61 protein-coding genes and 1 pseudogene (2 of these 62 running past the window's edge) are annotated in these 55,008 nt (G+C 64.8%); 28 read left to right on the forward strand and 34 right to left on the reverse strand.

Annotated features, from left to right (window positions below):
- Nucleotides 1-557, forward strand: the 3' portion of a protein-coding gene (locus LQD11_RS07995; protein ID WP_238617082.1) for a GGDEF domain-containing protein. Its footprint begins 448 nt before the window's first position; the window shows 557 of its 1,005 coding nt (coding positions 449-1,005); its start codon lies beyond the left edge, outside the window; it ends in the stop codon at nt 555-557.
- Nucleotides 558-786: 229 nt separating this feature from the next.
- On the opposite strand, the gene pufB is transcribed toward LQD11_RS07995, so the two are convergent.
- Together pufB and pufA are read right to left on the reverse strand one after the other, a co-directional pair.
- A complete protein-coding gene (pufB, locus tag LQD11_RS08000) occupies nt 787-927 on the reverse strand; it encodes a light-harvesting antenna LH1, beta subunit (protein WP_200171375.1) in 141 nt (46 codons plus the stop codon).
- Between the two features lie 14 nt (nt 928-941).
- Complete coding sequence (pufA, locus tag LQD11_RS08005) at nt 942-1,142, reverse strand: light-harvesting antenna LH1, alpha subunit (protein ID WP_238617083.1); 201 nt, start codon at nt 1,140-1,142, stop codon at nt 942-944.
- 347 nt (nt 1,143-1,489) lie between these two features.
- Here pufA and radC point away from each other — a divergent pair, with 347 nt between their 5' ends.
- Entirely contained in the window at nt 1,490-2,161 is a 672-nt protein-coding gene (gene radC, locus LQD11_RS08010) for a RadC family protein (RefSeq protein WP_238617084.1), read from the forward strand.
- Between the two features lie 89 nt (nt 2,162-2,250).
- Nucleotides 2,251-4,077, forward strand: a complete 1,827-nt coding sequence (locus LQD11_RS08015; RefSeq protein WP_238617085.1) for an ABC transporter transmembrane domain-containing protein — start codon at nt 2,251-2,253, stop codon at nt 4,075-4,077.
- Nucleotides 4,078-4,102: 25 nt separating this feature from the next.
- Here the strand turns inward: LQD11_RS08015 and LQD11_RS08020 are convergent, their stop codons facing one another.
- Nucleotides 4,103-4,993, reverse strand: coding sequence for a universal stress protein (locus tag LQD11_RS08020; protein WP_238617086.1), 891 nt, complete (start codon nt 4,991-4,993; stop codon nt 4,103-4,105).
- Between the two features lie 182 nt (nt 4,994-5,175).
- Between LQD11_RS08020 and LQD11_RS08025 the strand changes: the two genes are divergently transcribed.
- Both LQD11_RS08025 and LQD11_RS08030 read left to right on the forward strand, forming a co-directional pair.
- Nucleotides 5,176-6,318: an MFS transporter gene (locus tag LQD11_RS08025; RefSeq protein ID WP_238617087.1), complete on the forward strand. Its 1,143-nt coding sequence runs from the start codon at nt 5,176-5,178 to the stop codon at nt 6,316-6,318.
- Between the two features lie 46 nt (nt 6,319-6,364).
- Entirely contained in the window at nt 6,365-6,802 is a 438-nt protein-coding gene (locus LQD11_RS08030; RefSeq protein WP_238617088.1) for a hypothetical protein, read from the forward strand.
- A 51-nt stretch (nt 6,803-6,853) separates the two neighbouring features.
- Here LQD11_RS08030 and infA read toward each other — a convergent pair whose 3' ends face one another.
- Nucleotides 6,854-7,078, reverse strand: a complete 225-nt coding sequence (gene infA, locus LQD11_RS08035; RefSeq protein WP_008930796.1) for a translation initiation factor IF-1 — start codon at nt 7,076-7,078, stop codon at nt 6,854-6,856.
- A 390-nt stretch (nt 7,079-7,468) separates the two neighbouring features.
- Here infA and LQD11_RS08040 point away from each other — a divergent pair, with 390 nt between their 5' ends.
- Nucleotides 7,469-8,425: an SLAC1 anion channel family protein gene (locus tag LQD11_RS08040; protein WP_238617089.1), complete on the forward strand. Its 957-nt coding sequence runs from the start codon at nt 7,469-7,471 to the stop codon at nt 8,423-8,425.
- A gap of 9 nt (nt 8,426-8,434) precedes the next feature.
- Here the strand turns inward: LQD11_RS08040 and LQD11_RS08045 are convergent, their stop codons facing one another.
- Nucleotides 8,435-8,740, reverse strand: a complete 306-nt coding sequence (locus LQD11_RS08045) for a DUF134 domain-containing protein (protein ID WP_008930794.1) — start codon at nt 8,738-8,740, stop codon at nt 8,435-8,437.
- Nucleotides 8,741-8,820: 80 nt separating this feature from the next.
- Here LQD11_RS08045 and LQD11_RS08050 point away from each other — a divergent pair, with 80 nt between their 5' ends.
- Nucleotides 8,821-9,174: a NifB/NifX family molybdenum-iron cluster-binding protein gene (locus LQD11_RS08050; RefSeq protein WP_238617091.1), complete on the forward strand. Its 354-nt coding sequence runs from the start codon at nt 8,821-8,823 to the stop codon at nt 9,172-9,174.
- 42 nt (nt 9,175-9,216) lie between these two features.
- Here the strand turns inward: LQD11_RS08050 and LQD11_RS08055 are convergent, their stop codons facing one another.
- Nucleotides 9,217-10,902, reverse strand: coding sequence for a sensor domain-containing diguanylate cyclase (locus LQD11_RS08055; RefSeq protein WP_238617092.1), 1,686 nt, complete (start codon nt 10,900-10,902; stop codon nt 9,217-9,219).
- 134 nt (nt 10,903-11,036) lie between these two features.
- Here LQD11_RS08055 and LQD11_RS08060 point away from each other — a divergent pair, with 134 nt between their 5' ends.
- From LQD11_RS08060 to LQD11_RS08070, 3 genes are all read left to right on the forward strand, one after another.
- Complete coding sequence (locus LQD11_RS08060) at nt 11,037-11,738, forward strand: pirin family protein (protein ID WP_238617093.1); 702 nt, start codon at nt 11,037-11,039, stop codon at nt 11,736-11,738.
- Between the two features lie 76 nt (nt 11,739-11,814).
- On the forward strand, nt 11,815-12,279 hold the full coding sequence (locus tag LQD11_RS08065) for an SRPBCC family protein (protein ID WP_238617094.1): 465 nt from the start codon (nt 11,815-11,817) through the stop codon (nt 12,277-12,279).
- A 36-nt stretch (nt 12,280-12,315) separates the two neighbouring features.
- The gene (locus LQD11_RS08070; protein ID WP_238617095.1) at nt 12,316-12,768 is read left to right on the forward strand and encodes a PAS domain-containing protein; all 453 of its coding nucleotides are present in this window, start codon (nt 12,316-12,318) and stop codon (nt 12,766-12,768) included.
- 477 nt (nt 12,769-13,245) lie between these two features.
- Here the strand turns inward: LQD11_RS08070 and LQD11_RS08075 are convergent, their stop codons facing one another.
- The 10 genes from LQD11_RS08075 to dapF form a co-directional block, all read right to left on the reverse strand.
- Nucleotides 13,246-14,574, reverse strand: coding sequence for a sensor domain-containing diguanylate cyclase (locus LQD11_RS08075; RefSeq protein ID WP_238617096.1), 1,329 nt, complete (start codon nt 14,572-14,574; stop codon nt 13,246-13,248).
- A gap of 129 nt (nt 14,575-14,703) precedes the next feature.
- Nucleotides 14,704-16,374 (reverse strand): ubiquinone biosynthesis regulatory protein kinase UbiB, encoded by a 1,671-nt coding sequence (gene ubiB, locus LQD11_RS08080; RefSeq protein WP_238617098.1) that lies wholly within the window; start codon nt 16,372-16,374, stop codon nt 14,704-14,706.
- Between the two features lie 18 nt (nt 16,375-16,392).
- Nucleotides 16,393-17,013 carry a ubiquinone biosynthesis accessory factor UbiJ gene (locus tag LQD11_RS08085; protein WP_008930786.1) on the reverse strand — a complete coding sequence of 207 codons (621 nt, stop codon included), beginning with the start codon at nt 17,011-17,013 and terminating at the stop codon, nt 16,393-16,395.
- A gap of 32 nt (nt 17,014-17,045) precedes the next feature.
- Complete coding sequence (gene ubiE, locus LQD11_RS08090; RefSeq protein ID WP_008930785.1) at nt 17,046-17,795, reverse strand: bifunctional demethylmenaquinone methyltransferase/2-methoxy-6-polyprenyl-1,4-benzoquinol methylase UbiE; 750 nt, start codon at nt 17,793-17,795, stop codon at nt 17,046-17,048.
- Nucleotides 17,796-17,809: 14 nt separating this feature from the next.
- Entirely contained in the window at nt 17,810-18,166 is a 357-nt protein-coding gene (locus LQD11_RS08095; protein WP_008930784.1) for a gamma-butyrobetaine hydroxylase family protein, read from the reverse strand.
- Nucleotides 18,167-18,187: 21 nt separating this feature from the next.
- Nucleotides 18,188-19,528, reverse strand: coding sequence for an ATP-dependent protease ATPase subunit HslU (gene hslU, locus LQD11_RS08100; RefSeq protein WP_008930783.1), 1,341 nt, complete (start codon nt 19,526-19,528; stop codon nt 18,188-18,190).
- 45 nt (nt 19,529-19,573) lie between these two features.
- Nucleotides 19,574-20,107 (reverse strand): ATP-dependent protease subunit HslV, encoded by a 534-nt coding sequence (hslV, locus tag LQD11_RS08105; RefSeq protein WP_238617100.1) that lies wholly within the window; start codon nt 20,105-20,107, stop codon nt 19,574-19,576.
- A 78-nt stretch (nt 20,108-20,185) separates the two neighbouring features.
- Nucleotides 20,186-21,112, reverse strand: coding sequence for a tyrosine recombinase XerC (gene xerC, locus LQD11_RS08110; RefSeq protein WP_050814178.1), 927 nt, complete (start codon nt 21,110-21,112; stop codon nt 20,186-20,188).
- Complete coding sequence (locus LQD11_RS08115) at nt 21,109-21,807, reverse strand: DUF484 family protein (RefSeq protein WP_238617101.1); 699 nt, start codon at nt 21,805-21,807, stop codon at nt 21,109-21,111. The genes xerC and LQD11_RS08115 overlap by 4 nt, the downstream gene beginning before the upstream one ends.
- Nucleotides 21,804-22,640: a diaminopimelate epimerase gene (gene dapF / locus LQD11_RS08120; protein WP_238617102.1), complete on the reverse strand. Its 837-nt coding sequence runs from the start codon at nt 22,638-22,640 to the stop codon at nt 21,804-21,806. Before dapF ends, LQD11_RS08115 begins: the two co-directional genes overlap by 4 nt.
- A 116-nt stretch (nt 22,641-22,756) precedes the next feature.
- Between dapF and LQD11_RS08125 the strand changes: the two genes are divergently transcribed.
- The 6 genes from LQD11_RS08125 (at nt 22,757) to LQD11_RS08150 (ending at nt 28,149) form a co-directional block, all read left to right on the forward strand.
- Nucleotides 22,757-23,761 (forward strand): amidoligase family protein, encoded by a 1,005-nt coding sequence (locus LQD11_RS08125; protein ID WP_008930778.1) that lies wholly within the window; start codon nt 22,757-22,759, stop codon nt 23,759-23,761.
- Nucleotides 23,758-24,540 carry a gamma-glutamyl-gamma-aminobutyrate hydrolase family protein gene (locus LQD11_RS08130; protein ID WP_238617103.1) on the forward strand — a complete coding sequence of 261 codons (783 nt, stop codon included), beginning with the start codon at nt 23,758-23,760 and terminating at the stop codon, nt 24,538-24,540. The genes LQD11_RS08125 and LQD11_RS08130 overlap by 4 nt, the downstream gene beginning before the upstream one ends.
- Before the next feature lie 78 nt (nt 24,541-24,618).
- A complete protein-coding gene (locus LQD11_RS08135) occupies nt 24,619-25,071 on the forward strand; it encodes a hypothetical protein (RefSeq protein ID WP_008930776.1) in 453 nt (150 codons plus the stop codon).
- Nucleotides 25,072-25,080: 9 nt separating this feature from the next.
- The gene (locus tag LQD11_RS08140) at nt 25,081-26,205 is read left to right on the forward strand and encodes a hypothetical protein (protein ID WP_238617104.1); all 1,125 of its coding nucleotides are present in this window, start codon (nt 25,081-25,083) and stop codon (nt 26,203-26,205) included.
- Nucleotides 26,195-27,073, forward strand: coding sequence for a DUF2169 domain-containing protein (locus tag LQD11_RS08145; RefSeq protein ID WP_238617105.1), 879 nt, complete (start codon nt 26,195-26,197; stop codon nt 27,071-27,073). Before LQD11_RS08140 ends, LQD11_RS08145 begins: the two co-directional genes overlap by 11 nt.
- The gene (locus LQD11_RS08150; RefSeq protein ID WP_238617106.1) at nt 27,070-28,149 is read left to right on the forward strand and encodes a hypothetical protein; all 1,080 of its coding nucleotides are present in this window, start codon (nt 27,070-27,072) and stop codon (nt 28,147-28,149) included. Before LQD11_RS08145 ends, LQD11_RS08150 begins: the two co-directional genes overlap by 4 nt.
- Here the strand turns inward: LQD11_RS08150 and msrA are convergent.
- From msrA to LQD11_RS08180, 6 genes are all read right to left on the reverse strand, one after another.
- Nucleotides 28,146-28,811 (reverse strand): peptide-methionine (S)-S-oxide reductase MsrA, encoded by a 666-nt coding sequence (gene msrA, locus LQD11_RS08155; RefSeq protein ID WP_238617245.1) that lies wholly within the window; start codon nt 28,809-28,811, stop codon nt 28,146-28,148. The genes LQD11_RS08150 and msrA overlap by 4 nt on opposite strands.
- 66 nt (nt 28,812-28,877) lie before the next feature.
- Nucleotides 28,878-29,429: a hypothetical protein gene (locus LQD11_RS08160; RefSeq protein ID WP_238617107.1), complete on the reverse strand. Its 552-nt coding sequence runs from the start codon at nt 29,427-29,429 to the stop codon at nt 28,878-28,880.
- A 94-nt stretch (nt 29,430-29,523) separates the two neighbouring features.
- On the reverse strand, nt 29,524-31,683 hold the full coding sequence (locus LQD11_RS08165; protein WP_238617108.1) for a TRAP transporter permease: 2,160 nt from the start codon (nt 31,681-31,683) through the stop codon (nt 29,524-29,526).
- Between the two features lie 117 nt (nt 31,684-31,800).
- Nucleotides 31,801-32,799, reverse strand: coding sequence for a TAXI family TRAP transporter solute-binding subunit (locus tag LQD11_RS08170; protein WP_238617109.1), 999 nt, complete (start codon nt 32,797-32,799; stop codon nt 31,801-31,803).
- Between the two features lie 362 nt (nt 32,800-33,161).
- Complete coding sequence (locus LQD11_RS08175; RefSeq protein WP_238617110.1) at nt 33,162-34,163, reverse strand: CHAD domain-containing protein; 1,002 nt, start codon at nt 34,161-34,163, stop codon at nt 33,162-33,164.
- 159 nt (nt 34,164-34,322) lie between these two features.
- Nucleotides 34,323-34,766: a DoxX family protein gene (locus LQD11_RS08180; RefSeq protein WP_238617111.1), complete on the reverse strand. Its 444-nt coding sequence runs from the start codon at nt 34,764-34,766 to the stop codon at nt 34,323-34,325.
- 237 nt (nt 34,767-35,003) lie between these two features.
- On the opposite strand from LQD11_RS08180, the gene LQD11_RS08185 reads away from it, so the two are divergent.
- Nucleotides 35,004-35,666: a hypothetical protein gene (locus LQD11_RS08185; protein WP_238617112.1), complete on the forward strand. Its 663-nt coding sequence runs from the start codon at nt 35,004-35,006 to the stop codon at nt 35,664-35,666.
- 26 nt (nt 35,667-35,692) lie between these two features.
- Here the strand turns inward: LQD11_RS08185 and nfi are convergent, their stop codons facing one another.
- The 6 genes and pseudogenes from nfi to greB form a co-directional block, all read right to left on the reverse strand.
- The gene (nfi, locus tag LQD11_RS08190; RefSeq protein WP_238617113.1) at nt 35,693-36,382 is read right to left on the reverse strand and encodes a deoxyribonuclease V; all 690 of its coding nucleotides are present in this window, start codon (nt 36,380-36,382) and stop codon (nt 35,693-35,695) included.
- Nucleotides 36,366-38,438: pseudogene (gene recG / locus LQD11_RS08195) on the reverse strand (ATP-dependent DNA helicase RecG); the annotation flags it as partial. The gene nfi and the pseudogene recG, both read right to left, overlap by 17 nt.
- 78 nt (nt 38,439-38,516) lie before the next feature.
- The gene (locus LQD11_RS08200; protein WP_238617115.1) at nt 38,517-38,900 is read right to left on the reverse strand and encodes a RidA family protein; all 384 of its coding nucleotides are present in this window, start codon (nt 38,898-38,900) and stop codon (nt 38,517-38,519) included.
- Nucleotides 38,901-38,932: 32 nt separating this feature from the next.
- Entirely contained in the window at nt 38,933-40,180 is a 1,248-nt protein-coding gene (gene lysA / locus LQD11_RS08205; protein ID WP_238617116.1) for a diaminopimelate decarboxylase, read from the reverse strand.
- Between the two features lie 57 nt (nt 40,181-40,237).
- Complete coding sequence (gene lptM, locus LQD11_RS08210; protein ID WP_008932911.1) at nt 40,238-40,369, reverse strand: LPS translocon maturation chaperone LptM; 132 nt, start codon at nt 40,367-40,369, stop codon at nt 40,238-40,240.
- Between the two features lie 53 nt (nt 40,370-40,422).
- Nucleotides 40,423-40,923, reverse strand: coding sequence for a transcription elongation factor GreB (greB, locus tag LQD11_RS08215; RefSeq protein WP_008932910.1), 501 nt, complete (start codon nt 40,921-40,923; stop codon nt 40,423-40,425).
- A gap of 251 nt (nt 40,924-41,174) precedes the next feature.
- Here greB and LQD11_RS08220 point away from each other — a divergent pair, with 251 nt between their 5' ends.
- Genes LQD11_RS08220 through LQD11_RS08230 form a run of 3 tightly spaced genes read left to right on the forward strand, consistent with a single transcriptional unit; the run spans nt 41,175 to nt 45,007 of the window.
- Nucleotides 41,175-43,460, forward strand: coding sequence for a sensor domain-containing diguanylate cyclase (locus LQD11_RS08220; RefSeq protein ID WP_238617117.1), 2,286 nt, complete (start codon nt 41,175-41,177; stop codon nt 43,458-43,460).
- A gap of 40 nt (nt 43,461-43,500) precedes the next feature.
- Nucleotides 43,501-44,655 (forward strand): alkaline phosphatase family protein, encoded by a 1,155-nt coding sequence (locus LQD11_RS08225; protein ID WP_238617118.1) that lies wholly within the window; start codon nt 43,501-43,503, stop codon nt 44,653-44,655.
- Nucleotides 44,656-44,707: 52 nt separating this feature from the next.
- The gene (locus LQD11_RS08230; protein WP_238617119.1) at nt 44,708-45,007 is read left to right on the forward strand and encodes a hypothetical protein; all 300 of its coding nucleotides are present in this window, start codon (nt 44,708-44,710) and stop codon (nt 45,005-45,007) included.
- 37 nt (nt 45,008-45,044) lie between these two features.
- Here the strand turns inward: LQD11_RS08230 and LQD11_RS08235 are convergent, their stop codons facing one another.
- The 4 genes from LQD11_RS08235 to LQD11_RS08250 all read right to left on the reverse strand — a co-directional run bounded on the left by LQD11_RS08235 (nt 45,045) and on the right by LQD11_RS08250 (nt 47,814).
- Nucleotides 45,045-46,331, reverse strand: coding sequence for an ATP-binding protein (locus LQD11_RS08235; RefSeq protein ID WP_238617120.1), 1,287 nt, complete (start codon nt 46,329-46,331; stop codon nt 45,045-45,047).
- A complete protein-coding gene (locus LQD11_RS08240) occupies nt 46,328-47,011 on the reverse strand; it encodes a response regulator transcription factor (protein ID WP_008932906.1) in 684 nt (227 codons plus the stop codon). The genes LQD11_RS08235 and LQD11_RS08240 overlap by 4 nt, the downstream gene beginning before the upstream one ends.
- A gap of 5 nt (nt 47,012-47,016) precedes the next feature.
- Complete coding sequence (locus LQD11_RS08245) at nt 47,017-47,349, reverse strand: PepSY domain-containing protein (protein ID WP_238617121.1); 333 nt, start codon at nt 47,347-47,349, stop codon at nt 47,017-47,019.
- 84 nt (nt 47,350-47,433) lie between these two features.
- On the reverse strand, nt 47,434-47,814 hold the full coding sequence (locus LQD11_RS08250) for a hypothetical protein (RefSeq protein WP_238617122.1): 381 nt from the start codon (nt 47,812-47,814) through the stop codon (nt 47,434-47,436).
- A gap of 156 nt (nt 47,815-47,970) precedes the next feature.
- Between LQD11_RS08250 and LQD11_RS08255 the strand changes: the two genes are divergently transcribed.
- The 5 genes from LQD11_RS08255 to LQD11_RS08275 all read left to right on the forward strand — a co-directional run bounded on the left by LQD11_RS08255 (nt 47,971) and on the right by LQD11_RS08275 (nt 50,695).
- Nucleotides 47,971-48,360, forward strand: coding sequence for a thioredoxin family protein (locus tag LQD11_RS08255; RefSeq protein ID WP_238617123.1), 390 nt, complete (start codon nt 47,971-47,973; stop codon nt 48,358-48,360).
- A gap of 27 nt (nt 48,361-48,387) precedes the next feature.
- The gene (locus LQD11_RS08260; protein WP_008932903.1) at nt 48,388-48,690 is read left to right on the forward strand and encodes a DUF2288 domain-containing protein; all 303 of its coding nucleotides are present in this window, start codon (nt 48,388-48,390) and stop codon (nt 48,688-48,690) included.
- A gap of 77 nt (nt 48,691-48,767) precedes the next feature.
- Nucleotides 48,768-49,160 (forward strand): DUF3775 domain-containing protein, encoded by a 393-nt coding sequence (locus LQD11_RS08265; RefSeq protein ID WP_008932902.1) that lies wholly within the window; start codon nt 48,768-48,770, stop codon nt 49,158-49,160.
- A 14-nt stretch (nt 49,161-49,174) separates the two neighbouring features.
- Nucleotides 49,175-49,681, forward strand: coding sequence for a DinB family protein (locus LQD11_RS08270; RefSeq protein WP_008932901.1), 507 nt, complete (start codon nt 49,175-49,177; stop codon nt 49,679-49,681).
- 33 nt (nt 49,682-49,714) lie between these two features.
- The gene (locus tag LQD11_RS08275; protein WP_238617124.1) at nt 49,715-50,695 is read left to right on the forward strand and encodes a M14 family metallopeptidase; all 981 of its coding nucleotides are present in this window, start codon (nt 49,715-49,717) and stop codon (nt 50,693-50,695) included.
- On the opposite strand, the gene LQD11_RS08280 is transcribed toward LQD11_RS08275, so the two are convergent.
- The gene (locus LQD11_RS08280; protein WP_338081479.1) at nt 50,692-51,156 is read right to left on the reverse strand and encodes a F0F1 ATP synthase subunit epsilon; all 465 of its coding nucleotides are present in this window, start codon (nt 51,154-51,156) and stop codon (nt 50,692-50,694) included. The two genes, LQD11_RS08275 and LQD11_RS08280, sit on opposite strands and share 4 nt — an antisense overlap.
- Nucleotides 51,153-51,866, reverse strand: coding sequence for a cytidylate kinase-like family protein (locus tag LQD11_RS08285; RefSeq protein ID WP_238617125.1), 714 nt, complete (start codon nt 51,864-51,866; stop codon nt 51,153-51,155). Before LQD11_RS08285 ends, LQD11_RS08280 begins: the two co-directional genes overlap by 4 nt.
- Before the next feature lie 202 nt (nt 51,867-52,068).
- Here LQD11_RS08285 and LQD11_RS08290 point away from each other — a divergent pair, with 202 nt between their 5' ends.
- The 3 genes in view from LQD11_RS08290 to LQD11_RS08300 are tightly spaced (at most 53 nt apart) and all read left to right on the forward strand, a layout consistent with a single transcriptional unit that may run on beyond the window.
- Complete coding sequence (locus LQD11_RS08290; protein ID WP_238617126.1) at nt 52,069-53,511, forward strand: DUF294 nucleotidyltransferase-like domain-containing protein; 1,443 nt, start codon at nt 52,069-52,071, stop codon at nt 53,509-53,511.
- A gap of 16 nt (nt 53,512-53,527) precedes the next feature.
- Nucleotides 53,528-54,472, forward strand: a complete 945-nt coding sequence (locus LQD11_RS08295) for a DUF1028 domain-containing protein (protein ID WP_238617127.1) — start codon at nt 53,528-53,530, stop codon at nt 54,470-54,472.
- Between the two features lie 53 nt (nt 54,473-54,525).
- A protein-coding gene (locus LQD11_RS08300; protein ID WP_008932895.1) for a sulfite exporter TauE/SafE family protein crosses the window boundary here: on the forward strand, nt 54,526-55,008 show its 5' portion. 276 nt of this gene lie beyond the right edge of the window; only the first 483 of its 759 coding nucleotides appear in the window; it begins with the start codon at nt 54,526-54,528; the stop codon falls past the right edge of the window.

A 55,008-nucleotide genomic window follows, 5' to 3' on the forward strand; every position in this document is an offset into this window, starting at 1 on the left:
CCAACGAGCTGAATCAGCAGCTGGCCCGCACCGACGCGTTGACGCACCTGGCCAACCGCCGGTATTTCATGGAGCGCCTCCAACAAGGGGTGGTCCAGGCCCAGAGTCGCCGGCATGCCCTCTCCATCCTGATGATGGACCTGGATCACTTCAAGCAGATCAATGACAGCTTCGGTCATGCCGCCGGTGACACAGCGCTGACCGCCTTTGCGGAACTGCTGCGCGCGCTGGTCAGAATGTCAGACCTGCCGGGGCGACTGGGGGGAGAGGAATTCGGACTTTACATGTTTGACACCCATCGCCACGTGGCCGCGGCGGTGGCGGAACGCATCCGGGCAAGTACCTGGGAGCTTCGCCCCAACGGGCTGGATCATCGACTCAGTGTCAGTATCGGTATCGCCGTGCTTGAGCCCGAAGAGGATGCGGAAGCGCTGATAAGACGTGCCGACACCGCGCTTTATCAAGCCAAGAATCAGGGCCGTAACCGGGTCGTCATCGCAGGGCCGGAGTCGGAACACGCGACCGGACGGGAAGAGAATGCACCTAGGAAGGACTGACATGATCGACCGCACGGACCGCGGGCGATAAAAATTTCAGGAGGGGGGGGGTTGCAATACCCGAGGGTTTTGATCAATATTAGACCCATGCCCTCAAACGGAAGGTGGAGGAGCCTGGCGGTTCTCCGAACGATTGGCCTCTGCAAAAGTCACAATCGTGCGTCGATCGAACCGACAGGTACTCCTCCACCTGCACTGCTAGTGCAGTACCGCTACTGCAAAGACCCTCTTAGTAGAAGGGTCTCCACATGAACACCAGGAAGTGAGCGGCGGCAGCCAGAACCATGAACACCGTGAAGGTGGTCTTGAACTGCTCGTGGAATTCCTTGGCTTGTTCTTCGGTCAGGCCGGAGATGCTGTTGTCATTCATGGTCTAGTCCTCTCTTACTCGGAAGCTTCAACGGCGCTGGCGTCGAAGGTCAGCGGGTTGTAGTTGTCGTTGGCGTACACGAAGGCGTGAACGGCCAGGGCAACGACCAGGACAGCCATCAGAATGGGCATCAGCCAGGTGCCAGGATTGACCACCAGCCACAGCTTCCAGTCGTCTCTGGGGTTGCTGGGCTTGCTCGCTCTGTATTCGCTCATTGATATTACCCTCTTGGTTTAAGTACAGACCCCTTTCGAGATCCGGACGTTCTTGCAAACATCAACTTCTGATGCAGCCCCTTCAGTCCGGCCTGGCCGACCTGTCTGACAGGGACCGTAGTCAGGGTGTAAGTCTAGGCTGACGCCGCGCGATGTCAAGGTTTCGATACAGACGGAAGCCCCGGAAAGACCCAAGACTCACAAAAGCTTGACCCGGGTCAACGAGTGGATGGGTCATGGCGGCAAAAGCCGGGGTTTCAGCCGGATGGACACACCCGCCAGGACACGTCATGATGCCCGCAAGCCCCAGGACACCGGACTGTCCGCTCAGCACAAGGAGGTCAACCATGCCCATCACCGACTGGCCCGCCGCCGAACGCCCCCGGGAAAAACTCATTGCCCGCGGCGCCGCGGCCCTGTCCGATGCCGAACTGCTGGCCATCTTCCTGCGCACCGGGGTGGCAGGCCGCACCGCCGTGGATCTGGCCCGTGACCTGCTCACCCGTTTTGGCGGCCTGCGCCCCCTGCTGCAGGCGGACCTTCAGGACTTCTGCACCGCCCATGGCCTGGGAAAGGCCAAGTACGCCCAGCTCCAGGCCGTGCTGGAGATGGGAAGGCGGCACCTGTCCGAGACACTCAAGCGTGGTGATGCCATCACCAGCCCGGAACATACCCGGCGCTACCTGAGTGCCCGCCTGCGGGACTATCCCTTCGAGGTCTTCGCCTGTCTGTTCCTGGACAATCGCCACCGGGTCATTGCCTTTGAAGAATTGTTCCGGGGCACCATCGACGGCGCCAGCGTCCATCCCCGGGAAGTGGTGCGCCGCGCCCTGATCCACAACGCGGCGGCCGTCATCCTGAGTCACAACCACCCATCGGGAATCGCCGAACCCTCACGGGCGGACGAGGCCATCACCCGACGCCTGAAAGAGGCCCTGGGACTGATCGACGTGCGGGTACTGGATCACATCATCGTTGGCGACGAACTGGTGTCATTGGCGGAACGCGGCGTGATCTGAGACCGCTTTCCCGCATGCTTTTCAGGGTCTTGACGGGGCCGGAAAGGTTTAAGATAGGCCCGCCTTCAGGTCGTCAAGGAAACAGGATCGTGTCGGAACATGAAACCGAACTGAGCAACCGCCCCACCAGCCGCAACCTGCGGGTGCTGGGACGTCTGCTGGGCTTTGCCAGACCTCACACGGGCCGCATCATTGCCGCCGCCGTGGCCCTGGTGGCGGGGTCCGGGGCCGTGCTGGCTTTCGGGGCCGTGCTGCGCCTGGTGATCGATCAGGGACTGACCGCCGGCGATGCCGCCGCTTTGAACCAGGCCCTGATGCTCCTGCTGGGCGTAGTGCTGCTCATGGCCACCGCGGTCTCGGTACGCATGTATCTGGTGACCTGGATCGGTGAGCGGGTGGTGGCGGACCTGCGCCGGGCGGTATTTGAGAAAGTACTGCGCCTGGACCCAGCCTTCTTCGAGATGACCCGCACCGGGGAAGTGATCTCCCGTCTGACCACGGATACCTCCCTGGTACAGGTGGTGGTGGGCTCCACCCTGGCCATCGCGGTACGCAACCTGCTGCTGTTCTGCGGCGGCATGGCCATGCTGTTCATCACCAGCCCCAAGCTGACCCTGGGCGTGTTGCTGGGGGTGCCACTGATCACCGTGCCGGTGTGGATCCTGGGACGCCATGTCCGCCGTCTTTCCCGCCAGTCCCAGGACCGGGTGGCCGACATTGGTGCCTATATTGACGAAACCCTCTATGGTATCCGCACCGTCCAGGCCTTCTGCCATGAAGCGGTGGACATGCTGCGCTATGGCCGCCAAGTGGAACAGGCCTTCGACACCGCCATCCGGCGCACCCGCTTCAGCGCCCTGCTCAGCGGCATGGTGATGCTGCTGGTATTTTCCAGCATCAGCCTGGTGTTGTGGGTCGGCGGGCACGACGTGCTGGCCGGACGCATGAGCAATGGACAGCTGGCGGCATTCGTGTTCTATGCCGTGCTGGTGGCCGGCGCCGTGGGCGCCATCAGCGAAGTCATCGGCGAGCTGTTCCGGGCCACCGGTGCGGCGGAACGCCTGATCGAACTGCTGGATACGGAACCCGCCATCACCCCGCCCACCCGGCCGCGGGCCCTGCCGGCCCCACCCGAGGGCCGGGTGCAGTTGGAGCAGGTGGTGTTCCGCTATCCCTCCCGCCCCGAGCCTCCGGCCCTGGACGGGATCACCCTGACCCTCGAACCCGGCGAGAAGGTCGCCCTGGTGGGGCCCTCGGGGGCCGGCAAGTCCACCGTCCTGCAGTTGCTGCTGCGCTTCTATGACCCCGAGTCCGGACGCATCCGTTTTGACGGGGTGGACATTCGGGAAACGGATCCGGGCCAGCTACGAAGAGGCATGGCTCTGGTGCCCCAGGATGCGGTCATCTTCGGCGCCGATGCCTGGGAAAACATCGCCTTCGGCATGGACGGAGTGAGTTGGGAACAGATCCGACAGGCGGCGGATGCGGCCCATGCCAGCGAATTCCTGGACCGCCTGCCGGAGGGGTTTTCCAGTCATCTGGGAGAACGGGGCGTACGCCTGTCCGGCGGCCAGCGTCAGCGCATCGCCATCGCCCGCGCCATCCTCAGGGACCCGGCCCTGCTGCTGCTGGACGAGGCCACCAGCGCCCTGGACGCGGAAAGTGAACGCCTGGTCCAGGAAGCTCTGGAACACCTGATGGAAGGACGCACCACCCTGATCATCGCCCACCGCCTGGCCACGGTCCGCAAGGCGGACCGGATCGTGGTCATGGACCAGGGCAGGATCGCCGCCGTGGGGACCCACGATGAGCTGGTGGCCCAGGGAGGACTCTATGCCCGACTGGCAGCCCTGCAGTTCAGGGAGGGACAGGAAGGACTGACGGAACCAGGCCGGCGCACCGGCACCGGGGGCTGAACCCGGGGCCGGTGGCGGTTCCCTCTCAGCCCCGGATCAGCAACACGTCCGCGTCCTGCACCTGGTGCACCACCCGGCGGGCCACGCCGCCCAGAAGGGCATCCTGGAGACGGTTGCGGCCGTGGGTGCCCATCACCACCAGCTCGGCCCTGAACTCCTGCACGGCCCGCTCCAGCACATCGGGCGCATAGCCCAGACGCAGCTCGGCGGAGAGCCGCTCCGTCGGCAGACCGCAACCGGCCAGAAAATCATTCAGCTCCTGCTCCTGTTCGGCGCGCACTTCCTGCTTGATCCTCGCCACCTCGCTGGCCACCACCCGGTTGCGCAGCACCTCGTCCAGGGAATCCATGTTGTAGGCATGCACTGCGCGCAGGGTTTCCTCGGGGGAAAGCGCCGCGGCCAGGCGGAGGGCGCTGCGGGTCCGTTCGGAATAATCCACCGGCACCACGATATGGCGGTAAGCCCCCTGCACCGGCTTCTTCACCACCAGGATGGGGCGATCAGCATGGTGGACCAGGTTCTGGGTGGTGGTGCCCAGCAGGATCTCCTTGAAGCTGCGCTGGCCGTGGGAGCCCACCACGATCAAGTCCGCTCCGAACTCGCGGGCCTCCGCCAGGATCTGCTTGTGACCCTGACCCCGCACGCAGCGGATGTCCATGTCCAGGTCGTCGGCGGCGCCCAGCGCCGTCATCCGCTCCGCCATGGCCTGCTCGGTGGCCTCCACCAGATCCGCCATGAGGGTGTCCGCATCACCCCGCCATCGCTTGAGGACGGTCTCGTCCAGGGTCGGGGCAGGAATCACGTTGACCACCCGCAGTCGGGCGCCTTCCGAAGCGGCCAGCTGCAGGGCGCGTCGACCGGCGTTGTCGGCGCCGGCGGAAAGGTCGGTGGCAAACAGGATCTTGCTCAGCTTCATGGTATATCTCTCTCGTGCAGGACATGGCTCTTTGCTGTCTCGGCGCGCCAGTCCACCCTGACATGGCACCGGTCGCACTGATTGTCGCACAGTTACTGCCGCTGTCACGTGACCGGCTGTAAAATGCAACCCACGGTCATCGCCCCGTCCAGCAGCATTGCGCCTGCGTCAGGAGCACTCCCTTGCATATCAGTCATCTTCTTATCGTGCAGTATTGCGCGATTCTGGTCTTTTCATCCCTCTATGCCCCCCAGCCCCTGCTGCCTGTGCTGGCGGAGGCATTTGCCGTCAGCGAGGCCAGGGCCTCGCTGCTGATCACCGTGGCCCTGCTGCCCCTGGCCATCGCGCCGGTGGCCTATGGTTTCCTGCTGCAGAGACTGTCGGCCAGGCGCCTGCTGATCGGCGCCACCTGGCTGCTGGCCGTCACCCAGGTGGCGGTGTATCTGGTCACCAGCTTTGAACTGCTGCTGGCCCTTCGCCTGGCCCAGGGGCTGATCATTCCCGCCATGCTCACTTCCCTGATGACCTACCTGGCCGCCAGCGCCCCGCCGGGACAGATCGCCCGGGTGATGGCCATCTACATTGCCGCCAGCGTGCTGGGAGGCTTTCTGGGGCGCATGATCTCCGGGCTGATCTCCACCCAGTTCGGCTGGCGCTGGTCATTCCTGTTCCTGGCCGTGGCCATCGCCCTGTGCGCTTTGCTGTTGCAGCGCCTGAAGGCCGACCCGCCGGTGAGCTTCCAGCGCCTGGACCCGCGGACCATCCTGCAGGTGCTGCGGCAACCCAGCTTCCTGCGTCTGTACCTGGTGGTGTTCTGCGCCTTCGGTGCCTTTGCCTCGCTACTCAACTTCCTGCCCTTCCGCCTGGTGGAACTGGGCACCGGACTGAGCGAGACCGGCATCGCCTTCATGTATGCGGGTTACCTGATGGGCGTGGTCACTTCCCTGCTCTCCCTGCGCATCGCCGACCATATCGGCGGCGCGGTGAACACCATGCTGCTGGGCAGCGCGGTGTTCCTGGCCGCCCTGCTGTTCTTCACCGGTTCCCAGGTGTGGGTGATGTTCGTGGGCATGTTCGTGCTCTGCGCCGGCATGTTCCTGATCCATTCCCTGGCACCGGGGGTGCTCAATCAGGCCGGCGGCGAGCAGCGGGGGGTGGTCAACGGACTGTATATTGCCTTTTACTATGCGGGCGGTACCACCGGGTCGTTCCTGCCGGGATTTCTGTATCACGGCCTGGGCTGGCACGCGTATCTGGGCGCGCTGGCCGTGACCCTCAGCTTCGGCGGGTGGCTGCTCTGGACCTTGCGACGCAGCGGCCTTTGAGACCCGGCCGGAAAACCGAAACACCCTGGAGGCACGAGGAGGATAGATGAGCCAAGACACTGCCAAGCCGTCCCGCAAGGGACTGCCCCGCTGGGCCAGACTGCTGATGACGCCCCTGATCCTGCTGGCGGCCGCCGCCCTGATCTGGAGCCAACTGCCCAAGGGCGCCTACTCCACGGATTTGAGCCGCATCGGAGACGGGCGCCCTGCCCTGGTACTCACTTACGACGCCTCCTTCCTGGCGGGCATGCGGGTGATGGGCTACATGGACGAGATCCGTGATGACTACATGCCGCAGGTCCACTTCCTGGTGGCCAATGTGGGCACCCCCGACGGACGCAGCCTGGCGAACCGGCACGGGGTTCGGGACGGGGCCGTGCTGCTGTTTTCAGCTCAGGGGACACTGGTGGAACAATTGCCGGCACCGGCCGGCGCGGAGGAACTGCGTCAGGCCCTGGATCGGACCCTGATGGCGACCCGGTAGGCACCGGGCGCAGGGGGCGGGCAGGGGGCAGGGATGCCCCCACGAACCGGATCAATGCTTGTAGCGGTAGCTGATACGGCCCTTGGTCAGGTCGTAGGGAGACATCTCCAGCTTGACCTTGTCGCCGCTGACCACACGGATACGGTAGCGGCGCATCTTGCCGGAGGCGTAGGCCTGCACCTGCACGCCGTTCTCCAGTTCCACGCGAAAACGCTGATCGGGCATCACGTCGGTGACGGTGCCTTCCATCTCGATGAGATCTTCCTTATTGGACATGGGGTACCTCTCTTTCCGTCAGGCGGGACACATGAGGGAACCGCGTTTCTGTCCGGCCTGAGTGAGTGTCGGCCTGGCCCTGTGGGCCTGTGCCATGGGGTCGTGCGTCTGCCGATGCAGCGCAGATAAGGTGGGGCAAGGCGGTCTTGATGCCGCTTGACAGGGTCCCGATGCCGGTCGTCATGCCCAGGACCGCTGCAGTATACACGAATCAGGATTCATTTTCAGGGACTTACGCGCATACCCCTGAAAAGGAGAGCGGAACGGGGTTGCCACGATGAAATTAAGCGATGGCTAATATTGCCCGTTTCCCTTAAAGTGTGCGGCATTCAAAGGGCGCCGGAGTCCGGCTTCGGGCGTCGCCGGATCAACTGCTCACGGGGGCATCCGATGGAATCACAACCGAGACTGCCGCACTTCCCTGTCGCCTGGTTCGCCATGATCATGGGCCTGCTGGGCTTCGCCATCGTCTGGGACCGGGCCGATGCCCTGCTGGCCGCCCCCCCGGTCATCGGTGATGTCCTGAGGGGCTTCGCCGTGGTGGCCCTATTGGGAGTGGCGGCACTCTATCTGACCAAGCTGGTCCGCTACCGGGAAGCCGTGGTCAAGGAACTCAACCACCCCATCAAGCGCAATTTCTTCGCCACCATCTCCATCAGCCTGGTCCTGCTGTCCATTGCCTTCCTGGAGGACGCCCCCGGCCTGTCGCTGGTGCTCTGGTCCGTGGGCGCGGCGCTTCACCTGCTGTTCACCCTGTACGTGATGTCGGTGTGGATCAATCACACCAGCTTCCAGATCCAGCACATGAATCCAGCCTGGTTCATCCCCGTGGTGGGTAACATCCTGGTGCCCATCGCCGGAGTACACCATGCCAGCCCGGAAATCTCCTGGCTGTTCTTCAGCATCGGCCTGGTATTCTGGATCGTACTGCTGACCATCGTGTTCTACCGGATCATTTTCCATGATCCACTGCCGGAAAGGCTGGTGCCCACCCTGTTCATCCTGGTGGCGCCGCCGGCCGTGGGCTTCATTTCCTATCTCAGCCTGACCGACAGCCTGGATCCCTTTGCCCGGGTGCTGTTCTACACCGGCCTGTTCCTGACCCTGCTGCTGTTCTCCCTGGTGGGTCGCTTCGGACGACTGAAGTTCTTCATCTCCTGGTGGGCCTATTCATTCCCCATGGCGGCCATGACCCTGGCGGCCATCAAGATGCACGGCCTGACCGGTGATCCCCTCCATTACGTGATCGGCGTGGTCATGATCGGCGTGCTCACCTTCATCATCGGCGCCCTGCTGATCCGCACGGGCATCGCGATCAGAAGGCGGGAGATCTGCGTCGAGGAATGATCCGGCGCCTCATTCCGGCGGCCCTGTCCGCGGAGTATCGGCCATCTCGATCCTGATGGCCTTGCCCTGCAGCAGGGCCTCAGAGACCTTTTTGCGGGCAGAGTCCAGCATGCGGGAAAACGTGCTGCGCGACACGCCCATGCTGTCCGCCGCATCCGCCTGATAGCGGCCTTCCAGGTCCGCCAGACGCAGGGCTTCCACCTCCTCCAGTGCCAGCACGACCTCCTCCAGATCCCGCAGCGGGATGCCGGCCGGCTTGAAGTAGGTACAGTCGGGACGACAGGTGATCCGGCGTGGACCGCGTGGCCTTGGCATGGGCTGCTCCGTGATGGATGCTTGTATCTATTATGGTCATATGCGCATAATTGGCCACGAATCTTGACGGAGAAACCAACATGCGCATTGCCGTGACAAGTCAGAATTTTCGCACCATCACCGGCCATGCGGGCAAGTGCCGGCGCTTTCTGGTCTTCGGGCCGGGCGCGGCGGATGCCCCGGAAGAACTGCAACGCCTGGATCTTCCCATGGAGATGGCCCTGCACGAACATCGGGGCCAATCCCACCCTCTATTCGAGCTGGGACTCACCGACCTGATCACCCAGGGGGCGGGTCCCGGCTTCATTCGCCGTCTGGCGGCCCAAGGGATCCGGGTCCATGTGACCAGCGCCACGGACCCGATCGCCGCCGTTCGCAGCCTGTTGACCAAAGAACCCCTGCCGCAACCATTGGAGGGGGCCTGCCGACATTGAAACGCCCACCGGGCGGCGCCGGGACACAACCCATCCGGCAGATCACCTCTGATCCCGGGGCCGCTCGCGACGCGTCTGCTTGATGCGATACATGGCCTCGTCGGCTCGGTTGAGAAAGTCCTGGGGCTTGTCCGTGTGCCTGAATAACGCCACGCCGACGCTGCAACCCACATTCACCATGTGGCCCTTGGCCTCGATGGGCAGGGAAATCTGTTCTTCGGCACGCAGTGCCAGTTTGCCGGGATCGGCGTTCCTGCCGCCGTTCTCCGAAAGCAGCAGGGCAAATTCGTCCCCTCCCAGACGGGCCGCGATATCATCACCACGCACCAGGTTGCGCAGGCGCTCCGCCACCACCTGCAGCACGATGTCTCCCGCCTCGTGCCCCAGACGGTCATTGATGGGCTTGAACCCGTCCAGATCCAGATAAAGCAATGTCAGACGCCCCCCATCATGCCGGTGCTTCTCCATCCGTTGTCCGAGTGTTTCCATGAACCGGCGCCGATTCACCAGCCCGGTGAGTGCATCCGTATTGGCAAGATCGGCCAGCTTCTGCTGTGAACGACGCCGTGCCTCCACCTCCCGGCTCAGGTCCCGGGTGCGGCGGGTGATGATGCCGGCGGACTGGTTGAAGGATCGGGTCAATTCGGTGAATTCCCCCCAGAACGGCTCCTTGACGAAGACATCGCTCTGATGCCTGCGCAAGGCTCGGGTGGCCTGGGTCAGCAGGCTCACCGGCCTGGAGATCATGCGGGTCAATACGAGTGCCATGACCAGACAAAGCAGCAGGACGAACAATACCGTCACCAGGAGAAACTGCGTCTGTTCCCTGAGCGCCGCCTTCAGCACCTGGAGCGATACATAAACCACCACGTCGCCCAGGCCATGGTCCAGGGGCATCGCCAGCAGCAAATGGTCACAGACACGGACCGGTCCGGCATCGGGGACGAATGGAACCTCGCCGAAGGCGACACAGATACCGTGATCCAGACCGGCATCGACACCGAGGATACGAAGACCTTGCTGCCCCTCACGCAGTAGCAGCAAGGTTTTCCCGCCCAGATCCTCATAGGGGAAGTCTTCCACCACGGCCAGCAGATCATCCATCAGTACCAACAGGTGCAGACTGCCGATATGACGATCATCAAGCACCAGAGGGCCGCTGACCCAGAGCGTGGGCCGGTCGCCGTTTTCCGGCCAGTGAACCTCGAGACTGATCTCCGGCTGCCGCAACACGGGCGGTCGCATGCCGGTCTCACCCAGGCGCCCGTCATGGTATACACCCGTCACGGAGCGACCCTCCCCGTCGCGAATCCAGATCCCGCCGAGCGCTTCCACGGGTTCCAGTGCATCCCGCAGGATGCGATCAATCAGCCGGTGATGGACGGGATCTCCGGTCCGCAGATAAGCCTCCAGGCTGATGCGCATCTGGGTCCGGCTGGCCACCAGGTCCAGGTGATCGATCATGCGCCGGAACTCCAGATTCAGGCGCCGCTGCTGAACCTGGGCAATCCGCTCCAGGCCGGCCTCCGCAAGGGACAAGGTGAGGACACGGGTGTGATGGTATTGAGCCAGGAACAACACCCCCTGGGGAACCAGTGCCACCAGCAGAAACGCCATCAGCAGCCTGTGGCGCAGCCCCAGGCTGCGCCACAGGCGACGCACTCCGGCATGGGGCTTGGCAGGCCTTTCCCGCTGCCCGGTGTCATCGCCCTGTTCGGCATGCCCCATACCCTCTCCCGCGGGACGAAATCCCATTTCCAAATGCCGTCACGATACCGCCACCGGGCATGATTGCAAACCTCCGTGAACCAAAGAAAGACAGGCCTGCCAAAAACTTGAAAGACCTTCACGGAGTATCCGCGATGATCAGGATCAGACGTTCCCATGAACGCGGCCATGCCGATCACGGCTGGCTGCAGTCCCGTCACTCCTTCTCCTTTGCCGATTACCACGACCCGGCGTGGATGGGCTGGGGCAATCTGCGCGTCATCAACGAGGACCACATCGCGCCGGGGGGCGGCTTCGACACCCATGGGCACCGGGACATGGAGATCATCACCTACGTGATCAGCGGTGAACTGGCCCATCGGGACAGCCTGGGCAACGGCACCGCCATTCCCCCGGGGGACGTGCAGCGCATGAGCGCCGGCAGCGGCATCCGTCACAGCGAGTTCAATCACGCCCCGGACCGCATCACCCACCTGCTCCAGATCTGGATCCTTCCCGATCGGAAGGGCATCCCGCCCAGCTACGAGCAGAAACACTTTGGCGACGAAGAAAAGCGTGGACGACTGCGCCTGCTGGCCTCGCCGGACGGTGCCCAGGGTGCCGTGACCCTCCACGCGGATGCCCGCCTGCTGGCCGGCCTGTTCGATGGCGCCGAACAGGCCGCGCTGGATCTGGATCCGCAACGCAGATACTACGTACATCTGATCAAGGGGACGCTCACCGCCAACGACCATCGCCTGGCGGACGGCGATGCCCTGCTCCTGACCGGAGAGACGCGACTGGCGCTGAGTGACGGAGACGGGGCCGAGGTGCTGGTCTTCGATCTGGCCGCCTGAAAGGATGCCGCCATGAGCAACCGAAATGACAGCAGCTATACTCACACTCGATACGGGTTTCCGGAGACCCCCGGCCATGGTCAAGGCCCAGACACGCACGCTGATAAGACGCCCGCTGGAACAGGTCTTTCGTTTCGTGGTGGAAGACTTCGTCACCAACTACCCGCGCTGGTCCCCCGAGGTGAAGAGCCTGCGGGTGCTCACCCACGGCCCCTTGCAGGTAGGCTGGACCGGGCATCAGGTGCGGGTGGACCAGGGGCGGCGCACGGAATCCGACTTCAGGGTGATCGCACTGGAGCCGGGGCGGCAGGTCACCTTTCGCGGCGTGAGGGACCCCTACCGCATCGACTACCGGTTCGAACCCCGGGAGCAACATACCGAACTGCACTTCAGCTTTGAGATGGGGAAGCTCAGTCTGCCCCTGCGTCCGTTCGAGAAACTCATCCGTCTGGCGGTACAGGAGGGTACCGAGCGCACGGTGCGCAACCTCAAGGGACTGGTCGAGGCGGAGATCGAGCCGCCATCCCCCTCCGCGGCCTGAAACCCGCCCCGTTCAACCTTCAGAGTCATCGCCTCCATGGACTTCATTCCCGAAAAAGATGCCTCCGGCCTGATCCCTTCCGTACTCGCCCAGATCCTGGATACCTGCGTCAACGGCGTGACACTCTCGGACCCCGATCTGCCGGACAACCCGATTGTCTACGCCAACGCGGTATTCGAGCACATGACCGGCTACTCCCGCGCGGAAATCATCGGTCACAATTGTCGTTTCCTGCAGGGAGAGGACCGGGAACAGCCGGCCATCGAGGAGATCCGCAAAGCGCTGGCGGAAAGACGGGAGGTGGAAGTCACCCTGCGCAATTACCGCAAGGACGGCACCCTGTTCCATAACCGCCTGAGCATCCGGCCCCTGTTCGATGCCTCCGGCAAACTGATCTATTTCCTCGGTGTGCAGTACGACGTCACCGACCTGGTGAATGCCCAGACCGAAGTGGCCCGACTGGAGGCACTGCTCCGGCAGGGGGGCTAGCCAGCCTGGCTTGAAATGCCCGCTCGGGCCATTCCATCCCCCCTCCCCTCATCCCCGACCCTTCTCCCCCAGAGGGAGAAGGGAGCATCCGTGGCCGAACCCAGGTTCATGCGTCATTCCCGCGCACACGGGAATCCAGACACTGACCCGCTGAATCCTTGACTCCCGCTTTCGCGGGAGTGACGGCAAAGGACAAGCACTTGACGGCAAAAGACATGGGAGCGACGGCAAAGGACAAGCGCTTGAGCCGCCCCAAAACTGTGGACAAGACTGTGGATGTCATGTCGATACCCTGATCACCTTCAGGCGCCGACACCACGGCAGGAAACAGAGCAAAAAAATATAGCATTGATTTAAAAAGACTAAACCACCCAACACTCAAAGACTTCCGACTGCGGGAAAGGCGATTCCGGGCCAAGGCCAACCATGGCAAGCCTGTGCATAACCGGCCCTGAAAATAACAGGCGCGGACGAATCTCAGATGATGGCGGGAATGCTGATGACCCGGTTTCGGCCCTGGCGCTTGGCCTGATACAGCGCCGAATCCGCACGCCGCAGCAGGTCATCGGGATACTGATCAGAAGCCTGACACTGTGTCAGGCCAAAGCTCGCCGTGACACCGAAGGTGGCATCCCTCGCACCGCTCAGCCGGATGGCCGCCACATCCACCCGGATCTCCTCCCCCAACCAGAAAGCCTGGTCCAGCAAGGTATCCGGCAGGAAGATCACGAACTCCTCGCCCCCCAGACGGGCCGAGACATCCGTGCGGCGCAAACGCGCTTTAAGGATGCCTGCGAAGGCGATCAGGACCTCATCGCCCTTGGCATGACCGTGCTGGTCGTTGATGGCCTTGAACTTATCCAGATCCACCATGATCACGCAGAACGGGGAGGCCGTCCTGCCGAACCGGTCCAACTCCCGGGATACCACGTCGAAAAAATAGCGCCGGTTGAACAGACCGGTCAGGGCATCGCGGATGCTCATTTCCCGCAGTTCCTGTTCCAGCTGCTTCTGGCGGGTGATGTCCATGACCAGACCATGCCAGAGGGTTCCCCCTTCAGGGGTCCGTTCCGGAGTGGACTGCCCGTGCAGCCAACGCACTTCACCATCCACGCAGACCCGATAATCAACGCTCCAGAACGTCTGGGTGCGTTCCGACGCTTCGACACTCTGCATCACCCGTTCGACGTCATCGGGATGAAAGACGTTCAGCAGCCGGTCCAGATCATTCTCCACATCCCCGGGATCGACACCAAAGAGATCCCGCATCTGATGGCTGGCATAGGGTATGCAATAACGCCCGTCGGCACGGCGTTCAAACTGATAGATCATGCCTGGAGCCGCCTCGGCGATCTTGCGCAATGTTTCTTCCACCTTCTGCTGGCGGGTGATATCCAGCGCGGCACCGGCAATGTGCATCAGCCGTCCCTCCTTGAAGACCTTGCGGCAGGTATCCTCGACCCAGATGTAACTGCCTTCGTGGGTCATGATCCTGTAACGACGGTTAAGATCCCGGGTTGAATCCCCCTGCAGCCAGGTCTCGAATTGAGCCAGGGTGGGCGCCACGTCATCGGGATGTACGAGATGGAACCACCCCCCGGGGGCGGTGAGTTTCTCGTCATCAATGCGCAGGAACAGGCGTAGATTGGGTGAAATGTATTCGATGCGGTAAGGAGGGACGGCTTCGGTGTAATAAACCACGGCCGGAGACAGCCGGAGTATCTCGTCCAGCATCGCTGGGAGGCCGGAAGAATCCGTCGGTTTGCTGTCTTCGGCGTCGAACGAGCCGTTCACCGGGGTTGCCAAGAGAGATCCACCTTAAGAGGGAACCACGAATCCACCTTAGCAGATTTGCCGACATGGTAAGGCACATCCTGCGCCCTACCTGCCCCGCCCCTCACCGGTCAGGGGCGGAACAACCGCTTCGCCCGTGTCTCAGGCCCGGCGCAGCCAGGCCAGCAGCAGCATCCCCAGACCGGCGATGCCGGCCAGCCAGGCCGGCCAGGGCGCGCCCATCACCGCCGGCAACTCCGGCGCCAGGGTCAGCATCAGCACTCCGCTGATCAGCAGGCTGCCCCCGGCCACCGCCAGGATGGTGGCCCGGTTGCCCTCCCGGACTTCCGTCCGCAGGGCCTGGAACTGGGCCTTGTCCATGCCCCGCACCCCCACGCCGCGGGCCTGAAGCCGCAGGGCCTCGTGGATCAGACCCGGCATGTCCGGGGCCTTTTCCAGGATCAGGGGCAGATTGCGCCGCAGACCCTTGACCAGGGCCCGCACCCCCACCTGCTCGTCCATCCAGCGCTGGATGAAGGGACGGGCGGTCTGCCACAGGTCCAGTTCCGGGTAGAGATCCCGACCCATGCCTTCGATGTTCAGCAGGGTCTTTTCCAGCAACACCAGCTGGGGCTGGACCTCCATGTTGAATCGCCGGGCGGTCTGGAACAGGCGCACCAGCACGTAACCGAAGGAGATGTCCTTGAGGGGCTTTTCGAAAATGGGTTCGCACACGGTGCGGATGGCCGCCTCCAGCTCCGTGATCCGCACATCCGGCGGCACCCAGCCGGACTCCACGTGCAGCTCCGCCACCCGGGCGTAGTCCCGATTGAAGAAGGCATAGAAATTCTCTGCCAGATAGCGCTGATCCGCCGGCGAGAGGGTGCCGACGATGCCGAAATCCACCGCCAGATAGCTGGGGTCCGCCGGATCGGAGACATCGATGAAGATGTTGCCCGGGTGCATGTCCGCATGGAAGAAATTGTGGCGGAATACCTGGGTGAAGAAGATCTCCACCCCCCGCTCAGCCAGCAGCTTCAGGTCCACCCCAAGGGCCTTGAGGGTGGCCACGTCGGACACCGGCACCCCCTGGATGCGCTCCATCACCATCACGTCCTTGCGGCAGTAGTCCCAGAACACCTCGGGCATGTAGAGGATATTGGAATTCTCGAAGTTGCGGCGGATCTGGGAGGCGTTGGCGGCCTCCCGCAGCAGGTCCAGCTCGTCCAGGATGGTCTGTTCGTACTCGGCCACCACCTCCACCGGTCGCAGCCGCTTGCCCTCGGGCCAGTAGCGCTCGGTCAGCTCGGCGATGACGTACATGAGTTCCACGTCCCGGCGGATGGCCTTCTCGATGTTGGGCCGCACCACCTTGACCACCACCCGGCGACCGTCATGCATGACCGCCCCATGGACCTGGGCGATGGAGGCGGAAGCCATCGGGGTCTCCTCAAAGGAGGCAAACAGGCTCTCGATGGGACGCCCCAGGGACTTCTCGATGATGGCCCGGGCCTGCTCGTTGGGGAACGGCGGCACCCGGTCCTGGAGCTTGGCCAGTTCCACCGCGATATCCTCGGGCAGCAGGTCCCGCCGGGTGGAAATCATCTGGCCGAACTTGATGAAGATGGGGCCGAGATCTTCCAGGGCCCGGCGAATCCGTTCGCCCCGTCCATAGGGTACGGTGCGGAACCAGTTCCACGGACCCAGGTAGCGCAAGAAGCGCACGGAGCGCAGCAAACGGATCGTCAGCACCACGTCATCCAGCCCGTGGCGGATGAGGACACGATTGATGGTGATCAGTCGAAGCAACTGGGAAGGGTGCAGATGACGCATCGAGAGTCCTGAATGTTCTTATCGCTGGGCCCGTTCCCGGGCTTGTTCCAGGCGCTGGATACGGGCCTGGAGGCGGTCTGCGTCGCTGCGCAGACGGTCCACCTCGTCCATGAAGACCTCCACCTCGCCCCGGGTGGGCAGGCTGCGGGTCTCTTCCTGCAGGTATTCCTTCACATCCAGGCGCAGGGATTCACGGCTGCGTTGCAGCCAGGCCGACAGGCCTCGCCAGGCCTCACCGGCACGATGGGCCACCAGATCACCGGTGAGGCCGGCCAGCAGTTCTTCCCAGTCCAGATCCACCTGCCGCAGCAGGTCGCTGAAAAGGCGGGCCAGCTGAGGGTCGCCGATCACGCCGACCCCTTCCGGCAACCGGGCGCCGGGCTCCCCCGCCATCAGGCTCGCCAGGGTGGCGGGGGCACCGCTGATGGTCACTCCCGGCTCGCCGTCATACTGCCCCAGCACCTGCAGGTAGTCCTGCGCCGGCACGAAATACAGACACAGATCCACGCCGGTGACCTGCAGCGCCACCACGCCGCCCCGCAGGGCCGCCAGGCGCTCCCCGCTGTCGGGGTCCAGCGCCAGGTAACGACGGATGGCCTGCTCCAGCAGGGCCGTGACCAGGGTGGGCGGTGTAGGCATGGGCATCTCTCCCGTGGGGCAGGCCCGCGGCGCTAGAGCTTGTAGCCCTTGTGCAGCGCCACGATGCCGCCGGTCAGATTGTGGTAGTCGCAGCGCTCGAAACCGGCCGTCTGCATCATCTGCTTGAGGGTTTCCTGGTCCGGGTGCATGCGGATGCTCTCCGCCAGATAGCGGTAGCTGTCCGCGTCTCCCGCCACCACCTTGCCCATCAGCGGCAGGGCCTTGAAGCTGTAGACATCGTAGACCGACTGCAGGGGCTTGCTGGTGGGCTGGGAGAACTCCAGCACCAGCAGCTTGCCGCCGGGACGCAGCACCCGCAGCATGGAACGCAGGGCGGCGTTCTTGTCGGTGACGTTGCGCAGGCCGAAGGCAATGGTGATGAGATCAAAATAGTCGTCCGGATAGGGCAGGCATTCCGCGTTGCCCTGGACGTAGTTGATGTTGCCCACCAACCCCTCGTCGATCAGCCGGGCGCGGCCGCAGGCGAGCATGGAGGCGTTGATGTCGCACAGCACCACCTGACCGGTGGGACCGACGATGCGGGAAAAACGGGAGGTCAGGTCGCCGGTGCCGCCGGCCAGGTCCAGGATCTTCTGACCGGGACGCGCCGCGGCCACCTCGATGGTGAACCGCTTCCAGATCCGGTGAATCCCCATGGACATGAGGTCGTTCATGACGTCGTACCGGCTGGCCACGGAATGGAACACCTGCCCCACCCGTTTGACCTTGTCCTGCACCGGCACCTGTTCGTAGCCGAAATCAGTGGTTTTGTCGTCGGACATGCATGCTCCAGTTATCAGCCCTGGCGCTGGTGGCCGGCGGCCTCCAGTCGCTCCAGATAGGTTTGCCACAGCCGGGCCTGATCGACGCCCAACCGGTAAAGATATTCCCAATCGTAGATGCCGGTATCGTGCCCATCGGAGAACACCAGCTTGATGCCGTAGTTGCCCACCGGCTCGATGCCGGTGATGGTCACGGCTTCCTTGCCCACCTGCAGCACTTCCTGGCCGGGACCATGGCCGGTCACCTCGGCGGAAGGGGAGTAAACCCGCAGGAATTCGCAGCTGAGCCGGTGGCTCTCACCGTCGGCGTAGACCATTTCCAGCATCCGCGCCTGACGGTGCAGGCGGATGTCGGTGGGGCGATGTTTCACGGCACGTTCCTCCCGCGGGGTTCACAGGATGTAGCGGCTCAGATCCTCGTCCTGCACCAGTTCGCCCAGACGCTCGCTCACATAGGCGGCATCGATGACCAGGGGGCTGCTGCAGTCGGGGGCCTCGTAGGAGATCTTCTCCAGCACCCGCTCCATGACCGTATGCAGGCGCCGGGCACCGATGTTCTCGGTACGCTCGTTCACCTGGAAGGCGATCTCGCCCAGACGGCGCACACCGTCCTCGGTGAATTCCACGGTAACGCCCTCGGTGGCCAGCAGGGCCGCATACTGTTCGGTGAGGGAGGCACGGGGTTCGGTGAGGATGCGCACGAAATCCTCGGCGGTGAGGGCCTCCAGTTCCACCCGGATGGGCAAACGACCCTGCAGTTCCGGGATCAGATCCGAGGGCTTGGCCAGGTGGAAGGCACCGGAAGCGATGAACAGGATGTGGTCGGTATGCACGGAGCCGAACTTGGTGGAGACGGTGCAACCTTCCACCAAGGGCAACAGATCCCGCTGCACCCCTTCCCGGGAGACGTCGGCGCCGCTGTATTCACCGCGACGAACCACCTTGTCGATCTCATCGAGGAAGACGATGCCGTTCTGCTCCACATGGGAGACGGCCCGCAGCTTGATGTCGTCCTCGTTCACCAGGCGGGCGGCCTCCTCGTCGGTGATCAGCTTGAAGGCCTCGGCGATCTTCAACTTGCGGGTGCGGGTACGCTGCCCGCCCAGGTTCTGGAACAGACCCTGCAGCTGACTGGCCATGTCCTCCATCCCCGGCGGGGTCATGATCTCCACGCCCGGCGGCAGGGCCTGAACCTGGATCTCGATCTCCTTGTCATCCAGCTTGCCTTCCCGCAGGCGCTTGCGGAATTTCTGCCGGGTCTCGGAATCGGCGCCCCGGGACGGGGTATCGTCGGCCATGAAGCCGCCGCTGCCGCGCGGCGGCGGCAGCAGGGCATCCAGGATGCGTTCCTCGGCGGCCTCCTCGGCCCGGTGGCGCATCTTGTCCATCTCCTGCTCCCGCAGCATCTTGACGGCGGCATCCACCAGATCCCGGATGATGGATTCCACGTCCCGGCCCACATAGCCCACCTCGGTGAACTTGGTGGCCTCCACCTTGATAAAGGGGGCATTGGCCAGGCGAGCCAGGCGGCGGGCGATCTCGGTCTTGCCCACGCCGGTGGGGCCGATCATGAGGATGTTCTTGGGCGTGACCTCGCGGGCCAGGGCCGCGGGCAACTGCTGGCGGCGCCAGCGGTTGCGCAGGGCAATGGCCACCGCCTTCTTGGCGGCATCCTGACCGACGATGAAACGGTCCAGCTCCTGAACGATTTCGCGGGGAGTCATTTCAGTCATGGCACATCTCTTTACGCTGACACGGGGGGCTGCGATCCACCGGGATCACAGTTCCTCGATGGTCAGGTGATGATTGGTGTAGATGCAGATGTCGGCGGCGATGTTGAGGGATTTTTCGGTGATCTCCCGAGCCGACAACTCGGTGTTCTCGTACAGGGCACGGGCGGCGGACTGGGCGAATGGACCGCCGGAGCCGATGGCGATGATGCCGTCTTCCGGCTCGATCACGTCACCGTTGCCGGAAATGATCAGGGAGTTGTCCTTGTCGGCCACCGCCAGCAGGGCCTCCAGGCGGCGCAGGGAACGTTCGGTGCGCCAGTCCTTGGCCAGTTCCACGGCGGCACGCAGCAGGTTGCCGCTGTATTTTTCCAGCTTGCCCTCGAAGCGCTCGAACAGGGTGAAGGCATCGGCGGTGCCCCCGGCAAAACCGGCCACCACCCGATCATGGTGCAGACGCCGGACCTTGCGGGCATTGCCCTTCATGATGGTATTGCCCAGAGAAACCTGCCCGTCCCCACCGAGGGCGACCTGCCCGTTGCGGCGCACGGAGACGATGGTGGTACCACGGAACTGTTCCAAGGGGAGACTCCTCACGTCTTGATGCCGACGACTGAGGGGGCATTGTAACGGAACTGGGGCACGAGGGGAGAAGGGCGGTCAGGAGTTTTGCTTTTGCCGCCGCGCTCGGGGATGGGCGGCATCATAGACCCGGGCCAGGTGCTGGTAATCCAGATGGGTATAGATCTGCGTGGTACCGATGTCCGCATGCCCCAGCAGTTCCTGCACCGCGCGCAGATCCTGGGACGATTCCAGGATGTGGCTGGCAAAGGAATGGCGCAGCAGGTGGGGGTGCACATGCCGCTCCAGTCCCTGGCTCAGGGCGCGGCGTGCCATCCGCTGCTGGATGGTACGGGGCGTCAGGCGCCGTCCATGACGGGCCACGAACAGGGCCGGTTCGTCCACCGCGGCCCACTGGGAGCGCACCCGCAACCAGGCCGCCAACGCCTCCCGCGCCTTGCGGCCCACCGGAACCTGGCGCACCTTGCGGCCCTTGCCCAGCACCCGCACCATGCCATCCTCCAGGTCCAGTTGGGTACAGTCCAGGGCGGTCAATTCCGACAGGCGCAGCCCCGAGGAATAGAACAGCTCAAGCACCGCCCGGTCACGCACCGCCGGCAGGCTGTCGCCGGGAATCTCCAGCAATCGCCCCACCTCCTCCACATCCAGCACTTCGGGCAACTTGCGGGGGGTCTTGGGCGCCCTCACCCCCTGGGCCGGATTGGCCCCCACCACGCCCTCGCGGATGAGGAAATTGAAAAATCCCCGCACGGCGGACAGCAGACGTTGCAGACTGCGCCCGGAGGCACCGGCCCGGTGACGGGCCGCCACCAGGGCGCGAATGTCATGGACGGTCACGCGGGACCAGTCCGGCTCGGCACCGGGGAGCAGGACATGACCGCGCAGGGCAATCAGGTCCCGCCGGTAATTGCTCACCGTATGGGGAGAGCAGGCCCGCTCACGGGCCAGATGGTTCAGATAGGCCTGGATGCGGCCATCCATGGGAGCGGTATCGGGCGTGTTCATCCCGCGGCCAGACGATGACCCACCGCGTGGGAGAGGATCTCGCCCAGATAATCCAGGAACAGGGTACCCATGCCGGGATGGAAACGGGCGCCATCCCGGCTGCCCAGCCCCAGCACCCCCAGGGGACGGGTCCCTTCCAGCAGGGGTACGGCAACGGCGGAATGCAGCGACTTGCCCTCGTCCTCGGGGAACAGTGCCTTGAACTGGACGGCGGACAGCCGTCCGCACAGGGGACGACGGGTTTCGAAGAGCTTGTCGAAACTGCGCATGGCCGGGTCATCGGGGGCGGTGAAGTGAAGGCCCCTTTGCGGATCTCCGCACAGGCGCACCACCACCGCGTCGGCCCGGAATTCGTTGCGCAACTGTTCCTGAGTGGTGGCCAGCACCGCATCCAGGCTGTCCGCCTCCATCAGCCCCAGGGCCAGCTGATGCAGGCGCTGGCTCAGGCGCTCGTTCTCCCGCGCCACCTGCACCAGATCCATCAGCTTGCGCTCCAGACCCCGGTTGCGTTCCCGCAGGAGCCCGATCTGACGCTCGATCAGGGACACCGCGTCACCGCAGGGATGGGGCACCCGCATCACCTCCAGCAGGGGAAGATGACGTTCGAAGAAATCGGGATGGGCTCGCAGGTAGGATTCCACGGCCGTTTCGGAGAGGGTCTCGTCCGCGAGAGCCCCCTTGTCGGATATGCTCATAGTTCGATGGTCCCCGTAAAGACCGAGGTGGCGGGACCGGTCATGAAGACCGGGTCGTCTTCGCGACCCGCCCACTGTATCACAAGCCGGCCACCCGGCAGATCCACGTTCACCCGGTCTTCCAGCAGCCCCTGAATCCGGCCGGCGACGACGGCGGCGCAGGCCCCCGTGCCACAAGCCAGGGTCTCGCCGGCACCGCGCTCATAGACCCGCAGACGGATATGAGTGGGAGACACCACCTCCATGAAACCGGCGTTCACCCGCCGGGGAAAACGGGGATGCCCCTCGATGGCCGGCCCCAGCCGGGCCACCTCGGCAGTCTGCACGTTATCCACCCGCAGCACCGCATGGGGGTTGCCCATGGAGACGGCACCGATTTCCAGGGCCTGATCATTCACCATCAGGGTGTACCAGGGTGCCGCCTTGTCGGCCTCGAAAGGGATCTCCCAGGGGGTCAGCCGGGGCGGACCCATGTCGACGGTCACCTGCCCGTCCGCCTCCACCTGCAGGGTGATGAGTCCGGCGGCGGTTTCCACGGGGATCCGGGTCTCTCCGGTCAACCCCTGATCCCGGACGAACACGGCAAAGCAGCGGGCGCCGTTGCCGCACTGCTCCACCTCGTTGCCGTCGGCATTGAAGATGCGATAGCGAAAGGCCGCCCGGGACGGATCGGTGGGCGGCTCCACCATGAGCACCTGATCGCAGCCGACCCCCAGGCGCCGATGGGCCAGGAACCGGACGTGGTCCGGGGTGAGACGGACCTGGCGACGCACGCCGTCGATGACGACGAAGTCGTTGCCCAGGCCGTGCATTTTCGTGAATCGGATCATCATGGCAGGGAGATTAAAGGCTTGGCGGGCTGCTGGGAAGCACTTGAGCAGGGCAAAAAGATGACGACCGCGCCCAATTTTGTCACCCTGTGAACAGGCCCCGACCAAGGGAGCATCCCATGACTGCATTCGCCCCCCTGCCCCAACCCCGCACCACCGACGGCAGCCTGCGCCGGGTCGGCGTGGAAATGGAGATGGCCGACATCTCCCTGGACGCCATCGCCGGGATCATCATCGACGGTTTCGGCGGCGAGCAGCAACGTCTATCCCCATTCGAGCAGACAATCACCGGTACCCGTTTCGGTGATTTTCAGCTGGAACTGGACAGCAGCCTGCTCAAGCGCCGTGAGTATCTGGATTATCTGGAAAGCATGGGCGTCACGGTGGACCGGGAGGCGGAACCGGGCACCCTGGAACGCGCCCTGGCGGAAGTGGCGGGGCTGATCGTCCCCCACGAAGTGGTGGCCCCGCCCATTCCCCATGACGCCCTGCCGGAACTGGACCAGCTGCGGGCACGCCTGCGGGCAGCCGGCGCCAGGGGCACTCACGCCTCCCTGGTCTATGCCTTCGGCCTGCAGCTCAATCTGGAGCTGGCCCGGCAGGATGTCGATTCCATCCTGCGGCACCTGCAAGCCTTCCTGCTGCTCCATGACTGGCTGCTGGAAGAGGCACAGACGGACCTGTCACGGCGACTGACACCCTTCGTGGAGCCCTTCCCTCCCAGCTGGGAGCAACGCATCCTGCAACCGGACTATGCCCCGGATCTGGAACGGCTCATCGACGACTACCTGACCGACAACCCCACCCGCAATCGCCCCCTCGACATGCTGCCCCTGTTCGCCCATCTGTCCCCCGGGCAGATCGAGGCGGCACCGGTGGAACATCACCTGATCCGCCCCCGGCCCACCTTCCACTATCGCCTGCCGGACTGCCGGATCGACGAGCCGGACTGGGACCTGAGCGTGCCCTGGAACGGCTGGGTGGCGGTGGAGCGTCTGGCGGAGGATCCTCCACGGCTGGCGGCCATGGCCCATGCCTACCTGAACCGGCCCGAGGAAACCCTGCTGGACAAGGGACGCCGATGGGCTGCCCAGGTGAGTGACTGGCTACGGAGCGGAACATGACACACAGACCTCGTATCGGCGTCACCGGCCCCGACCAGGGGGGCATGGCGGCCTGGCTGATGACCGCTTGGTGCATCCTGCGGGCCGGGGGTATACCACTGCGGATCACCCCCGCCCGTCCCCATGACGGCACCGGCCTGGATGGCCTGGTGATCGGCGGCGGCGCCGATGTGGACCCTGCCCTCTACGGCCAGGACCCGCTGAGCCTGATCCGGGAGATCGAGGCCACCGAGCGCGGCGGCCGGCAACGACTGCTAGGGTTCGTGTTCTACCCCCTGCTATGGCTGCTGCGACGGACCCTTTTCACCCGCCTGGAAGGCGAGGATCAGGGCCGGGACCGACTGGAAGAAGCCTTGATCCGCACCGCCCGGGAACACAATCTGCCGGTGCTGGGCATCTGCCGGGGCATGCAGCTGCTGAACGTGGTGCATGGCGGCACGCTGCATCAGGAACTGAGCGGTTTCTACCGGGAATGTCCTCAGGTACGCAGCATTCTGCCTCGCAAGCAGGTGACGCTGGAACCGGACTGCCGCCTGGCCCAACTGGTGGGGCCGGAACCCCTGGCAGTGAATGCCCTGCACAACCAGGCGGTGGATCGCCTGGGAGAAGGGGTCGTCATCGCCGGTCGGGAGCCCAGCGGCGTGGTCCAGGCCATCGAGGTCCGGGACGGCGCGATGGCCATCGGGGTGCAGTGGCATCCGGAGTTCCTGCCCCACAAGGCACGGCATCAGGCCCTGTTTCGGGGCTTGGTGGCGGCAGCCAGGGCGAGCAGCTCTTGATCTTGGCCGATACCGGGTCCAAGATTGAACCCATGGATGCTTTCGGCGGCGTGACCGCCATCACAGGGAGAAGATGCCATGGAGGCAGCTCAGGTGAAACCCGTCCGGCCCGTGTCGCCGGACCCGATGATACAGACCGGCCCCTTCACCCTGGCCCGGGTCCTGGAGGCTCAGGCCGGCGAGGCCCGCTGGGTGGAGTGTCCCGACGGCGCCACCCTGGCCCCCATGGCCCATGCCCAGGGCGTACCGGCCCTGCGTCCGGGGGACCGGGTCCTGCTCCTGACTCAGGCCGCCACCGGCCCCATCGTCCTGGACCGCCTGCGACACCACGGGGAAGCCCCACCCTGCACCGCCCTCACGGAACGGGACGGCCGGGTCCATCTGCGCGCGGAACAGGGGCTCTACCTGCGCTGCGGTGCCTCCTCCATCAGCCTTGACCCGGAAGGTCGCATGGAGATGCGCGGCCGGGAACTGCACGGCATCATGGCGCGGGTGATGCATTTCCTGGCGGCCCGCATCCATTTCAACTGAGTTGGCACCATGATCCTCCCCCTGTGGCGTGATCATGAACGGCTGGCCGTCCAATGTTATCGGATGCTGCGCCATCACCGTGCCCTTGCCCTCGGCCCGGCCACGCCCCTGGCCCGCCTGGAACGGCGGCTGCTGGCGCACTGGCTGATCCTGGCGCAGGACCCCGCGTCGGTCTGCCCGGATGACGGCGGCGACCTGATTCACGTCACCCGCTGCGCGGCTCGGTGGCTCTCGACCCGGCCGCCCGCGCCCGAGGAAGTCCGTGATTGCCTGCGGGAGCATCCCGGGCATCCCTGGGGCTGGTTGCTGGAACATCTGCCGCCCGAACACCCCCAACCCTGGCTTGAGGCCCTGACCCCATGCCCGACCCTGGCCCCATGGCGGTGGCGGATGCTTGCACACCTGGCCGTGCCGGCCCCGGAAATCTGCCCGGCCCATGTCCCGGCGGCACCGGATGAGGCCCTGGCGGCCCTGCGCTGGGGTGCCGATGTCCCATGGGCACCGGCCGACTGGTTCAGGCACCCGGACCCGACCTTGCCCCCCGAGGCCCTGGGCTGGCAACTGCGGGGCGGCCTGGTGCGCGGCCTGCTCCCACCATCGCGGATTCAGCGCCATGAAGCGTCCCTGGCCGGATCCGCCCAGGGACTGCGCCTGCTGGGCGCCACCGGTCTGCCGCAGGTCCTGCCCAGGCTGCTGGATGCCCTGCCCGAACACCCGGCCGCCGCCTGGGGGCTGGCATTGCACGGCACCCGCGCCGCCACCGACATCCTCATCGGCGCCCTTGCCGATCCTCGCGCCCTGCCCCATGCACTGCCGGCCTTCGAGGCAGTGAGCGGCCTGACGCTACCCGGAATCCAGGGGCCGCGCCCCCTGTCGGTACCGTCCCCCCAGGAACAGGCCATGGTCTGGTGGCGACGGGTCCAGCGCGACGGCCTGGGTACAATCCCCTTGTGGCAGGGGCGGCCCCGCGGCCACGGGACCCTGCTGAACTGGCTCGAAGCCCATGCCGGACAGAACACCGACGGCCCGCAACTGCTGCTTTCCCTGGGCCTGGGGCGCCCCTTGGGCATCCCGCCCGGCGCCTGGCAGAATCGGCGCCACCCAGCCCTGAGACAGCTGCGCCATGACACTTGAACTGTACAATCGCAGCCCCTGGTCCGTGGGCCTGTTTTCCGGCCGGGCACGGGATGGAACGCCCCGGTACACCCTGGTCGTCAAGCGCACACACCGGTTTGTACCTTCACGGGAAGACCCGGAACCCCTGCATCCCTGCGCCCCCCTGATCACCGCGGACATCTATCAGGACGAACCGGGCGACAGCCCCCTGCTGCGGGCCACGGAAACCGTCCCTTTCAAGCAGGGGGCCGATGTCCTGATCACCGGCCTGGACGGACTCATGGACGGCCTGGATGCACGCACACTGAAACTGACCCTGTGCCGTGAAGGCCGGATACTGCTGGACAAGATCCTGCACCGGCAAGGCGTCACATCCCGGCGACGGGGCTGGCCGCGGCCCTGGGCCGGCCCCATGTCCCGGCGCATGGGATCGGGACCCGTGCCCGGCCATGCCGCCCCCCAGACCCGAAGGCTGCTCGGCCTGGCACCGCTGCCCACGCGACTCATGACCCTGCCCTTCCAGGAGTCCCTGCCCGCCGACGCCTTCAACCAGGCGCCCCCTGATCAGCGACTGGCGGAGCCGCTGGAGGGCCATGAAATCCTGAGCCTGCAACCCATGTCCGGCCGCCCCGGGGCGGAGCCCCTTCGACTCAGGCTGCCGGCCGAACCCATCACGGCATGGTGCCGGATCCGGGGTCAGCAGATGAAACCCCTGACCCCGGTCTGCGATACCCTCTGGCTGGAAGGGGATACCGGCCTGCTGCACCACATTCATCGGGCCGGGATACCCGCCACGGCCGATACCCGGGGACAAGGCTGGGTCATCGTGGAAGACCGGCGCCAGGCCATGGCCCGGATACCCGTTACGGAACCACTTGCGACATGACCATGCCCCTGCATCTGCATGGCCCACGGCTGTGGACGGCCGTTGGCGGAGATCCGTCGGCCCTGTGGGCGGCGGCCCAGACCGGAATGGGGACACAGCAGTTTTCCGATCACCTGGCGGCGCTCATCGCCGGCGCAAACCACAGCCAGGGGCGGATGCGGGTATCCCCGGCCCTTGAGGATATCCCGGACGGCCGTGACCGTGTCCGGCGGGTGCTGGAACAGGCATTGCAAACCCCGCTGCCGGCAGACTGCACGGTACTCTGGCCCTGCCGGCCCGACACCCTGGAACACCCCTGGCTGGCACCCGAACAGATCTGGGACTGGATGGGGAGAACGGGACTCCGGCATCATCGAGCCCGGCTGCGGATCGAGGTACAGGACGGGTCCGCCGTGGCACTCATGGACAGGGCGCTAGAGGCCCTGCAGGAACAGCCCGCACAGCACTGGATGCTGGGTTGCGTGGACAGTCTGCTGATACCGGAGGTCTTGTCCACGCTGGCGGCGGAGGGGCCGGGGCCGGCCTGGGATGAAGATGACGGCCTGGTGCCCGGAGAAGCGGCCATCTTCATGTCCGTCTCCCTGTCCGGCACCGGTCCGCGCATCCGTGCCTGGGATGCATGCCCGGAACCCCGTCATGCCGATCCATCGGGTGGCGAGTACCTGGCCTGGGCCATGGCCCTGCGGGGCAGCCTGGATCAGGCGGGCCTGGATGCCTTCGATCTGGACGGCGTGGTGCTGCCGGGCAATCCGGGGTGGGATGCCGCCATGGAATGGTACGGATGCCACGCCAGGATCTGGCCGCTACGGGATGGCGACACCCCCACCCTGGCCGACACGCACCCTCCCGCCATGGACCTGAGGGGCGTGCTGGGAGATGCGGGCGCGGCCGGGTATCTGCTGCAACTGGCGCTGGGCATGGGCTGGATGGAGGGGGGTCGGCGACTGGCTGCCCGGGGGTGCGGCAGAGGACCGCGAACGGTGGCGATCCTGGATCGTCCCCTGGCGGCGGAACGGGGTGCCGCAATCCTGGAAATGGCGGAACCGGATCCGCTCCACGGACGGCCCGAGTCCTAGAGCGCCCGCTCCAGATCGGGGGATTCCCAACGGGGACAGACCACGCCGGTACCACCCAGACCGCAATACCCGTCGGGATTCTTGGCCAGATACTGCTGATGGTAGGCCTCGGCATAGTAAAAGACCGGGGCCGGCAGGATCTCGGTGGTGATATCGCCCAGGGCGCGGGTCTTGAGCGCCGCCTGGAACGCGGATCGGGACTGTTCCGCCTGCGCCGCCTGTTGGGCGCCATGGGTATAGATACCCGAGCGATACTGGGTACCCACATCATTGCCCTGGCGCATGCCCTGGGTGGGATCGTGGGACTCCCAGAAGGTCCTGAGCAGATCGGCATAACGGATCCGGGCGGGATCGAACACCACCTGGACCACTTCGTTGTGACCCGTCATGCCGCTACAGACCTCCCGGTAAGTGGGATTGGGTGTGAAGCCACCGGCATAGCCCACCGCCGTGCTGTAAACACCGGCCAGCCCCCAGAACCGCCGCTCCGCGCCCCAGAAACAGCCCATCCCGAACAGGGCCGTCTCCATGCCCTCGGCAAAGGGAGGCTTGAGGGGGGTACCCAGGACATAATGGTGTTCGGGAACCGGCATGGCGTCCTGCCGCCCGGGCAGGGCCTGTTCCGGCGTAGGCATGGCGGTCTTGCGCAGGAAGGAAAACATCACGTCATACCTCTGGGATGGGGTATGACGCATCATAGTTGATTTCTTTACTCGGGAAAACGGTGGCTACCGGTTCCATCCGTGATGATGATCCTGAAATGACGCCATCGGGTCGGATTCCGGTTTCGGGTCGGGCCCGGGGGTCAGGCTCAGATGACGGATATCGATCCTCGGTTCCGGCACTTCCCGGTGCTCACCCAGGGTGACCCCCGGTTCCGCCAGGGTCAGGCCGGACAGATCCACTTCCAGATCGGGAGGCGGCACCCGGTCACTCAGATCAGCCCCCGGCGGTGCCAGGGTCAGATCCGGTGCCGCGCCGACACCACCATCGGACTCGGCTATCGCGGCAGGGGCGGCATCCTGCCCTTCGGTGGTCGGTTCGGCGGCGCAGGCCATGATCCGTGCCACCACCCCGGCCTCTCGCAGCAGCTGAAGGTAACGGCGTGCGGTCGCCTCGTCCACTCCCTTTTTGACCACCACCGGCTTACCGGCCAGCATCCCTTCCACGCGGGTTTCCGGCACCCGGAACAGGGTCGCCAGTCGGGCTCTGGCAGTGGCCACATCCACACCGTCCAAGGGTGTACCGGTCACGGCCACCAGATAGGCCTTGTCCGTCATCTCATGCCTCCTTTTCGATTCGGATTCGATTCGGAGCGACACCTTCAGTGCCCGGTCCGGCCCCGCAACGGGGCCGGACCGTCGGCGACATGGCTCAGGAACCAGTGGCCGGCGCCGGCTTGCTCCCGGCCATCTTGCGCTGCCACAGGAACAGGATCACCGCCAGCCCCAGACCCAGCAGGTCGGTGAGCAGATCCCCGGAAATGGCCATCAGCGCACCGACGAACAGCAGTACGCGGATGGGCCATCCCGCCGCCCCGAAGAACCAGCCCTGGGCCGCACCCGCGAGCATGAAGACGCCGATCATGGCGGTGGCAAAGCTCTGGGCGATCTCGGTCCATTCACCTTCCATCAGCAGGGCCGGATGATAGAAGAAGATGAACGGCACGATGAACGCCGCCAGGCCCACCTTGAAGGCGGTCACCGAGGTGCGCATGGGTTCGGAACCCGCAATCGCCGCGCCCGCGTAAGCCGCCAGGGCCACCGGCGGGGTGATGGCGGAGATCACCGCAAAGTAGAACACGAAGAAGTGTGCCACCAGCGGGGCCACGCCCATCTGGATCAGGCCCGGCGCCACCACCGAGGCCGCCACCGCATAGGCCGCCGTGGTGGGCATGCCCATGCCCAGCAGCACGGAGATGCACATGGCAAACAGCAGGGCCAACAGCTGGCTGTTCTCCGCCACGCCCAGGAGCAGGGAGGAGAAGCGCAGACCCACCCCGGTCAGGCCGATCACACCCACGATGATCCCGGCACAGGCACAGACGGCGATCAGCTGGATGGACATGCGTGCCGCCAGTTCCAGGGCGCGGGCAGACCCGAACAGCCCGAGACGGAACGGCGTCAGCCAGCTCACCACCACGGCACTCATCAGGGCCACCGTACCGGCGCGAATGACCGAGTAACCCATGAACAGGGCGCCGATGAGGATGATGATGGGGGCGAACAGATAGACCTGACGCAGCAGCTTGCCGATCTGGGGCAGCTCCTTGGAGGGCAGCCCCTTCATGCCGGTCTTGGCCGCCTCCATGTCCACCATGAAGTAGACGGAGGCAAAGTACAGCAGGGCCGGGATCAAGGCGGCAATGATCAGGTCGGTATAGGGAATCCCCGTCACCTCCGCCATGATGAAGGCACCCGCCCCCATCACCGGGGGCATGATCTGCCCGCCGGTGGAAGCCGCCGCCTCGATGGCGCCGGCGCTGCGGGGCTTGTACCCCACCCGCTTCATGAGGGGGATGGTCAGAGAACCGGTGGCCACCACGTTACCCGCGGAGGTGCCGTTGATCATGCCCATCAGGCCGCTGGCAAACACCGCCACCTTGGCCGGACCGCCGCGGGCGCGACCGGCGGCGGCAAAGGCGAAGTTGACGAAGTAGTCACCCACCTTGGAGGCCTGCAGGAAGGCGGCAAAGGCGATGAACAGCACGATGTAGGTGGAGGATACCGCCGTGGTGGGACCGAGGATGCCGTTGTCCGTGTAGATGTAGGTGATGAAGCGGTCGGCATCATAGCCGCTGTGCTCCAGGACGCCCGGCAACCAGGGTCCGACGAAACCGTAAAGAATGAAGATGCCGGCGATCACCACCAGGGCCATGCCCGCCACCCGCCGGGTCAACTCCAGGATCAGCAGGATACCGGCCGTGGCGACCCAGAAATCGGTCTGTTCGGGGATCACGCCCATGCGGAACTGCAGCACGTCCAGGTTGGACAGCAGGTAGGCACAGACCGAGATGCTGGCCGCCATCAGGGACCAGTCATACCAGCCGATGCGATCGGAACGGGGCTTGAACATCCAGGCAAAGACGATGCCCAGCACGACGCTGGCCAGCAGCGCCCAGCTGAAAGTCTGGAATATCCACCCGGGCAGACTGTAGGTGTCGTAGCCCAGGCGCAACTTCATGTACAGCGCGACGGCCATGGCCGCCAGGGCGTAGAGGGTCAGACCCACGGTCAATACCATGGGCAGCAACTCCAGGAACCATCGTCGTTTTCGCGGATCCGCCGGTGGCACACAGGCGGCCACGATGGCAAAACCGATCACCAGGGCACCCGCCACGTGGACGATGCGGAAAGCCCAGGTTTCCATGGGAATGACGTTGAGGACCAGGAGGTGGAAACTGGTATAGGTCAGGCCGAGGAAGAACAGCAGCACCTTTTGCCAGCGGGTGAGATTCCGCTGTGATGACATGCCCTCTTCGGCATCGGCAAGGGACGCGGCATCAATGGGGCCCGATTTTTCGGAGCTCGTCATGGGAGGATCTTCTGAACGTACAGGTTGAGTCAGCCGGTTTTCCGGATAAAACACTTTGGGCCGCGCTCAGCGCGGCCCAAAGCAGCGAACCTTTCCGGGTTCTCGATCAGTCCTCGATCAGTCCTTGTACTCGGGCGGAATCAGGTGCTCGGGCACCTCGATGCCCCGCTCCTTGTAGTAACGCACCGCACCCGGATGGAACCACATGAAGGTGTTGTGGACCATGTTCTCGGCCAGGGTTTCCTCGGCGGAGCGGTGGATGGTCACCATGCGATCGTTGTTGTCCAGCACCGCCTTCATGATCTCGTAGACGAAGGACTCCGGCATGTTCTTGTTGGCAATGGCGAAGTTCCACAGGGCCACGGTCGGCTGCTCTTCAGCCACGGTGCGGTAGGTGTTGGCGGGGATGACGAAGCGGCTCACCGGGTGATTCTCGGTGATCTTGGCGATCTCTTCCTCATTGAGGGAGAAGATGTTCACCGGCTGCTGGGCCTCGATCTGGCTGAAGGCGGAGATGGGTACGCCGGCGGCAAAGGCGAAGGCATCCAGCATGCCGTCCTGCACCTGACCCACCTGGTCGGCGGCACCGCCGTAGCGGACACGCACGTTCAGGCCCAGATCACTGAAGAAGCGGGGCCAGAACACGCTGGCGGTACCGCCGCGGGGACCCACGCCGACGCGCTTGCCGTCCAGGTCGGAGATGCTGCTGATACCGGAGCGCTTCAGTGCCACCACCTGCAGGGGGGTCTGGTACATGGGGAAGAGGGCACGCACGTCGCGGGTCTGCAGACCGCGGGCCACTTCCAGTTCACCATCCCAGCCTTCGCGGGCGGGACCCATGGTGGTCATGCCGAATTCCAGACGACCCTGATGCACCAGCACCATGTTCTGGGTCGGACCGCCGGTGACCTCGGCGGAGGCATTGACGCCCACCATTTCCTGGATCAGGCCGCCCCAACCGGCGCCGTAGATGAAGTAAGTCCCACCCTGGGATGCCGTACCGATGTTGACCGAATTCGGCCACCCGGCACGATCCTGTGCCGACGCCGCCCCCGCGGTCATCAGCATGCAGCTCAGGGCGGCAACACCCGCCCAGCGGAAACAACTTCTCAACATGGCAACACTCCTCCTGGGAGTACGGGCAACCATCGAGGGTTGCCTGGGATGTCTTGATGGTTTCGGATCTTCTGGGCAACCCCGAGAGACTGCCATGTCCCAGACGGCCAAGCCCGTTGCCGAAGATAGCATAGACTGCGGGAGGATTTTCATGCGGGTGTAAGATTCCATTGACACGGATCGGTATCGGCGCCGTGCCCGGGATGACGGAAGTACATGGGAAGCCATCCCGTGGTAGTTCCGGAGATGTCCCCCGCCGTCACTCTCGAACATGCGGGAGTCCAGGATTTTCAGTCTGTTACCGGATTCCCGCTTACGCGGGAATGACCCATCATGAACATTTCGAGGCACCTGATGCCTGGTTAATCCACGGCAGGGTCGGTACCGACCTGCTGCAACCGGGCCACGCCGGCGGCCAGATGTTCCAGAAAACTGGCCCCCTCGCCTTCCAAAAGCTTTGCCTTCAGCCGGGACATCAGGTGCTCATGCCGATCGTGCAGCTCCCGGGCCAGGCTCATGAGTCCGGCCCGTTCGTCCTGACGGCGGGCGGTTTCTACGTCCGGATGGTCCGGATTCAAGGTGAGAGAAAGGTCGATCAGCCGCCGCAGCCGCTCGGCCCCGGCCTCCTCGGAGGCTTCGCCCAACTCCTGGGCAAAGACCTGGATGTCATGGATTTCCCCCATCAGGTTCTGCATGTCCTTGAGTTCGCGGACCAGCTCCTTGCCTCCTTCCAGTTCCGCCGCCACCGGCTCCAGCAGGTAGCGCAGGCGCTTGCCCGCAATACGGGCCTGATGCACGGCCTCGTCCGCTTCACCGTCATCCCCGACCACACGCTGCAGTTGGTGGCGGAAGTCCTCCGCGGACTCCAGCAGCCGGGCGGCGGTGACGGTACCGAAGGGCGGGCTGTCATCATCCCGAATCAGATCCAGTCGCCCCTGTATGCGCTTGTTCAGGCGCCGGAAGGCATCGGGCAGGGCGTCGTGCAGATCCTGATACTCTTCCCGCAGCCGCAGTTCCAGGCGGGCCATCATCCACTGATAGCCGGGCCGCTGGTGGGATTTCACCTGGCCATGCTGCTGTTTCATCCAGGCAATCTGTACTTCCGTGTCCCGGGCCAGGCCCGTACCGGCGGCCAGTTCCTTCACCCGGCGGCGCAGTTTTTTCGGCAGCCAGGTCTTGACGAAGGTCTTGTGGGCGGCCAGCAGGCTGCGCAAGCGCCGCAGGGCGACCCGAAAATCATGCAGGGCTTCCGTATCCTGCGGGTCTGACAGCCGATGGGCGGCCTGGGCCGCCTGATCGAGATAGTTTCGAGCCAGATCACGCACCACGCGGGCCGCGGGCTGGGTCGCCAGGCTTTCTTTCATGAATCACCGTTCATCCAATGGTCAACAAGCGCCGCCATTAACGCCCATATAGATGACATTTCAATGAACCCGGCGGCAACCCCTCACAAGGCACGGACTCCTGAGACATGGGTTGGCCTGGAAGGGGCCTGCCCGCGAACGGGCAGGCCTCACTATTGGTTACCGCCGAAACACGCTGTCCACACTGTAACGGCCGGCACCGGCAAACAGGAATGCCACCATCACCGCGCCGTAGAGCAAGGAAAGCTCCTTGCTGGAGCCACCTGCGGCAAAGATCGGATCACCGCCATGGGCGATGAAGGCCGCCACCATCATGGCACCCAGGATCGCCGCCGCCGAAGCCCGGGTCAGCAGCCCCGCCGCCAGCAGCAGGCCACCCACCGCCTCCGCCAGTCCCGCCAGCCAGGCAAAGAACAGGGGGGATGAAAACCCCAGGCTCTCCACGAACCCCACAAAGCCCGCGGACGGGGGCAATTTGTCCAGGCCATGCCCGAAGGCCATCATCAGGCCGGCCGCCACCCGCAGCACCGTCATGCCCGCATCGGCGAGGGCGGAAGCGGGGGTGGTACCGCCGAAAAGCAGGGTCTGGCTGTTGAACTGCATGAATCTGAGTCTCCTTATTGGATCTTGTGAAGGCATTGACCACGAAACGGCGGGCCAACGGAACCGACGGACGCATATCACCGACGAATGCCGCCCCCACCGGGTCCGTGGGCACTACACTGCAGGACAGGAAAGATCCACTGAACATCAGGATCCGTTCCTGAAGGGATTTGGTGTCCTTTTGCACCGATTCGTTCCATGCATCCACACAGTCAAAAAGAGATTTGGGGGAAACACATGCACAACCAAGGAATGTCCCGTCCCATCCTGGCCAGCACCCTGGCCATGGCACTGCTCGCCGCCGGCACGACGGCCGCGGCCGACTCCCGCTTCGGGATGGCGGCCAAGGTGGGGACTACCGGCCTGGGCCTGGAAGGCACGGTCGGGCTGAGCGAGCGGGTGAACCTGCGAGCCGGCCTGTACGGCTTTGACTACAGCAAGGACTTCGAAGAGGAAGGCATCGACTACGACGGTGACCTGAAACTGCGCAGCGCGGCCCTGCTGGCGGACTGGCATCCCTTCGGCGGCAATTTCCGGGTGAGCGCCGGGGCCTATCACAACGGCAACGAACTCAAGGGGAAGGCGGACGGCAGCCTGGACATCGGTGATAACACTTATGACGCCAGCCTCGACGCCACCATCGACTGGCGTTCCTTTGCCCCCTATGTGGGGATCGGCTACGGCAACGCCATCCGCGGCAGCCGCTGGTCCTTCGCCATGGATGCCGGGGTGATGTTCACAGGATCGCCGGATGTACGGTTGAGGGGGCAGGTCAGTGATCCAGCCTTGGAAGACGCCTTCAACGACGACCTCAAGCGTGAAGAAGACAGCCTCAAGGAAGAACTCAAGGACGTGAAATACTGGCCCGTCCTGAGCCTGGGCGTGTCCTACCGGTTCTAAGCCAACGACAGCCCTTCTCCACCGGATCACCGGTCCCGACGCGAAGCCAGCCGATCCGCCCGGCGGATCGGCTCCGGCAACCGGTAGCGGGGAGCCGCCTCCAGCACCAGCCGGCAGGCCGTCTCCAGACACACACGATGACCGATGGAGACGAATACCGGCTTCACCCCGGTCCGAGTGCGCAGCACCCGGCCGATCACCTCGTCATCCGCCATCAAGGGCGATCCATCACCCCGCTGTTCCCCCGGCATCTCAAACCGTCCCGTCAACCGGGACTTCCCCACCCCCAACGCCGGCAACCCCGTCAGCACACCCAGATGGGCCGCGACGCCCATACGCCGGGGATGGGCAATCCCCTGGCCGTCGCAGAACAGCAGATCCGGCGTCACCGACAATCTCGCCAGGGCCTCCAGCACCGCCGGAATCTCCCGGAAGGACAACAGCCCGGGCACATAGGGAAACACGGTGGGCACCCGTGCCAGCGCATCCTCCAGCGGCACCATGTCCGGCCAGGTCAGCACCGACACCACCGCCCGGGTCAAGCGCCCTTCGTCCTCAAAGCCCACATCCACCCCCGCCACATGACGCAGCGGACCCAGACGGTCTTCCCGAATCACCCGAGGTGCCAGGGAGGCCTGCAGGTCGCGGGCCTGGGCCGGGGTCAGGTCCCAGTGGTGACTGACACCCCCCACATCCGTCTCAACCCACGCGACCATATTCCTCCGCCCCGCTCAGCCAGCGCCGGATCAGCGGCTCCACATGGTCGGGGTAATCCCGCATCAGCCGGGTCGCCGCCGCCTTCACCGTATCCAGCAGATCCTGATCACGCACAATCTCGGCAATGCGAAACTGCATCATCCCCGTCTGCCGGGTGCCCAGCACCTCCCCCGGCCCCCGCAACTCCAGGTCGATGCGGGCAATCTCGAACCCGTCGGTGGTGGCCCTCAGAGCCTCCAGGCGGCGCTGGGCAGTGTCGGACAGAGGGGGATGATAGAGCAGCACGCAGACGCTTTCCGCCGTTCCCCGCCCCACCCGGCCCCGCAGCTGATGCAGCTGAGCCAGACCCAGGCGCTCCGCGTTCTCGATAATCATGAGGGAGGCATTGGGCACGTCCACCCCCACCTCGATCACCGTGGTGGCCACCAGCAATTGCAGCTCGCCGGCCTTGAAAGCGGCCATCACCGTCTCCTTCTCCCGGGGCTTCATGCGCCCGTGCACCAGCCCCACCCGGATACCGGTCAGGGCCTCCCGCAATAGGGCATGGGTGTCCTCCGCCGCCTGGGCCTGCAGGGCCTCGGACTCCTCGATCAAGGTGCAGACCCAGTAGGCCTGCCGCCCCTGGCCGATGGCATGGTGGATGCGTTCCACCACCTCCGCCCGACGGGCATCACTCACCGCCACCGTCTTCACCGGGGTACGCCCCGGGGGCAACTCGTCAATGACCGAATAGTCCAGGTCGGCGTAGGCGGTCATGGCCAGGGTGCGGGGAATGGGGGTGGCGGTCATGATCAGCTGATGGGGCAGACGGCCGTCCCGGGCACCCTTCTCCCGCAGGGCCATGCGCTGATGCACACCGAATCGGTGCTGTTCGTCCACGATCACCAGGGCCAGGTCCTCGAAGCTCACCTCGTCCTGGAACAGGGCGTGGGTGCCCACCGCCACCCGGGCGGTACCCTCGGCCAGCGCCGCCAGGGACTCCCGACGGGCGCGCACCCCCTGTCTGCCGGAAAACCAGGCCACCGGAATGTCCAATGGCCCCAGCAGGGCGCGAAAGTTGTGGTGATGCTGTTCCGCCAGGATCTCCGTGGGGGCCATCACCGCAGCCTGATGACCGGCCTCCACCGCGTGCAGGCAGGCGGCCACCGCCACCAGGGTCTTGCCCGAACCCACGTCCCCCTGTACCAGACGCAGCATGGGACTGGGCCGCGCCATGTCCCGTTCCAGTTCCCGGATCACCCGGTCCTGGGCGCCGGTGAGTGCAAACGGCAGGGACCGGCGCAGACGACCGAGCAGATTGCCGTCCACCCGTATCACCGGGGCGGGCCGGGCGGTGGTGCGGGTGCGCAGGCGGTACAGGCTCAGGTGATGGGCCACCAGTTCCTCGAAGGCCAGACGTCGCTGGGCGGGGTGACGGCCCGCCAGCAGTGCCGCCACGGAGACGTCCGGCGGCGGCCGATGCACGGTGCGCAGGGCCGATTCCAGATCCGGCAGGCCGGCGGGATCCAGTACCCCCGGCGGCAGCCAGTCCGGCAGGTGTTCCAGGCGGGCCAGGGCCTCGTCGGTGAGACGGCGCAGACTGATCTGATGCAGCCCTTCCGTGGTGGGATAGACGGGAGTGAGGCAATCCTCCACCGGAGCCGAGTCATCCTGGATCACCCGGTACTCCGGGTGCACCATCTCCAGCCCCTGCCGGCCGCCGCGCACTTCACCAAAACAGCGCAGCCGCACCCCGCGCACCAGGTTGTGCTGCTGGGCGGCGGAGAAATGGAAAAACCGCAGATTGAGGGCGCCGGTGCCGTCGGCCAGGCGCAGGATCAGCATGCGCCGACCGCGGGACTGAACCTCGGCGAGGGCGATCTCCCCTTCCACCACCGCCTCGTCTCCGGGGCGCAGACCGGCAACGGGCAGGACCCGGGTACGGTCCTGGTAACGCAGGGGCAGATGGAACAGCAGGTCGGTCAGGGTATGGATGCCCAGCTTTTCCAGCCGGGCCGCCTGTTTCGGGCCGACGCCCTTGAGAGTGGTGACGGGTTCGGTCATGACGCTATTCGCTTGATTCCTTTCCCGATGATGCCATGTCCCTGGCCATGATGGCCCCTCCCCCCCAGGAGGAGGGGCCGCCGGATTCCGTCAGGACAGATCCATGATCCCGTCCATCTCCACCTGGGCGTCCTTGGGCAGGCTGGCAACGCCGATGGCGGCACGGGCCGGATAGGGCTCGTGGAAGTATTCGGCCATGACCTGGTTCACGGTGGGGAAATGGGTCAGGTCGGTGAGGAAGACATTGAGCTTGACCACGTCGTCCAGGGTGCCGCCGGCGGCTTCGGCCACGGCCTGCAGATTGTCGAACACCCGGCGGATCTGGGCCTCGATGGGGCCTTCCACCATATCCATGGTCTCGGGCACCAGGGGGATCTGGCCGGACAGGTAGACGGTGGACCCCACCTTCACGGCCTGGGAATAGGTACCGATGGCCTGCGGAGCCTTGTCGGTGGCGATAATTTCACGGGACATGGGAGATTCCTTCTGGTCGTCGATGTGGAGGATCAACCGGGCAGCAGCGTTTCCCCGGCCAGGAGTTCGTCCAGGGTCTGGCGGCGATGGATCAGCCAGTCCCGGTCCCCGTCCACCATCACCTCCGCGGGCCGGGGACGGGTGTTGTAGTTGGAGCTCATGGTGAAGCCGTAGGCCCCGGCGGATCGCACCGCCAGCAGGTCTCCGGCGGCCAGGTCGAGGGTTCGCTCCTTGCCCAGGAAATCCCCGGTTTCGCAGACCGGACCCACCACGTCGTAGGGGATGCCCTCACCGCCCCGGGGACGCACCGGCACGATGTCCATCCACGCGCTGTAGAGGGAGGGCCGGATGAGATCGTTCATGGCCGCGTCCACGATGGCAAAGTGCTTGTGGCGGGTGGGCTTGAGGTATTCCACTCGGGTGAGCAGCACCCCGGCATTGCCGGCGATGGCCCGTCCGGGTTCCACCAGGATCTCGTAATGGGTATCCCGCAGCGCCTCCAGCATGGCCCGGGCATACGCTTCGGGCAGGGGCGGATGCTCGTCCCGGTAACGGATTCCCAGCCCGCCCCCCAGATCCAGATGATGGAGCCGGATGCCCTCGTCCTCCAGGGTCCGGGCCAGGTGCAGGACCCGGTGCAAGGCGTCCACAAAGGGTTCCAGGCGGGTGAGCTGGGAACCGATGTGGCAGTCGATGCCGATGATATTCAGGTGCGGCAGTGCCGCGGCCCGCCGATAGAGATCCAGGGCATCGGCCACGTCCACGCCGAACTTGTTTTCCTTCAGCCCGGTGGAGATGTAGGGATGGGTCTGGGCATCCACGTCCGGATTGACCCGCAGGGACACCGGCGCCGTCACCCCCAGGGCACCGGCCTCGGCATTGAGGCGCTCCAGTTCCGCCGCCGATTCCACGTTGAAGCAGCGGATGCCCAGTTCCAGGGCACGGCGCATCTCGTCGGTCCGCTTGCCCACGCCGGAGAAGACCACCTTGCCCGGATCACCGCCGGCCCGCACCACCCGCTCCAGTTCGCCGACGGAGACGATGTCGAACCCGGACCCGAGCCGGGCCAGCAGGTTGAGTACCGCCAGACTGGAATTGGCCTTCACCGCATAGCACACCAGATGGGGATGATCCCCCAGGGCGCGATCAAACGCGTGCCAGTGACGCTCCAGGGTGGCCCGGGAATAGACGTAAAGCGGCGTTCCGTGACGCTGCGCCAGGTCTTCCAGGCTCAGGTCCTCGGCATGCAGGACCCCGTTGTGATAGTTGAAATGATCCATGGAGGTGTATGTCCGTCGCGACGCGACATGGAATGGAACAAGGTCGGAAACGCGGTCTCAGTCCGCCGCGCGACGCTCTTCCTGGGGCAGGTAGAGGTCGCCTTTCTGGCCGCAACTGGCCAGCATGCTGGCGGTGCCCAGTACCACGACCACGCCGATCAGCATCAGGTTGGACCAGCAAAAGCGCATGGGGGGGTTCCTCATCTTTTCACAGGCAACCCGCATGATAGCATCGGGCGGGATCACCCGGCTTCATAGCGGATCTTCACGATCTCGTAATACTGCTCCCCCGCCGGGGTCTGCACCTTGACCTCGTCATCCAGGGCCTTGCCGAGCAGGGCACGGGCCACGGGAGAATCCAGACTGATCCAGCGCCGGTCCGGATCAAACTCGTCGGCACCCACGATACGGTATTCCACCTCCCGGTCCGACTCGTCCAGCAACGTCACCCAGGCACCGAAATAGACCTTGCCCCGGTCGGCCGGCGGCTCGCGCACCACCTTGAGGCCGGGCAGGCGCTTCTGCAGATAACGGATCCGTCGATCGATCTCCCGCAGTTCCTTCTTCCGATAGATGTATTCCGCGTTTTCCGAGCGGTCGCCTTCCGCGGCGGCGGCGGCCAGATGGCGGGTGACATCGGCCCGGCGAATCCACAGGCCGGACAGCTCCGTATCCAGGGCGGCATAGCCCTGGGGCGTGATATGGGGCGAGGATCGGGGTGCGGGTGGGCGCCAGCGGCTCATGGGATGACACGTCTATGAACACAGGGCATAGCATACAGCAAGGCAATCATCCGGCCACGGGCCACCCACGGCCATGACTCGCACGGGCGGATGGGCGCGATACCGTAAACCTTGGCAAACCCACCATTGCCCACCACAATGGACGAATCCACTTGCATTTCGCCATTTGCCATCATGCTGTCAGGAAGACATCGCTCGTACACATCAGGTACGGGCACGACGGTGTGAGACTGTCATTGGAGGTGGGAGTTTTGAAGTTCTGGCGCAAATTGGCGTTGACCTTCGTGGGCACGGCGGCGGTGATTACCGGCCTGTTCGTCATGGCCAGCTATAACAGCCTGCGCCAAACCCTTCTGGAAGAATCCGATCAGCGCCTGAGAGCGGGGGCCTATGCCGTGCTCGCCTTGCTGCCACCCGATTATCACCAACGGATCAGCGGCCCGGATTCCGTCACCAGTGAGCGCTTTTTGGCCGACATGGCGGTGCTGTCGGACTATGCCGATCATGCCGGCTTTGCCTACGTCTATACGTACATGAAATTCGGTGACCGCATCGTGACTACCGCAAGCTCGGCCACCGTCGACGAACGCCGGCACCTGACCCATGACCGCTTCTTTCAACATTATGACACCGCCCCGCCGGAACTCCATGCCAGCTTTGATGACGGCAGGACCCGCTATCTGGAATACAGCGACGCCTATGGGGAGTTCCGTTCCATTTTTCTCCCCATCCGGATCAATGACGATCGCTACTATGTCATCGGTGTCGATCTGGAGCTGAGCTATCTGCGGGAAAAACTGGCGGCCATGCGCCGGCAATCCATCGGCATAGGCCTGGCCCTGTTTTCCGTCACCCTGCTCTTGCTGCTGAGCGGTTCGCGCACCTTCATTCAGCCCTTGCAGCGCGAGGAGCGCCTCACCGGCATCTTCGACGGGCTCGACACCGTCGTATTTGTCTGTGACCCTGAAAACCGGCACATTCTTTTCGTGAATGCCCACGGTCGACAAGCCCTGGGCATCAGGGAGCATGGAGCCTGTGAACAGGAGGCGATCGCTCCAGGGGAGTGGCGCTGCGCACTTTGCGGCATACACCATCACGGCTCCGATGGGGCAAGTGATCCGTGGATACCGCGTTGGGAAATGCACAGTAGGCGCAACGGCCGCTGGTATGACTGCCAGCGCAAGGTCATGCAATGGAGTGATGGGCGTAACGTGCACCTGCAGATTGCCCACGATATCACCGAGCGCAAGCAGATCGGGCAGCATCTGGAGCGCAGCGAGGCACGCTTTCGTCAGCTATTCGATGAAATGCTGGATGGCTATGCCTTGCATGAAATCCTCTGCGACCCCCGGGGCAAGCCCATTGACTACCGCTATATCGAGGTCAACCCCGCCTTTGAGCGGATGACCGGCCTCAAGGCGGACAACCTGATCGGCCGTCGGGTGCGGGAAGTCCTGCCGGGGACGGAGGACTACTGGATTGACACCTATGGCAAGGTGGCCCTCACCGGCGAGCCGGCGTGCATCGAAAACTATTCCCGGGAGCTGGGCAAATTTTTTGAGGTACGCGCCTATCGGCCGGCCCCGGGCGAATTCGTGGTGGTGTTTGCCGATACCACGCAACGCAAGCGTTCCGAACAGGCCCTGCAACGCAGCGAACAGCATTTCCGCGCACTGTTTACCGACCTTCCGGTACCCATCCTGATTTGCGAGACCGAAACCGCCGACATCATCGACGCCAACCATGCCGCAATGGCGGCCTATCACTGCGACAATCTGGAATCGTTGCAAAAAGGCCAGGCCTGGTATTCGGCACCGCCTTATTCACGCGCCGACGCCGTGCGCTGGCATCACAAGGCCGTTGCCGAAGGACTTCAAGTCTTCGAGTGGTGCTACACCGACCGTGACGGCCAACCGGCCTGGATCATGATCTACCTGAACGTCGCCATGATCCATGGACAGCAGCGGATGCTGGTGATCCAGCTGGATATTACCGAACGCAAGCGCATGGAAGCCGAGCTGCGACGCATTTCCAGCATTGATGCCCTCACCGGGCTGCTCAATCGCGGCCACTTCTTCACACTGGCCGAGCGGGAATATCAGGTTTTTCGGCGCCATCAGCGCCCCCTCTCATTGCTGATGATCGACATCGACCACTTCAAACCGATCAACGACCGCTACGGCCATGGCATCGGCGATCAGGTACTGCGCGCCGTGGCCAACAGGCTACAGGAAAACCTGCGGCAAACCGATCTGCTGGGACGCTATGGCGGAGAGGAGTTCGTGATGTTGCTGCCGGATACCCATGAGGAGATGGCCGTGGTCCTGGCCGAGCGCCTGCGCCAAACCGTCGCGCGGCAACGGATAGAAACCCCGCGCGCGGTACTGTCCGTCACCCTCAGCCTTGGGGTAGCCGTATTGCACAAGGACCGCCCGGCAACCCTGGGTGAACTCATCGAACAAGCCGATCAGGCCTTGTATCGAGCCAAACAGACCGGCCGCAATCAGGTGGCCTGCTGGGTGTGTTCAGACGGCTGACCCGGTCTATCATCAGTCGATATCCATCCGGGACAAATCCATGCAGACACCCGACTACCAGGGTCATTGCCTGGCCAATCTGATGACCTCCCTGATCGGCGGCCTGGGCGGCACGCCCTCCTGTCACGGTCCCCTGCGTGCCCTGCCTCCCGAGGAAGTGAGCCGCCATCGCCACGTGGTCCTGGTGGTGGTGGATGGATTGGGCGACGGGTTCCTGCGGACCCGCCCCGCCCCGTTCCTCAACGGACATCGTCGCGCCGGCATCCATGCCGTCTTTCCCACCACCACGGCCACCGGGATCACCACCTTCATCACCGGCGATGCCCCGGCCCAGCATGGCCTCACCGGCTGGCATGTGCACTTTCGCGAACTGGGGGCGGTACTGGCGGTACTGCCCGGCAAACCCCGCTACGGCGGTAGCGGGTATGACCGGGCGGAAGGCCTGGATGTCCTGCGATGGCTGGGCCATGACGTCACCTTCAATCGCATCCCGGTTTCCAGCACCATGGTGGCCCCCAACAAGATCGCCAATACCCCTTTCAACAAGGCCCACAAAGGCCGGGCCCGGCTACTGCCCTTCAGCGGTCTGCAAGACATGGTGAACCGGGTGGAACAGGCGGTAAAGGGCCGGCACGGCAACCAGTATGTCTATGCCTACTGGTCGGAACTGGACAGCCTGGGCCATTACCACGGCCCCGACTCCCCCCAGACCCGCAAGCACCTGGAAGAGGTCGACCGGGCCCTGGCAAATCTGGCCGCCCGCCTGGCGGGGACCGACACCCTGCTGATCATCACCGCCGACCATGGCATGACGGCGGTGGAACACCGACTGATACTGGCGGACCATCCCGAGATCGCCGACTGCCTGACCCTGCCCCTGTGCGGTGAGCCGCGGGTGGCCTGGGCCTATGTGCGGCACGGCCGGCATGAGCGGTTCGAACACCTGGTCCGGGAACGGCTGGGGCATGCCTGCACCCTGCGCCCCAGCACGGAACTGCTGGAAGAAGGCTGGTTCGGCCCGGGCACGCCCCACCCCGAGCTGTCCGCGCGGATCGGGGACTATGCCCTGCTGATGCAACCGGGCTGGATCGTCTCGGACCGGTTGCTGACGGAAAAACCCTTCGACATGAAGGGAGTGCACGGGGGCCTGGCGCCCGAGGAACTGGAAATCCCGCTGGTGGTGACGGTCTGCTGAACCGGGGGTCCGTGCTATCATTGCCGGTCACCCACTGGAACAGGACACCGCCATGTCAGAAGCCCACACCCTGTTCGACAGCGCCGCCAGCCAGACCGTGGAACTGGCCAATCGTCTGAGCGACGCCGATCCCCAGGCCGACCTGTGGGAGATTGCCGACGGCCTGCTGGCGGGCGCGGTCCATTACTGGCTCTATACCCGCCAGCCCTGCGGCGACCCCCGCTGCGAGCAGTGCGCCACCATCAGCACGGCCGAGGAGCGCCTTGCGGTCCTGCTCAAGGACCTGGAACAGTACGCCCGGGACAGTGATTACTTCCACTCCCCCACGGATGTGAACGTGGGCAGGGCCTGAAGATGCCGCATGCCCCTCTCCGAGGAGAGGGGCATGATCATCCCGGTAGCCGGATCTCCACCTGGGCGCCCCCCAGGGCCTCCGACGTCCCGATGGTCAGACGCCCCTCGTAGGCACTGACGATCTCGTTCACCACCGCCAGACCGATCCCCTGCCCCGGCACCGCCTCGTCCAGCCGGCCGCCCCGGGCCAGGATGACCGGGACCCGATCCGCCGGGATGCCCGGGCCATCATCCTCCACCCTCAGCACCAGCCAGCGCCCTTCCATCGCCGACGCCACCCCGACCCGACCGCGGCCGTATTTCCAGGCGTTGTCCATGAGGTTGCCCAGCAGTTCCATCAGATCCCCCTCGTTGCCGCGGAAACGACTGTCGGCGGAGACCTCATCGAACAGGACCACCCCCTTGTCCGGGTAGACCTTGTCCAGGGTCCGGCCCAGACGTTGCACCAACGGTGCCACCGCCATGGGCGCGGCCAGGGCCCGGTGACCGGCGGTGGCCGCCCGCTGTAGCTGATAGGCGACGATCCGGTCCATGCGCTCCAGTTGTTCAAGATCCTGCCGGCGGTCTTCATCACGACGGGATTCCAGACTGCCCCGCAGGACCGCCAGCGGTGTCTTGAGGCTATGGGCCAGATCCGCCAGGCCGTCGCGATACCGGGCCAGCTGGGCACGCTCCTGTCGCAACAGGGCATTGAGGTTATCGGTCAGGGCCTTGAGTTCCACCGGATAGCGACCGGTCAGGGCGGATTGCTGTCCCTGCTCCATGGCGCGTAGCTCACGTGCCACCCGCCGCAGCGGAATCAGGCCCAGATACAGGGCCAGGGACTGGGCCGCCAGCAGCAACACCGCCAGCACCGCCAGCCAGCCCCACAGGCTGCGCCGGTAGGTACGCAGTTGAGCCTCCAGACCGGAACGGTCCTCGCTCAGGGTGAAGGTCAGAGGCACCACCCCACCGGGGGTTTCCCAATCCACGGTCATGCGGGCCATGAAGGCGCGCTCGTCCGGTTGCAGTCCATAATGGGTTCCCAGGGCCGAGGGGGACCGCCACAGCGTATTGCCGGCTTCATCACTGATGCGGGCATGGAGTCCCGAGTCCGGCAGCATGAGACGGGATTCGGGCAAGCGTTCCGGCAGGCTGACCCGACCGGCCGGGTCCACCTCGGCCACGCCCATCAGCAGGAACAGCTGGGCCTGCAGGCGTTGTTCCACCGCATAGACGGCACTGTCCCGGAACGCGCGCTCCAGGGCCAGGGCGGTCATGACGGCAAAGACCGCCACCACCAGGGCGGCGATCAGGCCTACCCGCAGGGTCAGGGAGTTCATGCCTGATCGGGGGGCAGGGCCAGACGATATCCCCGTCCCCGCAGGGTCTCGATGGGGCCGAGCCGGCCGTCCGGGTCCAACTTGCGGCGCAGGCGGCCGATGAGCACCTCCAGCACGTTGCTGTCCCGGTCCTCGTCATGGGGGTAGAGATAGTCGGTGAGGCTCTGCTTGGAGATCACCTGTCCGGGATGACGGGCCAGATGTTCCAGCAGACGGTATTCGAAGGTGGTCAGCCCGATCGGCTGTCCGGCCATGGTCACGGTCTGGGCCTGGGTATCAAGCACCAGCGGCCCGAAGGCAAGCCGACCATCCGGTCGCCCCGCGGCCCGCCGCGCCAGTGCCCGGAGACGGGCGATCAGCTCTTCCATGTGAAACGGCTTCACCAGATAGTCATCCGCGCCGGCCTCCAGACCTTCCACCTTTTCCTGCCACTGTCCGCGGGCGGTCAGGATCAGGATGGGCAGTCGCCGTCCCTCGGCGCGCACCTGGCGGATCACCTCCAGGCCGGGCAGACCGGGCAGACCCAGGTCCACCACCGCCGCATCGGCCGGATACTCCAGCAACCGATAAAGACCGTCGCGCCCGTCACCGCTGGTATCCACCATCCAGCCTTCCTGCTCCAGCCTTTCCCTGAGCCGGATCTGCAACGCGGTTTCATCCTCGATGATCACCACGCGCATGGGGCTTACCGCCACTCACCGGTGACGGCATCCACCAGGATGTTCCGCACCCGCTGATCGTCGGTGAGGATGCGGATGCGATGCACCCGGCGACCGTTCTGGATCTGGGTCTCCGCCGACAGGACCCGCCCCCCGATGCCAGCCTGAACCAGGGCCACGGCTTCATCGAGGGACACTTCGCCCGACGGCTCCTGCACCGGAAGCAGCAAGACCGGGCGGGACGGCTCCACGAGGGTGGCGGCACCCGCCGGGAAAGCCAGCGACAACACCAGGCACAGCCACCATCCCGAACCTTTGGCCGGGATCAGGGCATGGCGATGGCGGTGGCTGTGCTGCATGGATCCGAGTGTACCAGTAGCCGTCGGCAGGGTCAGGTCCCGGGTCAGTCCTGACCCGGGACCTGACCGATACCGAGTGAAGGATCAGAACCGATATCGATAATTGACATTCACGTCCACCCGCCCCCCGGCGTCACGATGATAGGTCGGGCGCGGTGGTGGCGGCGGGGGTGGTTGCCGGTAATGGCTCCGGTAATGGGACGGCCCCCGCTGCTGGGCACGGGCATCCCGGTAACCTTGGCGATAGCCGTCCTGATAACCGGCGCCATACCCCTGCCGGTAGCCATGGGCGGGGGCCCAAGGGGGAGGACCGCCTCTGGACACGGGTTGCACGTGGGGCGACGGCACCTGATGACCGGGGTGCCAGGGTTGCCCCCACCCCGGGCCTGCCTGCGCGATCATGGGCACCAGCAGCAGGCTGCCGACGGCGCCCAGGAACCACATTCCGCGAATGAAGGGTTTCATGATCGTGATCTCCTTGACTGGAGGGTTACGGACCGGTCCCGTGCATGGGGATCGGCCACCGCCGCCATCCGGCGATGATGTCATTGATACTCCCCCGCCCCTGAATGGCGCCTGAACCCCTCGTCATGAGGCCGTGAATCAGGTATACAAAGGGGCATGGATAGCATCGGCTGGATCATCATCAGTCTCATCACCCTGTTCCTGCTGGGACAGTTCGCCCTCGTCTATCGCACCCGAGGCATGCAGGGGCGACCGGCCCCGGACCTGAGCGATCTGATCAGCGAGGAGCAAAAGGCCCACGAGACCCTGTATTTCTACTTCCACAGCCCCCGCTGCGGCATGTGCAGGGAGGTGTCCGCTGTTCTGGACCCCCTCATGTCCGAGCGCACCGACATCATCGGCATCGACGTGAGCCGTCGCCCGGACATGGCCCGGCGGTTCAAGGTCATGGGCACCCCCACCCTCATGCGGGTACGGGACGGCCGGATCGAGAAGGTGCTCATGGGTACCCGTAACGAAGACGTCGTGCGCGCCTTCATCGGCTGAGCGCGCCCCGGCGCAGGAATCCTCCTCATGCAACAAGATCCCGCGGCCCTGCGCGCCCATCTGCAAGGCGAAATGGGCGTCATTACCTGGCCCGAACTGCAGACCCACTTCGCCCGTGGCGCCCTGCTGGCGGTCACCGATTCCCTGGATCTACTGGATGTCGCCATGGCCCTGGTCCGGGATGACCGGGATACCGTCGAGGACTGGCTCAGGTCCGGTACCCTGCGGCAGCCCGGCATCGAGCATGCCCGCGACTGGGAGACCCGTCGCCCCCGGTTCCAGGCCGTGGTGGTGGCGCCCTGGGTGCTGGTCAAGGAATCCGCCCACTGACGGCTCGGCCCCCCTGCGGTCCCCCCCGTGATCCGTTATCATCAGGGTTTGTAACCTCTTTGAAGGAGGAGGCAACCATGATGCAACTCAGCCCCCGCTTCGTCTGCGGGATCATCAGCCATGCCCGGGAATTCCATGCCCAGGAAGACGTGATGCTGCCCGAGGAACCGGACAACCAGAACGACGGCTGGATCGACGAGGCCCTGGCGGAACACGCGGACAATCCGGTGTACCTGGAGATCAAGAACACCATCGACGAGTTGGAGCCGGAACTGCAGGCCAATCTGGTGGCCCTCATGTGGCTGGGCCGCGGGGACTATACCGAGGACGAATGGGACGCCGCCCTGGAAGAGGCCAAGGACAACTGGACCCCCCGTACCGCCGACTATCTGCTGGCCACCCCCATGGGGGCCGACTACCTGGCAGAGGGGCTGGCCATGCTGGGCCATTCCTGCGAGGACGACGAATAAGACCCCGTCTGAACATGGACATCCTCTACAGCATGCGCCTGCAGGCACGCTTCAACCGCTGGTCCAACAGCCGGATCCTGGAATGCTGTGACGACCTGCGGGACACGGAGCGCAAGCAGGAGATCCCGGGACCGCAGGCCTGGTCGATCCACGGCCTGCTCAACCAGATGCTGCTGCAGGACCGGATCTGGCTGGGGCGCATGCTGAACAAGCCCTATGTGTACCGCTCCCTCGACCAGGTGCTCTATACCGAATATGCCCTGCTGCGCACCGAACGCCTGCGCACCGACAGCGAGATCATGAATTTCGTGCAGAACCTGGCCTATCCCAACCTGGACCGGCAAATCAGCTTCCGCCACGAGCGCAGCCAGCGGGAATGCACCCTGCTGCTGGGGGATTGTCTGCTCGGCATGCTCCACCACCAGTCCCTGCAGCGGGGGCGGATGACCGTCCTGCTGTCCCAGCTTGGCGTGTCCATGGCCCCGCTGAACATGAGTGCCATGCCCGGCATCGTCGAGTAACCCCTTTCACACCCCCCTTTTCAGGTACCCTCCATGACCAACCACCCGACCCTGATCCGCTCCGTCACCTATCATGGCCTGGAGCCGGGTGCGCGGCTCATCGTGCTGGGCGCCGTGCATGGCAACGAGACCTGCGGCACCCGGGGCATCGAGCGGGTGATGGCGGAACTGGACTGTGGACAGCTGACCCTGAACCGTGGCCTGGTGACTTTCGTGCCCGTCACCAATCCCCTGGCCTTCAGGCTGGGGCAGCGCATGGGGGAACGCAACCTCAACCGCAACTTCCGCATCAGCGACACGCCGTTGGATTTCGAGGATCGCATCGCCAACCGCCTGGGGCCATTGCTGGCCCAACATGAGGTGCTGCTGGACCTGCATTCATTCCATACCCCGGGGGAGCCCTTCGTCATGCTCGGCCCCCGGGACAACGACGGCGAGCTGGAGCCCTTCACCCACGCCGCCGCCGAGGAGGCCCTGGCCCGACGCCTGGGGGCACGTCGCATCGTCGAAGGCTGGCTGGATACCTATGCCCGGGGCGTGGCCCGGCGCCTGCGCAATCCCAATGCGGACCTACGCGCACAGATGCTCAGCACCGACCCCAGCTACGGTATCGGCACCACGGAGTTCATGCGCGCCCGGGGCGGTTATGCCCTCACCCTGGAATGCGGCCAGCACGAGGCCCCGGAGGCGCCCGCGGTGGCCTACCAGGCCATCCTCAATACCCTGGCCCATCTGCGGCTGGTGGACAGTCTGCCGGCACCCGCCCCGAGGCAGGATCCGGAGGTGCTCAGGTTGGTGGACGTGATCGACCGGGACCATCCGGAAGACCACTTCAGCCGCCAGTGGACCAGCTTCGACCCCATCCGCAAGGGAGACGAGATCGGCCGGCGCCACGACGGAACTCCGGTGCTCGCACCCGCGGATGGCTTCATCGTCTTCCCCAACCCCAATGCCCTGCCGGGCAACGAGTGGTTCTACCTGGCCGAAGCCAGTGAACGGATGAACACGGTCTAACCGCCGTTACGCTTGCCCCGCTTCTTGCGCGCCTTCTCCACCACCGCCAGCTGGGCCATGGCCTGCAACAGGACGGCGTGGGCCTCGTCACGGTCGGTGTAGAGCACGCTGTCGCGCATCACGTCTTCCGCCCGGCGCTTGGCCTCCCGGGCGGCCTCCTCATCGATGTCCTCACAGCGCATGGCCGTGTCCGCCAGCACGATCACCCCGGCGGGCTGGACTTCCAGCATGCCTCCGGAGACATACAGGTAGTCTTCCTCGTCGGAGCCGGCCGGGATGAAGCGCACGACACCGGGACGGATGGAGGTCAACAGGGCGGAGTGGCGGGGAAAGATGCCCAGCTCACCATTGGCTCCGGTGATGCAGACCTGGTGGACCTCTCCGGAATAGAGCCGCTCCTCGGCACTGACGATATCCAGCACCATGGTGGCGCCGGTACGCGGCATTCTCGACACGGTCACGGTCTGCTGCTCCCTCTGGACAGGTGTTCGGATCGGGCAAGGCCTGCCTCCTTCATCGCCGACAGGATCATGGCGGCGACCTTGTCCCAGTCATGAAGCTTGTCGGTGTTGATGGTCAGGTCGAACTGGGTCGGATCGTTGGTACGTCTCTGGATCAGGCTCCAGAGAAACTGCTGGCGCTGCTGGTTGATGGTCTCCACCTTCTCCCTTGCCTCGTCCTCGGACAAACCTTCCTTGGCGGCCACCCGCCGGGCGCAATGCAGCGGAGAGCCGCAGATCCGTATCCGGAAAGCCCCCCGGTCGCGCAGGAACACATGTCCGCCCCGCCCCATGATCACCCCGCCCTCCGCGCTGATGGCCAGCAGGACGTTCACCAGGGCCTTGCGATAGGTCGTCATGAAATAGGCATCCCCGGACAGGACCGAGTAAACCCATGTGCTCTTCCAGGCCGACACCTTTTCATCCAGTTCCCGTAGCAGTTCCCGGTCCTGCTCGGTATGCTTGGCCAGCCGCTCCAGCAACACCTCGTCGAAATAGGATACCTTGAGCTCACGGGCCAGTATCGCGGCAATTTCCTCCCCTCCGGCGCCGTAGTCACGGGCCATGGTGACCAGGGGCATGGGCCTGGAAGCCTCCCGACCCGAAGTATCCTTGCCATAGGTCTGCGACCGGATGTATCGCTGGATGAGATCATTCACATCATGATGCATGGGGCACCTTAGTCTGACTCCGGATGTCCTTCCATGTTACTCAGCCTGGCATGAACAACACCATCCTCCCGGCCATGTCATCCGCGCGCGGCACGCGGACCGGGCGGGCCGGGCATCACTTCCAATCAACCGCGGGCAACCCCTCCCACGGTGTTTATCGACCCAGAATGCCGGTCAGGATTCCGGCAAAGGACAGTCAAGCATGAACGACGAGAACCAATTCTTTCGCCCCGTGGGCGAGATCTGCCAGCGCCAGGTCGTGACCTGCCGGCCCGGCGAAGGGCTCGTTGATGTGGTAAAAGTAATGAAGGAGAAGAACATCTCCAGCGTGGTGGTCTGCGATGACGCCGGTGCCCCCATCGGCATCATCACCGACCGGGACCTGAGGAACAAGGTGGTGCCGTCGGGACGGGACCCGGGTTCCTTCAAGGTGGCGGACGTGATGAACAGTCCCCTGACCACCATCCGTGAAGAAGACGTGCTCTACGAGGCGCTGTACCGGATGTCGCGGCAACACATCCACCGTCTGGTGGTGGTGTCCGAGGACGGCGCCCTCAACGGGATCATCACCGACACGGACATCCTGCGCATGCAGAATCATTCGCCCCATCAATTGGTGCGGGACATCGAGAAGGCCGGCACCCCCGAGGATCTCAAGGTCCTGCATGCCCGCATTCAGGATCTGGTGGTACGACTCAGCGGCACCACCACCGGGATCCAGGATCTGGTCAAGCTCATTGCCCATCTCAATGACCAGATCCTGCTGCGCCTGATCCATCTGGTCCGGGAGACCCGCTTCCCCGACCTGCCCCGGGGTTTTGCCTTTGTGGTGATGGGCAGCGAGGGACGCAGCGAGCAGACCCTCTCCACCGACCAGGATAATGCCATCGTCTACGCCGATGATCTGTCCGAGGATGACATCAGGAAGATCGAGGCCTTTTCCAAGGAGCTCATCGAGCATCTCATCGAGATCGGCGTCCCTCCCTGCCCCGGTGGCATCATGGCCAGCAATCCCGCCTGGCGACGCAGTCTTTCCGGCTGGTACAAGGAGCTGGATCAGTGGCTCACCACACCCAGCCCGAAAAACATCCCCAATGTGAGCATGTTCGCCGACATCCGCACCCTTTACGGCGATGCCTCCCTGGAACGCAAGCTCAAGGCCCATATCTACCACCGCCTGGCGGAAAACCGGCTGTTCATCATGCGCATGGCGGAAAACATGCTGCGCTTCACCCCGCCCCTGGGCTGGCTGGGCAAGATCAAGACCGGTACCCAGGGCGCCCCCCGGGGGGAAGTGGACCTGAAGAAAGGCGGTATTTTCGCCCTCACCGACGGCATCAAGGCCCTGGCCCTGGAACTGAACGCCCTGGACGGGGGCACCCACCAACGTCTCCAGGCCCTGGTGAAACAGGGGGTGCTGAAGCAGGATCAGGCCGGCGATCTACAGGAAAGCTTTGATTTTCTGGTGCTGATGCGTCTGCGAGCCCAGGTCCGCTCCGTGGAGCAGGGGAAAAAACCGGACAATTGCGCAGCCCTGGAGCAACTGAGCCAGATGGAACAGGTGAAACTCAAGATCGCCTTCGAAGATGTGACCAAGTTCCAGAGCTTCATCAGCGGTCACTTCAACCTCAGCCTGTTGCGCTGATTGCAAGGCAGACCGGATGCCAACCCAGCCCCCCGCCCAACTCCCCGTCGCCACCTATTCCATCGTGGCCCGTGACCCTGCCAGCGGTCACCTGGGCGTGGCAGTCCAGTCCCATCACTTTGCCGTGGGCAGTGTCGCTCCGTTTGCCCGGGCGGGCGTGGGGGCCGGCACCATCCAGTCCTTCGCCAAGCTCATCTATGCCGCCGAAGGCCTGCGCCTGATGCGGGACGGCGCCAGTGCCGGCGAGGCACTGCGCCGCCTGCTGGCCCGGGATCACCACATGGATTACCGCCAGGCCGCCATGATCGACACCCAGGGAGACGTGGTGGCCCATACCGGCCGCCTGTGCATCGACGAGGCCGGTCACTGCCTGGGGGATGAGTACGCATGCCTTGGCAACATGCTGCTCAATGACGGCACCTGGGAAGCCATGGGACGGGCCTACGAGGCCGCCGAAGGTGATTTTCCCCATCGCCTGATCAGTGCCCTGGAAGCCGCCCAGGCCCAAGGCGGCGATCTGCGGGGACGACGCTCCGCCGCCATGATGGTGGTCAGCGGCAGGGCCACCGGAGACCCGGCCCAGGACACCCTTCTGGATCTGCGGGTGGAGGACCACCCGACCCCGGTCCGGGAGCTGAAGCGCCTTGTCATCCTCAAGGAGGCCTACGAATTCAATACCCTGGGCGGGCATCATCTGCGGCATGGTGAATACGACAAGGCCATTCAGGCCTTCACCCGTGCCGAAACACTGGCCCCGGAAGAGGATGAACTCATCTTCTGGCGATCCGTGGCCCTGGTCAATGCGGGCCATGAAGCCGAAGCCCGGGCACTGCTCGGGGCGCTGTTCCAGCGCGCTCCCCACTGGTCCCTGCTCCTGAAGAGGGTGGCAAAAAGCCGATTTTTGCCCGATGATCCGGCGTTGATCCAGCGGCTGCTCCAGCCGCAATCCGGCACATCCTGAATCCTCCCCTGACCCAGTTCTCCCCCCTCACCACATTCCGGGCAATACACGGCATGACGTTCGGTACTGAAGAGATCCTCATCGGCCTGCTGGTCACTCTGATCGCCGGCCTGGTCCACGGCGCCTTCGGGCTGGGTTTCCCGATGATCGCCACCCCCATCCTGGCGCTGATCACCGACGTCAAGACGGCCATTCTGCTCACCCTGGCCCCCAATATCGCAGTCAACGTCTGGAGCCTGATCCGGGGCGGCAACTGGCTCGGCAGTGTGGCCCGTTTCTGGCCGGTGGCGGTATGGATGCTGGTGGGATCGGCCCTGGGCACCCTGGTGCTGGTGGCCATGGACCCTAATCCCTTCCGTCTGCTGCTGGCCGCCACGGTGGTGCTCTACCTGATGTCCGACCGCATCAAACGCATCGACTGGAGTTGGATCGGCCGCCATCCCCGTCCCAGCGGTGCCGGGGCCGGTCTGCTGGGAGGCCTGCTGGGGGGGACCGTGAACGTGGGCGGCCCGGTGATGATGATCTATTTCCTGGAA

Source organism: Ectothiorhodospira shaposhnikovii (assembly GCF_022227765.1).
Taxonomy (GTDB): domain Bacteria; phylum Pseudomonadota; class Gammaproteobacteria; order Ectothiorhodospirales; family Ectothiorhodospiraceae; genus Ectothiorhodospira.

Coding starts and splice junctions, on each gene's coding strand:
- pufB (WP_200171375.1), bottom strand. CDS start 927: ATGAATGACAACAGCATCTCCGGCCTGACCGAAGAACAAGCCAAGGAA.
- pufA (WP_238617083.1), bottom strand. CDS start 1,142: ATGAGCGAATACAGAGCGAGCAAGCCCAGCAACCCCAGAGACGACTGG.
- radC (WP_238617084.1), top strand. CDS start 1,490: ATGCCCATCACCGACTGGCCCGCCGCCGAACGCCCCCGGGAAAAACTC.
- LQD11_RS08020 (WP_238617086.1), bottom strand. CDS start 4,993: ATGAAGCTGAGCAAGATCCTGTTTGCCACCGACCTTTCCGCCGGCGCC.
- LQD11_RS08030 (WP_238617088.1), top strand. CDS start 6,365: ATGAGCCAAGACACTGCCAAGCCGTCCCGCAAGGGACTGCCCCGCTGG.
- infA (WP_008930796.1), bottom strand. CDS start 7,078: ATGTCCAATAAGGAAGATCTCATCGAGATGGAAGGCACCGTCACCGAC.
- LQD11_RS08040 (WP_238617089.1), top strand. CDS start 7,469: ATGGAATCACAACCGAGACTGCCGCACTTCCCTGTCGCCTGGTTCGCC.
- LQD11_RS08045 (WP_008930794.1), bottom strand. CDS start 8,740: ATGCCAAGGCCACGCGGTCCACGCCGGATCACCTGTCGTCCCGACTGT.
- LQD11_RS08050 (WP_238617091.1), top strand. CDS start 8,821: ATGCGCATTGCCGTGACAAGTCAGAATTTTCGCACCATCACCGGCCAT.
- LQD11_RS08055 (WP_238617092.1), bottom strand. CDS start 10,902: ATGGGGCATGCCGAACAGGGCGATGACACCGGGCAGCGGGAAAGGCCT.
- LQD11_RS08060 (WP_238617093.1), top strand. CDS start 11,037: ATGATCAGGATCAGACGTTCCCATGAACGCGGCCATGCCGATCACGGC.
- LQD11_RS08065 (WP_238617094.1), top strand. CDS start 11,815: ATGGTCAAGGCCCAGACACGCACGCTGATAAGACGCCCGCTGGAACAG.
- LQD11_RS08070 (WP_238617095.1), top strand. CDS start 12,316: ATGGACTTCATTCCCGAAAAAGATGCCTCCGGCCTGATCCCTTCCGTA.
- ubiB (WP_238617098.1), bottom strand. CDS start 16,374: ATGCGTCATCTGCACCCTTCCCAGTTGCTTCGACTGATCACCATCAAT.
- LQD11_RS08085 (WP_008930786.1), bottom strand. CDS start 17,013: ATGCCTACACCGCCCACCCTGGTCACGGCCCTGCTGGAGCAGGCCATC.
- ubiE (WP_008930785.1), bottom strand. CDS start 17,795: ATGTCCGACGACAAAACCACTGATTTCGGCTACGAACAGGTGCCGGTG.
- hslU (WP_008930783.1), bottom strand. CDS start 19,528: ATGACTGAAATGACTCCCCGCGAAATCGTTCAGGAGCTGGACCGTTTC.
- xerC (WP_050814178.1), bottom strand. CDS start 21,112: ATGAACACGCCCGATACCGCTCCCATGGATGGCCGCATCCAGGCCTAT.
- LQD11_RS08115 (WP_238617101.1), bottom strand. CDS start 21,807: ATGAGCATATCCGACAAGGGGGCTCTCGCGGACGAGACCCTCTCCGAA.
- dapF (WP_238617102.1), bottom strand. CDS start 22,640: ATGATGATCCGATTCACGAAAATGCACGGCCTGGGCAACGACTTCGTC.
- LQD11_RS08125 (WP_008930778.1), top strand. CDS start 22,757: ATGACTGCATTCGCCCCCCTGCCCCAACCCCGCACCACCGACGGCAGC.
- LQD11_RS08130 (WP_238617103.1), top strand. CDS start 23,758: ATGACACACAGACCTCGTATCGGCGTCACCGGCCCCGACCAGGGGGGC.
- LQD11_RS08135 (WP_008930776.1), top strand. CDS start 24,619: ATGGAGGCAGCTCAGGTGAAACCCGTCCGGCCCGTGTCGCCGGACCCG.
- LQD11_RS08140 (WP_238617104.1), top strand. CDS start 25,081: ATGATCCTCCCCCTGTGGCGTGATCATGAACGGCTGGCCGTCCAATGT.
- LQD11_RS08145 (WP_238617105.1), top strand. CDS start 26,195: ATGACACTTGAACTGTACAATCGCAGCCCCTGGTCCGTGGGCCTGTTT.
- LQD11_RS08150 (WP_238617106.1), top strand. CDS start 27,070: ATGACCATGCCCCTGCATCTGCATGGCCCACGGCTGTGGACGGCCGTT.
- msrA (WP_238617245.1), bottom strand. CDS start 28,811: ATGTTTTCCTTCCTGCGCAAGACCGCCATGCCTACGCCGGAACAGGCC.
- LQD11_RS08160 (WP_238617107.1), bottom strand. CDS start 29,429: ATGACGGACAAGGCCTATCTGGTGGCCGTGACCGGTACACCCTTGGAC.
- LQD11_RS08165 (WP_238617108.1), bottom strand. CDS start 31,683: ATGACGAGCTCCGAAAAATCGGGCCCCATTGATGCCGCGTCCCTTGCC.
- LQD11_RS08170 (WP_238617109.1), bottom strand. CDS start 32,799: ATGTTGAGAAGTTGTTTCCGCTGGGCGGGTGTTGCCGCCCTGAGCTGC.
- LQD11_RS08175 (WP_238617110.1), bottom strand. CDS start 34,163: ATGAAAGAAAGCCTGGCGACCCAGCCCGCGGCCCGCGTGGTGCGTGAT.
- LQD11_RS08180 (WP_238617111.1), bottom strand. CDS start 34,766: ATGCAGTTCAACAGCCAGACCCTGCTTTTCGGCGGTACCACCCCCGCT.
- LQD11_RS08185 (WP_238617112.1), top strand. CDS start 35,004: ATGCACAACCAAGGAATGTCCCGTCCCATCCTGGCCAGCACCCTGGCC.
- nfi (WP_238617113.1), bottom strand. CDS start 36,382: ATGGTCGCGTGGGTTGAGACGGATGTGGGGGGTGTCAGTCACCACTGG.
- LQD11_RS08200 (WP_238617115.1), bottom strand. CDS start 38,900: ATGTCCCGTGAAATTATCGCCACCGACAAGGCTCCGCAGGCCATCGGT.
- lysA (WP_238617116.1), bottom strand. CDS start 40,180: ATGGATCATTTCAACTATCACAACGGGGTCCTGCATGCCGAGGACCTG.
- lptM (WP_008932911.1), bottom strand. CDS start 40,369: ATGCGCTTTTGCTGGTCCAACCTGATGCTGATCGGCGTGGTCGTGGTA.
- greB (WP_008932910.1), bottom strand. CDS start 40,923: ATGAGCCGCTGGCGCCCACCCGCACCCCGATCCTCGCCCCATATCACG.
- LQD11_RS08225 (WP_238617118.1), top strand. CDS start 43,501: ATGCAGACACCCGACTACCAGGGTCATTGCCTGGCCAATCTGATGACC.
- LQD11_RS08230 (WP_238617119.1), top strand. CDS start 44,708: ATGTCAGAAGCCCACACCCTGTTCGACAGCGCCGCCAGCCAGACCGTG.
- LQD11_RS08235 (WP_238617120.1), bottom strand. CDS start 46,331: ATGAACTCCCTGACCCTGCGGGTAGGCCTGATCGCCGCCCTGGTGGTG.
- LQD11_RS08240 (WP_008932906.1), bottom strand. CDS start 47,011: ATGCGCGTGGTGATCATCGAGGATGAAACCGCGTTGCAGATCCGGCTC.
- LQD11_RS08245 (WP_238617121.1), bottom strand. CDS start 47,349: ATGCAGCACAGCCACCGCCATCGCCATGCCCTGATCCCGGCCAAAGGT.
- LQD11_RS08250 (WP_238617122.1), bottom strand. CDS start 47,814: ATGAAACCCTTCATTCGCGGAATGTGGTTCCTGGGCGCCGTCGGCAGC.
- LQD11_RS08255 (WP_238617123.1), top strand. CDS start 47,971: ATGGATAGCATCGGCTGGATCATCATCAGTCTCATCACCCTGTTCCTG.
- LQD11_RS08260 (WP_008932903.1), top strand. CDS start 48,388: ATGCAACAAGATCCCGCGGCCCTGCGCGCCCATCTGCAAGGCGAAATG.
- LQD11_RS08265 (WP_008932902.1), top strand. CDS start 48,768: ATGATGCAACTCAGCCCCCGCTTCGTCTGCGGGATCATCAGCCATGCC.
- LQD11_RS08270 (WP_008932901.1), top strand. CDS start 49,175: ATGGACATCCTCTACAGCATGCGCCTGCAGGCACGCTTCAACCGCTGG.
- LQD11_RS08275 (WP_238617124.1), top strand. CDS start 49,715: ATGACCAACCACCCGACCCTGATCCGCTCCGTCACCTATCATGGCCTG.
- LQD11_RS08285 (WP_238617125.1), bottom strand. CDS start 51,866: ATGCATCATGATGTGAATGATCTCATCCAGCGATACATCCGGTCGCAG.
- LQD11_RS08290 (WP_238617126.1), top strand. CDS start 52,069: ATGAACGACGAGAACCAATTCTTTCGCCCCGTGGGCGAGATCTGCCAG.
- LQD11_RS08295 (WP_238617127.1), top strand. CDS start 53,528: ATGCCAACCCAGCCCCCCGCCCAACTCCCCGTCGCCACCTATTCCATC.